We start from the raw sequence: 57671 nt of genomic DNA on the forward strand, positions 1-57671 counted from the left end.
CCATTTCCGCTACGACTTCGCCGCGCGCACCAGCTGGGCCACCGACGTGCTCGGCCGCGAACTGGAGATTCACTACAACGAAGACCACCGCGTCATCGCCAGCCGCGACTACGGCGGCGAACGCTACGCCATCGACCTGGACGACAACGGCAACATGGTCGGCCTGGACCTGCCCGACGGCAACCGCCTGCACTTCAAGTACGACGAATTCGCCCGCCTGCTGGAAGAAACCGACCCGCTGGGCCGCACCATCGCCTACGAGTACCACCACCTGACCACCCTGGTGACCAAGGTCACCTATCCGGACGGGAGCACCTGGCAGGCGCGCTACGACGACAAGGGCAACCTGCTTGCCGAATTCGATGCCCTCGGCCAGATGACCGAATACCTCAACGGCGAAGATGGCCTGCCGCACACCATCATCGATGCGACGTACAAGTCCAAGTACCTGTGGTGGAACACCCTGGCCCAGGTCGAGCGCTATCAGGACTGCTCGGGCAAGAGCACCTACTACCGCTATGACGAGCGTCAGCACCTGGTGGCGGTGACCGATGCGCTGAAGCAGACCACCACGCTGGAGCGCAAGCCGGACGGGGAGGTGGTCAGGATCGACCATCCGGACGGCACGGCGGAGACCTTTACCTACAACGTCTACGGTCAGGTACTGACCCACACCGACGGCAAGGGCCAGACCACGCGGCTAATGCGCACCGCCCGAGGGCTACCGAGCAGCCGCCAGGATGCCAAAGGCCAGCGGGTCAGGTACGAGTACGACAAGGCCGTGCGCCTGACCGCGCTGGTCAATGAAAACAGCATGCCGTACCGCTTTGCCTACGATGCTTCGGACCGGCTGATTGAAGAAGTGCGGGTGGACAACCTGACCCGGCGCTTCACCTATAACGACGGCGGCCATCTGACCCGGCTGGATGAAATCGGCTACGGCGAAAATGGCGAACAGCCGCAACGCGAAACACTGTTCGAGCGCGACCCGATTGGCCGCCTGCTGGCCAAGCTCAACCGCGATGCCCGCCAGGAATTCGAGTACGACGAGGCAGACCGGCTGCTGAGCATTGAGCGCACACCGACCAGTGTCGGCAAGCAACTGGGCATCACGGATGAGAAGCTGAGTTACAACTATGACCTGCTGGGACGCATGACACAGGAACTCACGCCCCAAGGTGCCCTGGACTACGAATACGATCCGCTGAGCAACCTGACCACACTGACCCTGCCGGATGGGCGCAAGGTCAATCACCTGTACTACGGCAGCGGCCACCTGCACCAGCTGAACCTGGACGGCCAGGTGATCAGCGACATGGAGCGCGACGACCTACACCGCGAGGTGTACCGCACGCAGGGCAAGCTGACCAGTTGCTTTGGGTACGACGCGATGGGGCGCAAGGCGTGGCAATTTGCGTCCACTCTGCCCGCCGACAAGCTGTCGCAGGTGCATAACAACGGCATCAATACCTCGTTGCTGGTGGAGCATGCGTACAACCCGATTCACCGGCGTTACCAGTACGACCCGGCAGGGGAGTTGGTGCGCACGCTGGACAAGCTGCGTGGTGAGATCAAGTACGAATACGAAGCCAACGGCCAGTTGCACAGCCGCGATACCGGCTCGTTAGTTGGCAGCGAAGAGTTCCGCTACGATCCGGCAGCCAACCGCTTGGACTTCAATGCACGGCAGCTGGAGAAGGTCAAAGACAACCGCATCAAGCGTTGGCGGGATCAGGAGTATCGCTATGACCCGTGGGGCAACCTGATCGAGAAGCGCTCGGGGCATAGCAAGCTGCAGAGTTTTAGTTATGACTGCGAGAACCGACTAGTTCGGGCTGAGACGCTGGTGAACGGTAAGCTGGAAAGCACCGGGCAGTATCGGTATGACAGCCTGGGGCGGCGGGTAGCCAAGCAGTCGGAGATCAACGGCATCACGGAGCAGAAGCACTTCCTCTGGCAAGGGCTGCGGATGCTGCGTGAGGAGACACCGGGGCAGAGCATCCTCTATCTCTACGAGCCCGGCAGCTATGCGCCACTGGCACGGGTGGATCAGGCGGAAGGAGACGAGCAGAAGGTTTACTACTTCCATACGGACCAGATTGGGACGCCGCTGGAATTAAGTAACAGCGAAGGAGAGATTGTCTGGCAGGCGACGTATCGTTCGTGGGGCGCGATTGAGCAACTAACAGTAGATAGAGTTGAGCAAAACCTACGTTTTCAAGGGCAGTACTCAGATACAGATACGGGGCTCCATTACAATACTTTCCGATACTATGATCCTGAGTGTGGTCGGTTCAGTACACAGGATCCCATTGGCTTGTCCGGAGGTTTAAGCCTCTATCAATATGCAATAAATCCTATTGCTTGGGTTGATCCGTGGGGCTGGAGTGCAAAACCCTCACACTCTCCCGACGTGGCTAAGTGGTTGGATAAAGGCGGATCAGTTCACATGGAAGTTGAAAGTCGGACGTGGGTATACCAAGACTGGGAAGGTAACGTTGTAAGGTATCCTGAAGGGCATCCGGATTTCACTCCTTACCAACGGCAGCAAGTTGATGTTCCTGACCTAAAAGGAAATCATGGTAAGAATCCTGGGGGGGATTTCGGTAAATCAGATGCTCTTGCGCCTAAAGGGAAAGCGGATTATTCGAAAAATACTTGGCATCATCATGAAAATATGAGAACTATGCAAGAGGTTCCAAAAAATATACATAACCGATTCACGCACTCAGGTGGCGTGAAGAACATGAAATCTTCCTGTTAGAGTGGTGAGTTTATGCCGATTGTATATAAGCCTGGTCTGAAGAATTCTGAGATAAATACTGTTGAGTCTGCGTTGCAGCTTGTGCTGCCTGGTAACTATAAGGCACTCCTAGGGAGAATGAATGGTTTTTATTTAACTGATCCGGACTACGGTCAGCTAACCTTGCCAGCGATCGATGAGGGTGTCATAAGCTTTGATCGCCTCTTCGGGGTGAATCCCGATGAGGAGTGTAATGATATTATCAGTTTCAATAGTGAGTTTATTGGTGAGCTGGATTTTATAAAAGGTGTTTTAGCTATTGGTGAGGATGGCGGGGGTAATCCGTACGTGCTAGTAACTGAGTCAGGCCGGGAAGGAGTGTATTATTGGGATCGTACACACCTGCATGAGGGGGATTTAATTAATAAATTTGATATTGCTGAGCAGGGGGATTGCGGTCATCTGTATTTTGTTTCAAATGATATTGATAGCTTTTTCGATATGATTGTTGCTTCCCTCGGCGGGGGTGTGGCATTAATTGAAGAGGTTTGATGTTGCAGCTTTTAAGCGTTGATGAGGGGTGATATTTTGAGTTTGTGCTGTTTGGCCCCTCTCATTCGAAGTAAATATTTATGTTTGTTTAGGCTAACCTTGTCGTTTTGGGCGTCTAGGCGGTCGTAAGGGTGTGTTTCGAGCTCTGAGTTACTTGGTGTATTCGCTCGTTCGGTCTCGCGTTGCGAATTGAGATCTTTAAAATTTCGAAAATAACCAGAACCAGATGCTTACTGGTTCTATCTGCTTTCATCATATGCTTAATGAGCAGTAAGAGTTGCGGCGGGCGGCTTCGTTGCTGGCGAAGTCGCCAGCCGCTACGTGGTCGAACCGGCCGCCCGCCGCGCAATCGGCGGCCTGAACGGCAATCCGTTGGACTTGACGACTGGCCGCAAATTGCTGGCCAATGAAACGGATTTCGTCCTGTCCGGGATGATGCCGATCGAGTGGTCGCGTTTTTACGCCAGCGACCTGACCGTCGACAGCGTGCTCGGCCGCGGCTAGGTGCTGCCGTAGGAACAAAGCCTGCGCCGCTGCGGCGGCTTCGTGTACCACACCGACAACCAAGGGCGCTGTGTCCCGTTCATTGACCTTGAACTGGGCGAAAGCCTCTACAACCCGAACGAAAAGATCCATCTGGTCCGCACCGTAGGCGGTCACTACCTGCTGCAGACCTTGGACAACGTGTTCTTCGACTTCGGTGAAGTGCCGGACGACAACACCGCCGTACCGCTGTACCGCCTGGAAAACGCACTGGGTCACTACCTGCAGTTCACCCGGGATGCCAATCAGCGCCTGACCGATATCAGCGCGCCGGGCAATGTGCGGATCCACCTGCATTACGAGCACCCCCTCGGTCGCCTGACCGAAGTCAAACGCATCGTCGACCAGCACGCCGTGGAAACCCTGGTGCGCTACCGATACGACGACAACGGCCAGCTGAACGAAGTCATCAACCGCAACGGCGATTCAGTACGCCGCTTCGCCTACGGCGATGGCCTGATGGTCCGCCATAGCAATGCCCTCGATCTGATCTGCGAGTACCGCTGGCAAACCCAGCACGACAAGCCCCGCGTGGTCGAACACTGGACCAGCGACGGCGAGCATTACCATTTCCGCTATGACTTCTCTCAGCGCACCAGCTGGGCCACAGACGTCTTGGGCCGCGAGCTGGAGATCCACTACAACGAAGACCGCCGCGTCATCGCCAGCCGCGACTTTGGCGGCGAGCGCTACGGCATGGATTTCGATGCGTTCGGCAACATCGTTGGCTTCACCTTGCCGGACGGTAATCACCTGGCGCTCAAGTACGACGACTTTGGCCGCCTGGTCGAAGAAACCGACCCGCTGGGCCGCACGATCCGCTACAAGCACCACCTCGCCACGCCGCTGGTGACCGAAACCCAGTTCCCGGACGGTAGCGTCTGGCAGTCCCGCTACGACGGCAAGGGCAACCTGATCGCCGAGACCGATCCCCTGGGCCACAAGACCGAATACCTCAACGGTGAAGACGGCCTGCCGCACACCATCATCGATGCCAACTTCAAGTCCAAATACCTGTGGTGGAACGCCTACGCCCAGGTCGATCGCTTCGAGGACTGCTCAGGCAAAAGCACCTACTACCGCTACGATGAGCGGCAACACCTGATCGCCGTCACCGATGCGCTGAACCAGACCACCACGCTGGAGCGCAAGCCCGACGGTGAAGTGCTGCGCATCCACCATCCGGATGGCACGGCAGAATCCTTTACCTACAACAGCCTCGGCCAGGTACTGACCCACACCGACGGCAAAGGCCAGACCACGCGCTTGCAACGTACTTCTCGTGGCTTGCCGAGCAGTCGCCAGGATGCGAAAGGGCAGTGGATTCGTTATGAGTACGACAAGGCGATTCGCCTGACCGCGTTGGTCAACGAAAACAGTGCGGCTTATCGCTTTGCCTATGACGCCTCGGACCGGCTGAGTGAAGAAGTGCGGGTCGATAACCTGACCCGGCGTTTCAGCTATGACGCTGGCGGCAATTTGGTTCGCCTGGACGAAATCGGCTATGGCGAAAACGGCGAGCGCCCGGAGCGCAACACGCTGTTCGAGCGTGACGCGATTGGCCGCTTGCTGGCCAAGGTCAACCGCGACGCCCGCCAGGATTTTGAGTACGACGAGGCTGACCGGCTGTTGAGCATTCAGCGCCTACCGACCAGTGTCGGCAAACAGCTGGGCATCACGGATGAGAAGCTGAGTTACCGCTACGATCTGCTGGGACGATTGACGCAGGAACTCACGCCCCAAGGTGCACTGGATTATGAATACGACCCGCTCAGCAACCTGACCACACTGACCCTGCCGGACGGGCGCAAGGTCAACCACCTGTACTACGGCAGCGGCCACCTGCACCAGCTGAACCTGGACGGCCAGGTGATCAGCGACATGGAGCGCGATGACCTGCACCGCGAGGTGTATCGCACACAGGGCAAGCTGACCAGTTGCTTTGGTTACGACGCGATGGGGCGCAAGGCGTGGCAGTTTGCATCCACGCTGCCCGCCGACAAGCTGTCGCAGGTGCACAACCCTGGCATCAATACCTCGTTGCTGGTGGAGCATGCGTACAACCCAATTCACCGCCGTTACCAGTACGACCCGGCAGGCGAGTTGGTGCGCACGCTGGACAAGCTGCGCGGCGAGATCAAGTACGAATACGAAGCCAACGGGCAGTTGCATAGCCGTGACACCGGCTCACTGGTTGGCAGCGAAGAATTCCGCTACGACCCGGCAGCCAACCGTTTGGACTTCAATGCGCGGCAGTTTGAGAAGGTTAAAGACAACCGCATCAAGCGCTGGCGCGATCAGGAGTATCGCTATGACCCGTGGGGCAACCTGATCGAGAAGCGCTCGGGGCATAGCAAGCTGCAGAGTTTTAGCTATGACTGCGAGAACCGACTAATCCGTGCTGAGACGCTGGTCAATGGCAAGTTGGAGAGCACAGGCTCGTACCGCTATGACAGTCTGGGGCGGCGGGTTGCCAAGCAGTCGGAGATCAACGGCATCACCGAGCAGAAGCGCTTCCTCTGGCAAGGGCTGAGGATGCTGCGTGAGGAGGTGCCGGGGCAGAGCATCCTGTATTTCTACGAACCTGGCAGTTATGCGCCATTGGCGCGTGTAGATCAGGCCGAGGGCGAAGAGCAGAAGGTTTATTACTTCCATACGGACCAGATTGGTACGCCGCTCGAATTAAGTAACAGCGAAGGCGAGATTGTCTGGCAGGCGACGTACCGTTCGTGGGGCGCGATTGAACAGCTTGCAGTCAAGGATATCGAGCAGAACCTGCGCTTTCAAGGCCAATACTTCGATCTTGAGGCGGAGCTACATTACAATACATTCCGGTACTACGATCAGGAACTAGGTAGATTTACGACTCAGGATCCAATAGGTACAAATGGAGGACTTAATCTTTATCGATATGCACCAAATCCATTGTCTTGGATTGACCCTTGGGGATGGATGGCGTTCTGGAAGCCGCTCAAACCCGATGGCATGGGGCATCATCCTTTCCCGCGTGCACATGCAAACACTCACGGCTTCCCTGAATTGGGTACTAAGCTAGATTCTCCATCATGGTTCCCGAACGAGGTTGAGGGTTCTGATAAGTTGCATCAAGAATTCCATGATTCGATCAGGAAGGAAGGTGTTCCATTTAACAGAAAGTTTGATGGGTCTTCTGAAGAGTTAATTAAGAAGCTGGACAAGGCATATGAAAGCTTTCCTCAAAAAGGAACGCTGAAAATTCCACGGACCGGAGAGGTTCTTGCAAAAAATGTAACAATCGGTGAGGCCCTGACAAAGTCTCTTGGTAAAAGTAGCGGCAACAAATCTGCAGGTGGGTGTGGCTAAATGAAGAGATACGCACAAATTGAATTGTTTTCTCCAGGTATTGTGTTGTTTGACCCGGTTGCTCTCTCAGGCTTTATAAAAGAGAAGGGCCTGACCGATGGCAATATTTTTGCACAGTTTCTTCAAGATGAAGCTTTGGGCCGGTCAGCTATTGAAAGGGGCGTGGTATGTCCAATTTATCAGATTTCTGAACAGGAATATGCTGTTTTCATTGAAGGAGTGGGTGGGGTAGAGGCTGAGTTGCCCACGCCTAAACTTTCATACTCTGGCTTTCCACTTAAGGTGGAATCAGGTGTATTAATTGTTTCTGATTTAAATGCTCTTCTCGATTGGGATGATAATTTTTTCTTGAACTACAAGGCGCAGTATGGCTCTCGGCTTCCGAGTAACGACTTTGTAGATGTCGACTCAGGTCTCTATAGCTTAACTATCAATGGATATGTAGGGCTTCACAGGCCCTCATCAGGACTTGGTTACGGTTTGATTTTCCGACCTGAGGTTAGCCTGCCAAGGGTTTCACAAGGTGCCTCGGTAGATGATGTGAGTTTTGAGCTTGGCGATTGAATTCTAATTAGCACTTTAAGACTTTTCAAGTGTTAAATTGAGTTCGCGTAGTTAGGTGCTTTGTTTTTGGTGGGGTGCCTTGTTCAGATGGGCTGGACCGCGCTCAGAAACGATCTTTAACATTCCTGGTGTGGAAGTGGATGCCAACTTTGTCTCATCACGCTTCCTAGCTTTATATATACTGCGAAGCCTAAATGATTCGCTGTGATGCTGCATGAGGTAAGTTAGATTTGTGAATGTGTTGACAGGGCGGTCTTGTCGCCAGCCGTTACGTGGTCGAACCGGTCGCCCGCCGCGCAATCGGCGGCCTGACCGGCAACCCGGTCGACCTCACCACCGGCCGCAAACTCATCCCTGACGATATCGACTACAGCCTGCCAGGCCTAATGCCGATCGAATGGTCGCGCATCTACGCCAGCGACCTTACCCTCGACAGCGTGCTCGGCCGCGGCTGGGTGCTGCCGTGGGAGCAAAGCCTGCGCCGCAGCGGCGACTTCCCAGCTGGGCCACCGACGTGCTCGGCCGCGAACTGGAGATTCACTACAACGAAGACCACCGCGTCATCGCCAGCCGCGACTACGGCGGCGAACGCTACGCCATCGACCTGGACGACAACGGCAGCATGGTCGGCCTGGGCCTGCCCGACGGCAATCGCCTGCACTTCAAATACGACGAATTCTCCCGCCTGCTCGAAGAAACCGACCCGCTGGGCCGCAATATCGCCTACGAATACCACCACCTGACCACCCTGGTAACCAAGGTCACCTACCCGGACGGCAGCACCTGGCAGGCGCGTTACGACGACAAGGGCAACCTGCTCGCCGAGTTCGATGCGCTCGGCCAGATGACCGAGTACCTCAACGGCGAAGATGGCCTGCCGCACACCATCATCGATGCGACCTACAAGTCCAAGTACCTGTGGTGGAACACCCTGGCCCAGGTCGAGCGCTATCAGGACTGCTCGGGCAAGAGCACCTACTACCGCTATGACGAGCGTCAGCACCTGGTGGCGGTGACCGATGCGCTGAAGCAGACCACCACGCTGGAGCGCAAGCCGGACGGGGAGGTGGTCAAGATCGACCATCCGGACGGGACGGCGGAGACCTTTACCTACAACGTCTACGGCCAGGTGCTGACTCACACCGACGGCAAGGGCCAAACCACCCGCCTGCTGCGCACCGCCCGCGGGCTACCCAGCAGCCGCCAGGACGCCAAAGGCCAGCGGGTCAGGTACGAGTACGACAAGGCCGTGCGCCTGACCGCGCTGGTCAACGAAAACAGCATGCCGTACCGCTTTGCCTACGATGCGTCGGACCGATTGATTGAAGAAGTGCGGGTGGACAACCTGACCCGGCGCTTCACCTACAACGACGGCGGCCATCTGACTCGGCTGGACGAAATCGGCTACGGCGAGAATGGCGAACAGCCGCAACGCGAAACGCTGTTCGAGCGCGACCCGATTGGCCGCCTGATGGCCAAGGTCAACCGCGATGCGCGGCAGGACTATGCCTATGACGATGTCGACCGGCTGCTGAGCATTGAGCGGCAACCCAGCGGCATCGGCAAGCAACTTGGCATCACTGAAGAAAAGCTCGAATACACCTATGACCTGCTCGGTAGGCTGACCCAGGAGATCGGCCCCCAGGGCACGCTCGACTACGAATACGACCCGCTGAGCAACCTGACCACACTGACCCTGCCGGACGGGCGCAAGGTCAATCATCTGTATTACGGCAGTGGGCACTTGCACCAGCTGAACCTGGACGGCCAGGTCATCAGCGACATGGAGCGCGATGACCTGCACCGCGAGGTGTACCGCACGCAGGGCAAGCTTACCAGTTGCTTCGGTTACGACGCGATGGGGCGCAAGGCGTGGCAGTTTGCGTCCACGCTGCCCGCCGACAAACTCTCGCAGGTGCACAGCACCGGTATCAACACCTCGTTGCTGGTGGAGCATGCGTACAACCCGATTCACCGGCGTTACCAGTACGACCCGGCAGGGGAGTTGGTGCGCACGCTGGACAAGCTGCGTGGTGAGATCAAGTACGAATACGAAGCCAACGGCCAGTTGCACAGCCGCGATACCGGCTCGTTAGTTGGCAGCGAAGAGTTCCGCTACGATCCGGCAGCCAACCGCTTGGACTTCAATGCACGGCAGCTGGAGAAGGTCAAAGACAACCGCATCAAGCGTTGGCGGGATCAGGAGTATCGCTATGACCCGTGGGGCAACCTGATCGAGAAGCGCTCGGGGCATAGCAAGCTGCAGAGTTTTAGCTATGACTGTGAGAACCGACTAGTCCGCGCTGAGACGCTGGTCAATGGCAAGCTAGAGAGCACAGGCGCTTACCGCTATGACACTCTGGGGCGGCGGGTTGCCAAGCAGTCGGAGATCAACGGCACTCCGGAGCAGAAGCGCTTCCTCTGGCAAGGGCTGCGGATGCTGCGTGAGGAGATGCCGGGGCAGAGCATCCTCTATCTCTATGAGCCCGGCAGCTATGCGCCACTGGCGCGGGTCGATCAGCCGGAAGGAGACGACCAGAAGGTCTACTACTTCCATACGGACCAGATTGGTACGCCGCTGGAATTGAGTAACAGCGAAGGTGATATTGTTTGGCAGGCAACGTATCGGTCCTGGGGCGCGATTGAACAGCTTGCGGTCAACGAGGTGGAGCAGAATCTGCGTTTCCAAGGTCAGTATTTTGATGCGGAAACTGAGCTGCATTACAATATGTTCCGTTATTATGATTCAGGTGTTGGGCAATTTGTTACCCAGGATCCTATTGGGTTGCGAGGTGGTTTTAACTTATACAAATATGCTATAAATTCTTTGTCTTGGATTGATCCTCTCGGTTTGGCAAATAGGCCAAACAACGGGAAGTATAATATTTTTCACGACCACACGCTGGATCCTAAGTATCGCTACTCTAGCGATGCCGTTCAATTTAATAAGGCAAATGCCGATCTTTTAAATAGAATGGAGATTGACCCTGAGTTCAGGAAAGATATGCTGAATCGCTATCCGAAGCTTGAGGGGTGGGCTAAGTCGGGGAGCAAAAGTGCCAGTCCGCCTGATTTAACATGGCACCACCATGAAGATGTTAATAGGCTTTCTCTGGTAGATCGTATGGATCATAAATCAAATCATGGTCTATACCACCCTACTGGTAAGGGTGGTCGAGATATTTGGGGTGGCGGCCCTCAAGGGCGGAAAGGGAAGCTTGACGGTGCAACTGGAAAAATTTGCTGTGGTTAATCTGCTGGAGTTATATTATGTTATTAAAAGATAAATTTTATGCGCTTTCAGAAATAATTGATCATGCAAAATCTTTTGCACAGCAAGATGATGAGTTTTGCATTTATGGTGAGGATCAAGATCACCTCGAAATTAGTGCGCGCTATTTTGTCTCGAATTACCCGGATGTGAAGGACGATAAGGAGGTATTTCCAGAGTCCGTTAAAAAGGCAGGGCTGAGCTATTTGTATTCTGGGCAGCAATTTGTTGACGTTGTAACATTGCTGGCAGAGCAAAGGCCTGATGCATCTTATGGGGACTATGTTAAGGCGCTAAATTACTATCAGGATAATGATGAGTTTATTGATCTGTAATTATCGTGTTTGTGGTGGGCAAGTATTAGCTGTGACTTTTGTATTATATGCTGTACGTGACGCACTGATCTCGCACAGCTGCGATACCCGCTCACTGGTTGGGAGCGAAGAATTTCGTTATTATCCAGCAGTCAACCGCCTGGACTTCAATGTGCGATAACTGGAAAAAGTTAAGGACAACCTAATTAAGCACTAACGAAACCAGAAATATCGCTATGTCCCTATGATAATTTGATGAGCAGTGCTCAAGGCCCAGTAAACTACAGAGTTTTAGAGGGCTGCGAAAATCGACAAGTCAGCGCTGAGACACTGGTCAACGGCAAGTAGATAGCACTGGCGCCTATATGGGCGGCGGATTGCTAAGCAGTCCGACCTCAACGGCCCTATTGAGCAGAAGTATTTCCTGTGGCAAGGGCTGCGAATGCTGCGTGAGAATACGCCGGGGCAGAGCATTTTGTACCTGTATGAGCCAGGCAGCTATGCACCGCTGGCGCGGGTCGATCAGGCGGAAGGGGACGAGCAGAAGGTCTACTACTTCCATACGGACCAGATTGGTACGCCGCTGGAATTGAGTAACAGCGAAGGCGAGATTGTTTGGCAGGCAACGTATCGGTCATGGGGAACGATTGAGCAACTAACAGTAGACCAGGTCGAGCAGAACCTGCGCTTTCAGGATCAGTACTTTGATAGTGAAACAGGATTGCACTACAACACGTTCCGGTACTACGATCCCGAAGTAGTTCGTTTTGTTACGCAGGATCCGATAGGACTAGCAGGTGGGCGCAATCTCTACCGCTATGCGCCTAACCCCTTTGGGTGGATTGACCCAATGGGTCTTGCCGTTGATCCAATTGCTAGACTTGAATCCAGAGGCTACTCTGGGGTTCGATTGACAGAAGGCGGGGGATTGAATTATGCAGAGAGCAACGCTCTATATTCAAGAAAGCCTAATGTAAATCCAATAGTCGAAATATCCTATACAGGCGACTATGATTTGGATTTTGAAGCTGCGAATCACAAGGCTGGGCTCAACCAAAAAACGACTCCGACCGGCCATGTTTGGCATCATCTGGATGATTACGATCCAGTGACTAATAAAGGGACTATGCAGTTGGTAGAGCAGCCAGCACACAGTGGTATCCCTCATAAAGGTGGGGTGAGTCAGTATAAGGCTGCCACCGGAAGGGCATATGTCCATCCAGCAAGTAAAAGGAGTGCAAAATCTTCATGTTGATTCCATTGGTTGATTCGGAAAAAGAATTATCGAACGCGGATTTAAACTCGTTGGAGGGGATTTTGGGCGGTAAACTGCCACCAGAATTTCGTCGATTATATTTAAATTCAAATGGCGGTTATATTGATGATGCGGAAGGTGGGAACGATTTGTTGCTTGCTGGATTTGTTCCTATCAAATATGGACGCATCCCGATGGATTTAGCCTACAAAGAGTTAATTGAGGATTTTCCGGGAATGAAAGGGCGAGTGCCGTTCGCATTTGATGAAGGCGGTAACTATTTTTTGCTTACTCTCGCCGGGGGGGAACTAGGCGAAGTGGGGCTGTGGATTATGGATGCTGAGGAGTATCATGTCGTTGCAGATACGTTTTCTGAGTTTTTGAGTCGTCTTGATCAATGAGGTGATTTAGATGCTAGGTCGCGGACGGTTTTTATTGAGTCGCTAAATATTATGAGTTCAGGTTTTCATGTTGTTGGTTTAGCAGGTTCGACCTGAGTGCAGGCGTGGCGATCGTCTTTATGCTGTTTGAGGTCGGTAAATGTAAGTGGTCGGGCGTGAAGCTTTCAAATTCTATTTATTTCCCGATTTTTGGGGTTTTAAAATGAATCCCGTAATTGGTTATTTTTGGGGCGGGCTTCGGGTGGGGCAAAGTTTTCGTAGTTGTCAAAGTTGGATGTTTAACATTTTGTTGCCGTGTACTCTGCTGTGTCAGCAATCATAAAATTGAAGATATTGAGATAAGTATGAAAATGAGTCTTGGATCAGATTCATTGAGGCTACATAATACAGATCCTCGCCCCAAAGGCACTCGCTTGACATATCAGGAGAAAACTTGTGGAATATTTCGTTATGTGCCACGAGGCCGTTGATGGGGGTTATACTGATGGCGATGTGTTGTTCATGCCTCCGCTCGATGACTACAATCAAGTAGGGCGTTTCATTAAAGCTAAAGGTTTAGCTGTTGAGTTGACTATGGATAAAAAAATTCGTAGTTTAAAATCAGACTTTTTTCTGACAGGCTGCGGTGCCTTCTTTGTATCCGATCAGTTAAAAGAAGTCCTCGATAAGGTCGAGGTGGATTTAGACTTTGTGCCTGCAACTGTCAGGTACTATAGTGGAAAGCCCGTTGAAAAAAATTATTATTTTATTCATGCCAATTCAAAAGTTTCATGTTTTGATTATCAGAGGTCAGAGTACTCTGGTAAGTCGATGGTATTGAATAAAATTCAGAATGGCGAGCTAAGCCATGACTATAATGTTAGAGGGGTTACAAAGCTTTGCATCGATGAAAATAAGGCTAGATCCCTGGATTTTTTCTTCATCCAGGGAGTTATTTGGGTCGATCCAATAGTTTCGGAGAGCTTGGTTCGCGAGGTAAAAGATAAAAAACTTTGTGTGCGATTCCTGTGTGCTGGCTAACGTAATGACCTAAATGAGTTCGGTCGCAGCTATTGAAATTGAAGCGAATGGTCAAGGCGTAGCTGTTTCAAACATGGTCAGCTAAACATTTGTTGGTATTCGTTGTGCGCTGATCGGCCGGTTAATAGTGTATATGTGTTGTTGGATTTCGCATAGGTCCGAATTGTGTAAGTAACTCCGATTTGAGTGCGGATGAGAGTTAGAAGTGGTGTCGGAGTTAAGTGTCACGTGATATTTAAAATTTTAAATTAATATTGTGAGGCGTCTAACGCCTCACAATAACTAATCTTTATCGTGAAAGCTTCATGACAAATTAAGCCCAATGCGATAACCATATGCCGTGCCCTCAAGTTCACTGCATGCTTTGTCGCTGGCGAAGTCGCCCGCAGCGCAATCGGCGGCCTGACCGGCAACCCGATCGACCTTACCACCGGCCGCAAACTCATCCCCGACGAAATCAGCATGCCATACCGCTTTGACTACGATGCGTCGGACCGATTGATTGAAGAAGTGCGGGTGGACAACCTGACCCGGCGCTTCACCTACAACGCTGGCGGCCATCTGACCCGGCTGGACGAGATCGGCTACGGCGAAAATGGCGAACAGCCGCAACGCGAAACATTGTTCGAACGCGACCCGATTGGCCGGCTGGTGGCCAAGCTCAACCGCGATGCGCGGCAGGAATTCGCCTATGACGATGCCGACCGGCTGCTGAGCATTCAGCGGCAACCCAGCGGCGTCGGCAAGCAACTTGGCATCAGCGAAGAAAAGCTCGAATACACCTATGACCTGCTCGGTCGGTTGACCCAGGAGATCGGCCCCCAAGGCACTCTCGACTACGAATACGACCCGCTGAGGAACCTGACCACACTGACCCTGCCGGATGGGCGCAAGGTCAATCACCTGTACTACGGCAGCGGCCACCTGCACCAGCTGAACCTGGACGGCCAGGTGATCAGCGACATGGAGCGTGACGACCTGCACCGCGAGGTGTACCGCACGCAGGGCAAGCTGACCAGTTGCTTTGGTTAGGACGCGATGGGGCGCAAGGCGTGGCAGTTTGCGTCCACGCTGCCCGCCGACAAGCTGTCGCAGGCGCACAACACCGGCATCAATACCTCGTTGCTGGTGGGGATTCTCGAGGAGTTGGTGGTGCCCACTGGCATGGGAACAAAATACGTGCGACTCAAAGTTTAGGAAAAAACGATTTTGCCCCAAGCCTTAAGCGGGAGCTAGACATCACATCTGTTGTGCTTCGTAAGGCAGGTGTGCCTGCAAGTAGAGCAAAGGCACTGAAAAAACAAGCCAAAAAGTTTTATCGCAGCCTTGGAAGCTGTCAGGGAGTGTAAAAATGAATGTTCATAAAATTGTTAAATGTTCGAATGCAAAATCACCTTTTTACTTTGGCGGTGATAGCGCTTATGTTTCCGCGTGGCCTAAAAATCCCGATGGTCAAGATCTATTGCTGCTTTTCACTATAAATTGTAAATTAGCAAGGCAACAGCTTAATAGACTGGATCTCCCGGAAGGGGGGTTCATACATGTGTTCTCCACTTACGATAAAGAAGATTATTTTCTCGATTTTTTAACCTTTGATGAGGTTGAGCAAAAAAAAGGTATCGCATCTTATACTTGCGTGATCCACGCTGATCAAGTTGGTACAATGAAGTCGCCTAGGCTTTCGGTTCCTCTGCAGTACGCGAGTTTTGAGGCTTCGGTTGTTCATGATGATGAAATTACAGTGGCCTCTGTGATTTCTAGTGAAGTTCCACGTGGGGCAGTTATATCCAAGGCGCTTGAATCGGACTTTAACTTTTTCTGCCAAATATATTCGTCTGATTTTCCTGCTCCATATCAGGGTGCATTATATATGACTGATGCCGTAGGCTATTTGCTTGTTAATAAGCGAGTGAGTAAGGATGCAGCTCATGGCTGTTTCTTTGTGCAGGTTGCTTAAAGAATGGTGTACATCTAGTTTTTTGATTTATAGTTCTTTTAAAATTAAACTATTTCTATTTCTAGGGGGGCAGGGTAACCCTCTGATAATTGTAAGTCACGCTGACTTACATCAGCGCCATCACCGCCACCCGCGTGCACCTGCACTACGATCACCCGCTGGGCCGCCTGACCGAGGTCAAGCGGGTAGTCAACCACCAGCCCGTGGAAACCCTGGTCCAGTATCGCTACAACAAGCATGGCCAGCTTAGCGCCGTGGTCAAACGCAACGGTGACACCGTGCGCAGCTTCAGCTACGCAGACGGCGTGATGGTGACCCACCGCAATGCGATCAGCGCTCTCAGTCGTGTTGCGTGACATTCGCTGGTGGGCGAGCCGGACTAAACTCAATCCCCGTGAGCAAAACCACGGCGCCGATTCTCCAGGCGTTTGAGATGCTCCACGGTGATGTCCATGGCGCCTGCCGCTTCGTCCGTCGAAGGCTGCCCCAACCGGGTTTGCGTCACCGTGGTGACAGGACCGTGCCGGTCGAGGAAGATGGCCCGGCGCAAGGCGTGAAGGCACAGGGAGGAAAACTGCGAGCGTGTTGGCATGTTCTTGTTCTCAGAATCCCGCAAATGGCGTACGTCATCCGTACTCGTTTGCGTCGATGCTAAAAGCTCTTCAGTTCGGTTGGATGCAGTCTGCTGCTTGAGGGGGCGTAGGACGGTTACGCAACTGAGGTATGAAACCTCCTACGCCTTCAACGCGTATCCAGGAGGCTCAAGGTCGAATCTCGATCAACGTCCCATCGCGCACCAGCTCCCAGACTTCGCGCATGTCGGAATTGCGCATGGCGATGCAGCCATCGGTCCAGTCGAGGGTGTGGAAGTACCATTCCGGATACTCGTCATTGATCGGGGTGCCATGAATCATGATCATGCTGCCGGCACTCACGCCTTCCCGGGTTGCGCGTGCAGCATCGCTGATGTTCGGGTAGTTGATGTGCATGGACAAATTGAAACGGTCGCTTTCCTTGCGCCAGTCCAGCCAGTACAGGCCTTCGGGGGTCTTCTTGTCGCCCTCGCGCTCCTTGGCGCCCTTGGGCTGCTTGCCCAGGGAGATGCGGTAGGTTTTCAGCGGCTCGCCGCGGCTAATCAATTGCAGACGGCGTTCGGACTTGATCACCAGCACCTTGTCGATCAGCGGCTGCATCGCCGCTTGCGATTGCGACTGCACCGGTACGGGCGGTTGCGGCTTGCGAATGATGACTTCGGTGAAGGCCGCCTGGGACACCGAGGTAACGCAAAGACAGAAAAGGGCGAACAACCAGCGCATGAAGCGGCACCTGCAAGCTTAAGTAGTGGGCGAAACGTTCATCGGCGGCAGGTACTCATGGCCAAGGGGGTAGTGCTGCTCGATGCGGTCGCGATAATAGCATTCTAGTGTGCGTGTGACGGTGCGGAAAGCCAGCTCGCCCCAGGGTATCTCGTGTTCCTCGAATAGCCGTACTTCCAGGCTTTCGACGCCGATGGCGAAGTCCAGGTCGGCCAGCTCGGCGCGGAAGAATACATGCACCTGGTTGATGTGCGGCAGGTCGAACAGCTGGTACAGGGCCATGTCACCAACCCTGGCACAGGCCTCTTCGACGGTTTCGCGACGGGCGGCCTGATCGAGTGTCTCGCCGTTTTCCATGAACCCGGCTGGCAGGGTCCAGAAGCCCCGTCGCGGTTCGATGGCTCGGCGGCACAGCAACACCTGGCTACCCCAGGTCGGCAGCACCCCGGCAACGATGTTGGGATTCTGATAATGGATGGTCTGGCAATGTTCGCAGACATACCGCAGGCGGCTGTCGCCCTCGGGGATCCGCTGAATGACTGGCTGGCCGCACGCGCTGCAGAATTTCATGCTGTTCTTCCCTATTGACGGGCTTATCTTGGCGCGTCACGCAGGCCCGCCGCAAGCGTGCAGGGCTTGGGTGCTTCGCGGCTTTGGTGCATCATGCAAGGCAGGCCTTGGAAACGAGAGTGCGCAATGCTGGACGAGCTACTTCGCCGAATGAGCAACCACCAACCCGCTTCACTGGAAACCGACCGACGGTTCCCCGAGGCTGCGGTTCTCTTGCCCATCACTCGCAGCGAAGCGCCCGAACTGGTCTTGACCCTGCGTGCCAAGGGCTTGTCGACCCATGGCGGCGAAGTCGCCTTCCCCGGTGGCCGACGCGACCCGGAAGACCCCGACCTGGTGTTCACCGCGCTGCGCGAGGCCGAAGAAGAAATCGGCTTGCCACCCGGGCTTGTGGAAGTGCTCGGCCCACTCAGTCCGCTGATCTCCCTGCACGGCCTGAAAGTAACGCCATTCGTCGGGGTTATTCCCGATTTCGTCGAATACCGCGCCAATGATGCGGAGATCGCGGCAGTATTCAGCGTACCGCTGGAATTCTTCCGCCAAGACCCGCGCGACCACACCCACCGCATCGATTACCAGGGCCGTAGCTGGTATGTGCCCAGCTATCGCTTTGGCGAATACAAGATCTGGGGGTTGTCGGCGATCATGATCGTCGAGCTGGTCAACCTGCTGTACGACGCAGGCATCAACCTGGATCACCCCCCCGAGCGCTACATCGAAATCTGAGCGGGGCCCACCCTGCCGCCGTTGCTATCCTGAGGAGCGAACATGAAATACCGCCTGGGCGACCTGCGGGTCGAAAGCCATCCCACCAGTTGGGCCGCACCCAACGCTATGCTGATCGGCAAGGTGCGCCTGCAGGCGCGCGCCAGCGTGTGGTTCGGCGCGGTGCTGCGCGGCGACAACGAGTTGATCGACATCGGTGAGGACAGCAACGTCCAGGACGGTACCGTGATGCACACCGACATGGGTGCGCCGCTGACCCTGGGCAAGGGCGTGACCATCGGCCACAACGCCATGCTGCATGGCTGCACGGTGGGCGACTACAGCCTGATCGGCATCAATGCGGTGATCCTCAATGGCGCACGGATCGGCAAGCACTGCATCATCGGCGCCAATGCGCTGATACCGGAAGGCAAGGAAATTCCCGATGGATCGCTGGTGATGGGCTCGCCGGGCAAGGTGGTGCGCGAGCTGACCGAACAGCAGCAACGCATGCTCGAGGCCAGTGCCGCGCACTATGTGCACAACGCCCAGCGTTATGCGCGGGAGTTGGTGGTGGACGATGAGTGAGGTGATCGCCACTGAACGCCCGGTCGCTTCGCCGTGCGTGAGCATCTGTGCGCTGGACGAGGAGGATATCTGTACCGGGTGCCAGCGTACCGTGGCCGAGATCGGCCGCTGGGGGCGGATGGACAATACGGAGCGCCGGGCGGTGTTGAAGCTGTGCCATGAGCGGGCGGTGGCGGCAGGGTTGATCATGTAACAGCTGCGATTGACCCGAAAATCAAGTAATCTGCCCCGCTTGCCCGACGGTCATTGCCCATGTTCTATCTCATCGCCTATATCAGCAGCGTCGTACTGATCAACTACGCCTTCTCCAGCGCCCCGCATCTGGACGTCATCTGGTCCTGTTGGGGTGGGCTGGTGTTCATCCTGCGCGACATGGTGCAGACTCGCTTCGGCCATGGCGCACTGATCGCCATGCTGCTGGCCCTGGTGCTGTCGTACGTCACCTCGGAACCGGCAATCGCCCTGGCCAGTGCCACGGCGTTCTTCATTTCCGAACTGATCGACTGGCTGGTGTTCAGCATTACCCGCCGGCCCCTGCGCGACCGGCTGTGGCTGAGTTCGGCGCTGAGCATTCCAGTGGATACCTTCATCTTCTTCGGCATGATCGGCGCCTTGACCCCAGCCGTGATCGGCACCGCCATGGCCTCGAAGTTCGCTGGCGTCACCGCCGTCTGGCTGGCCATGGCATTTCGTGCGCGGCGGGCCGCCGTGGCGGGCTGATGGTGTAGAATACCGGTCCTTTTTCAGCGGGCCGTACCAAGCCTGGTGTGGCCCCGGACGCCTTCGAGGACCTGAAATGACCCGTATCGGAACCCCATTGTCGCCGACCGCGACCCGTGTACTGCTCTGCGGCTGTGGCGAGCTGGGCAAGGAAGTGGTGATCGAGCTGCAGCGCCTGGGCGTCGAAGTGATCGCCGTCGACCGCTACGCCAACGCCCCGGCCATGCAAGTGGCGCACCGCAGCCATGTGGTCAACATGCTCGATGGCGTCGCCCTGCGTGCGGTGATCGAAGCTGAAAAGCCGCATTACATCGTCCCTGAAATCGAAGCCATTGCCACCGCTACCCTGGTCGAACTGGAAAGCGAAGGATTCACCGTGGTGCCGACCGCCCGCGCCACTCAGCTGACCATGAACCGCGAAGGTATCCGTCGCCTGGCCGCCGAAGAGCTGGACCTGCCGACCTCGCCTTACCACTTTGCCGACACCTATGAAGACTATGCCAAGGCCGTGGCTGACGTTGGCTACCCGTGCGTGGTCAAGCCGGTGATGAGCTCGTCGGGCAAGGGCCAGAGCCTGCTGCGCAGCGATGCCGACCTGCAGCAGTCGTGGGATTACGCTCAAGAGGGCGGCCGGGCCGGCAAGGGTCGAGTGATCATCGAAGGCTTCATCGATTTCGACTATGAAATCACCCTGCTGACCGTGCGCCACGTGGGCGGCACCACCTTCCTCGAACCGGTCGGCCACCGTCAGGAGAAGGGCGACTACCAGGAATCCTGGCAGCCCCAGGCCATGAGCGCCAAAGCCCTGGCCGAATCGCAGCGTGTGGCCAAGGCGGTCACCGATGCTCTGGGTGGGCGTGGGCTGTTTGGCGTCGAGTTGTTCGTCAAAGGCGACCAGGTATGGTTCAGCGAAGTGTCGCCGCGCCCGCATGACACCGGCCTGGTCACCTTGATTTCCCAGGACCTGTCGCAGTTTGCCCTGCATGCCCGTGCCATTCTCGGCCTGCCGATCCCGGTGGTACGCCAGTTCGGCCCATCGGCGTCGGCGGTGATTTTGCCGGAAGGGCAGTCGCAGCAGACCAGCTTCGCCAACCTTGGCGCTGCGTTGAGCGAACCGGATACCGCCATCCGCCTGTTCGGCAAGCCGGAAATCAACGGCACTCGCCGCATGGGCGTATGCCTGGCGCGTGACGAGTCGGTCGAAGCGGCGCGGGCCAAGGCGACCCGTGCTTCGCAGGCGGTCAAGGTCGAGTTCTGATCTGAAACTGTAAGGGCTGCTGCGCAGCCCATTCGCGGGGCAAGCCCGCTCCCACAGGGTTGTCGCAGTCCTCAGGTTTCACGATTATCTTGTGGGAGCGGGCTTGTCCCGCGAATGGGCCGCAAAGCGGCCCCAATTGCTCACAGCTCGGTATTGCGGGTCTCTTTCAGGCACAACACGGCAATCAAGCTGATCACCGCGGCCACCGACACATACCCACCCACCCAGCTCAACCCGCCCATGCTCACCAGCTTCTGCGCGAAGAACGGTGCCGCCGAAGCCCCCACGATGCCGCCCAGGTTATAGGCCGCCGATGCACCGGTGTAGCGCACGTGCGTTGGGAACAGCTCTGGCAACAGCGCTCCCATCGGTGCGAAGGTCACCCCCATCAGGAACAGCTCGATGGCCAGGAACAGTGCCACCCCTGTGGTCGAGCCCGAGGTCAGCAACGGCTCCATGGTGAAACCCGAAGCCACCGCCAGCAGGCCACCTACGATGAGCACTGGCTTGCGCCCGTAGCGGTCGCTGAGCCAGGCCGACAGCGGTGTCGCGAGCGCCATGAAGACCACGGCGAAGCACAGCAGGCCGAGGAAGGTTTCGCGGCTGTAGCCTAGGGTCGTTACCCCGTAACTCAGCGAGAACACGGTCGAGATATAAAACAGTGCATAGCACACCACCATGGCGGCGGCACCCAGCAGGGTCGGCAGCCAGTATTGGCTGAACAACTCGACCACCGGCATCTTCACTCGCTCATGACGAGCGACCGCCTTGGCGAATACCGGGCTCTCTTCCAGCTTCAGGCGCACATACAGGCCGACCAGCACCAGCGCGGCGCTCAGCAGGAACGGTATACGCCAGCCCCACTCACGGAACTGCTCGTCGCTGAGTGTCAGGGCCAAGGACAGGAACAGGCCGTTGGCGGCGAGGAAGCCAATCGACGGGCCAAGCTGCGGGAACATGCCGAACCAGGCGCGTTTGCCCTCGGGTGCGTTCTCGGTGGCCAGCAACGCCGCACCACCCCACTCGCCGCCCAGGCCCAGGCCTTGGCCAAAGCGCAGCAGGCAAAGGATGATCGGTGCCCACACGCCAATGCTGTCGTAGCCTGGCAGCACGCCGATCAGCGTGGTCGACACGCCCATCAGCAGTAGCGAGGCGACCAGCGTCGACTTGCGTCCGATGCGGTCGCCGAAGTGGCCGAACAGCGCCGAGCCAAGTGGGCGTGCAAGGAAGGCGATGCCGAAGGTGAGGAAGGCTGCGAGCATCTGCGCAGTGCCCGACCCGGACGGGAAGAACACAGGGCCAATCACCAGGGCGGCGGCAGTGGCGTAGACGTAAAAGTCGTAGAACTCGATGGCAGTGCCGATAAAACTGGCGGTGGCCACCCGCGCAGGCGAGTTGACCGGCGCGGCAGGCGCTTCGGCGTAGGTGCTGGTGGTCATTAAGTAGGTCCCTAACAGTCTTGTCGTGCTCCATTGGCTCGATCCACGTATGCGTGGGTGCCGGAGCGTCTTGTTCTTTTGCTCGCCCGACTGACGATAGCCCAAGGGGGATAAGGGCGGGAGCGGGCACTGTTCGGGGTGTTGAAGCAGGACCGCGGGGCGTGTCAGTGGAGCGGACTGGCCGTGGGGCGCCGGGTGCGGGTAGCGGGCGGGACGGCGGGGCTGGGTAAGCGTGACCCGAGTATAGCTAGCGGGTCACGGTCCAGACCAGTACCTTGCTGGCGCAATTGTCCTCTGTTTCGAGAATTTCCAGGCGATAGCGGCCGATCTTCAGGCAAACGGCACTTTCCGGGATGCTCTCCAGCGCCTCGGTGACCAACCCGTTGAGGGTTTTCGGGCCGCCGTCAGAGGGCAGGTGCCAGCCGAGGGTGCGGTTGATTTCGCGTAATGATGCGGTGCCTTCGATCACGAAGGTGCCATCGTCCTGCGGATGCACGTGCGGGTTGTCCAGGCTGTGTTCTTCCTCGAACTCGCCGACGATTTCTTCGAGGATGTCTTCCAGGGTGACGATGCCCTGCACCTCGCCGTATTCGTCCACCACCACGCCCAGGCGCCGCTGCTGCTTGTGGAAATTCAGCAACTGCAGTTGCAGCGGGGTGCTTTCGGGGACGAAATAGGGCTCGTAGCAAGCACCATGCAGCTTCTCCAGGGTCAGTTCGGCCCTGGGCAGCAGGTGGCTGATCAGCTTGGTATTGAGGATCGCTTCGACCTGGTTGATGTCGTTGTGATAGACCGGCAGCCGCGTGTGGCGGCTGACGATCAACTGCTCGATGATGCGCTCGATCGGCTCGTCCAGGTTGATGCCATCGACTTCGTTGCGTGGCACCAGAATGTCGTTGACGGTGACCTTGTCCAATGACTGCAGGCCATCTAGCAAGCCGGAGCGCGGCGCGTCGTGGTCTTCATCCTCGGCAAATTCATCGTCTGCTTGCGGGTGCAGGGCCACGGCGGTCGGTTGCACGCGAAACGGCCGCAGGATCAGCTTGGCAATGCCGTCCAGCAGGTAGGCCAGCGGCTGCAGCAGGGCCAGGGGGAATTTCAGCAAGCTGGCGCCGAGGCTGATGAACGCCATCGGGCTGCGCCGGGCCAGACGGCGTGGCAGGTATTCGGCAAATACCAGCAAGGCCAGGGTGGCGCCAAGGCCCGCGAGCCAGAAGCCGTGCTCGCCGCTGTAGCGTTGACCGATCAGGCAGGCCAGGCCCAGCACCAGCAGCTTGCCCAGGCTGGCGCACAGCACCAGGGCCTGGGCTGGCAATGGCGGCTGCCCGTCATCACCGCTGCGCAGTGAGCCATTGAGCTGCAGGCGGGCGGCATCCACGGCGGTGAACAGCGCCGACCACAGCAGCGCCAGTGCCAGAGTGCCGAGTAGCGGTGCGTACGGCAGGTTGTCCATGGTCAGCCGTCAGATATGCAGGATGAATTCGCGAACCAGCTTGCTGCCAAAATAGGCCAGCATCAGCAGGCAGAAACCGGCCAGCGTCCAGCGGATCGCCTTGTGCCCACGCCAACCCAGGCGGGTGCGGCCCCACAGCAACACGCTGAAGACGACCCAGGCCACGCAGGCCAGCAAGGTCTTGTGCACCAGATGCTGGGCGAATAGGTTGTCAAGGAACAGCCAGCCGGAGATCAGCGACAGCGTCAGCAGGCACCAGCCGGCCCAGAGGAAGCCGAACAGCAGGCTTTCCATGGTTTGCAGCGGCGGGAAGTTGCGGATCAGGCCGGACGGGTGCTTGTTCTTCAGCTGACGGTCCTGCAGCAGCAGCAGCAGCGACTGGAATACCGCAATGGTGAACAGCCCGTAGGCCAGGATCGACAGCAGGATATGCGCGAGGATCCCCGGTTGCTCATTGATCAGCGGCACCGTGCCGGGTGGCGCGAACTGCGCCAGCAGGGCGGTGACTGCGCCGAGTGGGAACAGCAGCACCAGCAGGTTTTCCACCGGTATGCGCAGGCAGGCGAGCAGGGTCAGGGCGATGACCGCCACGGCGATCAGGCTGGCGGCGCTGAAAAAGTCTAGGCTCAGGCCCAGCGGGGTAATCAGCTGGAAGAACAGCGCGCCACCCTGGGCGACGACGGCGAGAGCACCGAGCAAACCGAGCAGCCGTTTGTCGGCTTTGCGCGACTGGGCCAGGTGCGAACCCTGATAGATGGTCGCTGCTATATAAAGGCCGGCGGCGATCAGGTTGGGGATGAGGCTGGGTGAGGAGACCATAAGTCCTGGTGGGCAAGCCTTAAAGAGACGGAGTTTGGCATAGATCGCGCCGGTCTAGGAAGACTGATGCTTGCCGCTGGGAAGCCGAGGTGTGCGGCGCCGTCGCTCTTCGCTATAATCGCCGCCTTGCTGTGCCCAGCGCGTGTGCATTTTCACCTGGGCGCCTGACAAACCTCGGCTTTTACTGGGCCTGAAAGGATCACCATGTTCGAAAACCTGACCGACCGCCTGTCACAGACGCTGCGCCATGTCACCGGCAAGGCCAAGCTGACCGAAGACAACATCAAGGACACGCTGCGCGAAGTGCGCATGGCCCTGCTCGAGGCCGACGTTGCCCTGCCGGTGGTCAAGGATTTCGTCAACAGCGTCAAGGAGCGTGCGGTCGGCACCGAGGTGTCGCGCAGCCTGACACCGGGCCAGGCATTCGTGAAGATCGTCCAGGCCGAGTTGGAAAGCCTGATGGGCGCGGCCAACGAAGACCTCGCGCTGAATGCCGCACCGCCTGCCGTGGTGCTGATGGCCGGTTTGCAGGGCGCTGGTAAAACGACCACCGCTGGCAAGCTGGCGCGCTTCCTCAAGGAGCGCAAGAAGAAAAGCGTGATGGTGGTGTCGGCCGACGTCTACCGCCCGGCGGCGATCAAGCAGCTGGAAACCCTGGCCAACGACATCGGCGTGACCTTCTTCCCGTCCGATATCAGCCAGAAGCCGGTGGCCATCGCCGAAGCGGCCATCCGCGAAGCCAAGCTCAAGTTCATCGACGTGGTCATCGTCGACACCGCCGGTCGCTTGCACATCGACGCCGACATGATGGACGAGATCAAGGCGCTGCATGCTGCAGTCAAGCCGATCGAAACCCTGTTCGTGGTCGACGCCATGACCGGCCAGGATGCCGCCAACACCGCCAAGGCGTTTGGTGAAGCCCTGCCGCTGACCGGTGTGGTGCTGACCAAGGTCGACGGTGACGCCCGTGGCGGTGCCGCGCTTTCGGTGCGCGCCATCACCGGCAAGCCGATCAAGTTCATCGGTATGGGTGAGAAGACCGAGGCCCTGGAGCCGTTCCACCCGGACCGGGTCGCCTCGCGCATCCTTGGCATGGGTGATGTGCTCAGCCTGATCGAACAGGCCGAGCAGACCATCGACAAGGCCAAGGCCGACAAGCTCGCCAAGAAACTGAAGAAGGGCAAGGGCTTCGACCTCGAAGACTTCCGCGACCAGCTGCAGCAGATGAAGAACATGGGTGGCTTGGGCGGTTTGATGGACAAATTGCCGAGCATTGGTGGGGTCAATCTGTCGCAGATGGGCAACGCCCAGGGCGCGGCCGAGAAGCAGTTCAAGCAGATGGAAGCGATCATCAACTCGATGACCCCGGCCGAGCGCCGCGACCCAGAGCTGATCAGCGGTTCGCGCAAGCGCCGTATCGCCCTCGGTTCCGGCACCCAGGTGCAGGACATTGGCCGGCTGATCAAGCAGCACAAGCAGATGCAGAAGATGATGAAGAAGTTCTCTGCCAAAGGCGGCATGGCCAAGATGATGCGTGGCCTTGGCGGGATGATGCCTGGCGGCGGCATGCCGAAGCTGTAACCCCTATTCCGAGCGCTTTCCCGTAACCGGCTGAGCGCTCAGAACCCCCGCTGCGGCGGGGCAACGGCCACGTATTGCGTGGCTCAACCGGCAAATCTGGACGGCATGGCGAGGCCATGGCGAAAAAGTCATTTGCAAATGTCCGTGTATTCCCCGAGAATATGCGGCCTTTTGGGCACGCGTGTGCCTATTTGGCATTCAGATTTGCAGCACCGACTATAGGAACAATGTTCACATGGTAACCATTCGTCTTGCCCGTGGCGGCTCGAAAAAGCGCCCATTCTACCACCTGACCGTGACCAACTCGCGTAACGCCCGTGACGGCCGTTTCGTTGAGCGCGTAGGTTTCTTCAACCCGATCGCTGCTGGCGCTGAAGTCAAGCTGTCGGTCAACCAAGAGCGCGTTACCTACTGGCTGAGCCAGGGCGCACAGCCGTCTGAGCGCGTTGCTCAGCTGCTGAAGGAAGCTGCCAAGGCTGCCGCCTGAGCAATATGAACGCGACGCCAGAAAAGGCTGACGACCTGATCGTCGTTGGCAAGATTTTTTCGGTTCACGGCGTTCGCGGCGAGGTGAAGGTGTATTCCTTTACCGATCCGATTGAAAACCTGTTGGATTATCCACGCTGGACGCTTCGGCACGAAGGCACGGTAAAGCAGGTCGAGCTGGTCAGCGGTCGTGGCTCCCAAAAGGGCCTGGTCGTGAAACTGAAAGGCCTCGATGATCGTGATGAAGCGCGTCTTCTGAGCGGCTTCGAAATCTGCATCCCGCGGAGCCTTTTGCCCAACCTGGCCGCAGACGAGTACTACTGGTACCAGCTGCAGGGCCTGAAGGTCATCAACCAGGACGAACAGCTGTTCGGCAAGGTCGATCACCTGTTGGAGACCGGTGCGAACGATGTAATGGTGGTCAAGCCCTGCGCAGGCAGCCTGGATGATCGCGAGCGTCTGTTGCCCTATACGGCGCAATGCGTGCTGGCAATCGACCTGGAAGCAGGCGTGATGCGGGTTGAATGGGACGCGGACTTCTAAACGATGGGTAACCTTCGCGTAGACGTCATCACGTTGTTCCCCGAGATGTTCTCGGCCATCACGGAGTACGGCATTACCAGCCGCGCGGTGAAACAGGGGTTGCTTCAGGTGACTTGCTGGAACCCGCGGGACTACACCACAGATCGCCACCACACCGTGGATGATCGGCCGTTTGGCGGTGGTCCGGGCATGGTGATGAAAATCAAGCCTCTGGAAGACGCCCTGGTTAGCGCCAGGCAAGCGACCGGAGCATCGGCAAAGGTGATCTACCTTTCGCCGCAAGGCCGCAAGCTGACTCAGCAGGCGGTCAAAGGCCTGGCCGAACAGGAATCGTTGATCCTGATCGCCGGTCGTTATGAAGGCATCGACGAGCGCTTTATCGAGGCTCATGTCGATGAGGAGTGGTCGATTGGCGACTATGTGCTTTCCGGTGGCGAGCTGCCGGCCATGGTACTGATCGATGCGGTTACACGGCTGCTGCCCGGAGCTTTAGGGCATGTGGACTCGGCGGAGGAAGACTCCTTCACTGACGGTCTGCTTGATTGCCCGCACTACACCCGACCTGAGGTGTATGCGGATCAGCGTGTTCCCGACGTGTTGCTAAGTGGCAACCATGCACATATCCGGCGTTGGAGGATGAAGCAGTCCCTTGGTAGGACCTTCGAACGACGCGCCGATCTTCTGGAAAGTCGCTCGCTTTCTGGAGAAGAGAAGAAGCTGCTCGAGGAATACCTCCGCGAGCGGGACGATAGATAAACGTATCGATGGTGGATCAAGTATCCATCTTAGGAGCACAGCATGACCAACAAGATCATCCAGCAGCTCGAAGCCGAGCAGATGAGCAAGGAAATCCCGACCTTCGCACCAGGCGACACCGTTGTCGTCCAGGTTAAAGTGAAGGAAGGCGAGCGTTCCCGTCTGCAGGCGTTCGAAGGCGTCGTTATCGCCAAGCGTAACCGCGGCCTGAACAGCGCTTTCACCGTGCGCAAAATCTCCAGCGGCGTTGGTGTTGAGCGTACTTTCCAGACCTACAGCCCGCAAATCGACAGCCTGGCCGTGAAACGTCGTGGTGACGTGCGTAAAGCCAAGCTGTACTACCTGCGCGACCTGTCCGGCAAAGCCGCTCGCATCAAGGAAAAACTGTCCTGAGTACAGTTTGCCTGGTGGCCTGAGGCCCCCTGCGAGAAAAAAGCAGCCTTCGGGCTGCTTTTTTGCGTTTTGAAACCCGAGAAAAGTGACGCACATGACCAGCCGAGACCAGCAAATCCAGCAACGCACCGAATTGTCGGTGACCCGCGTGACCAAGGCGGTGTTCCCCAGTACCACCAATCATCACAACACCCTGTTCGGCGGTACCGCGCTGGCCTGGATGGACGAAGTGTCGTTCATCGCCGCCACGCGCTTCTGCCGGCTGCCGCTGGTGACCGTGTCTACCGACCGCATCGACTTCAAGCACCCGATCCCGGCGGGCTCGATCGTCGAGTTGGTGGGCACGGTGATCAAGGTCGGCAATACCAGCTTGCAGGTGCAGGTGGATGTGTTTGTCGAGAACATGTACCTGGATGGGCGCGAGCGCGCCATCCATGGCGTGTTCAGTTTCGTCGCCATCGACGAGGACAAGCGCCCGGTGCCGGTGCTGCCGGAGGCGTGACGTCTTAGCTTGTCGCGGCGACGGGCGCAGGTTCGATCAGCGCCACCAAGGTCCAGCCTGGTTGGGGGCTGAGCGGGTTCTCGGGGCTCGCAACGTGTACCCAGCCCTGACCGTCCCGGGCGAACAGCAGCTGGGCACGCTCACCATGCAGTGCCTGGTAGTTTTCCCAGGCGAAGCCCTCGGTCAGGTTGGTGCTGTACAGCTCGGCGCCCTGGTGTAGGCGATTGGCCAGTTGGTGATAGGTCATCGGGCTTGCGCCGAGCAGCTGGCCACGGTGTTCTTCGCTGGCGCGATGCTTGTCGCTGCGCTGTTTCTCCAGGCCGCTGGCCAGCACATAGAGGCGCCCGTGACCAAAGTCATGGCGAAAGCGCGCGCAGGCCAAGGCGTTGATTTCGCCAGCGGGGGATAGCCCCAGCAAGTGGCCGAGGCCGACCAGGTCCAGGTGCGCATCGGCATGTTGCGACGCCGGGTTACCGAAGTAGGTCGGCAGCCCTTCCATGCGCGCGGCGCGGATGTTTTCCCAGCTCGAATCGGTCAGCAACACCCGGCAACCCAGTTGCTGCAGGGCTTTGCCGATGGCGCGCGCAGGCCCGTTGGCGCCGACGATGAGAAAGCCGCTGGGCGCGGGTTCCGCTACGTTGAGCAGGCGCGCCAGGGGCCTGGCGGTCGCGCTCTGCAACACCACCGTGCCGATGATCACCGCGAAGGTCAGCGGCACCAACAGCAGTGCGCCCTGGTGCCCGGCTTCATGCAGGCGAATGGCAAAGATCGCCGAAACCGCGGCGGCAACGATGCCGCGGGGGGCAATCCAGGCCAGCAGGGCTCTTTCACGCCAGTTCAGCGTGGAGCTTAGTGTCGACAGGAATACATTGAGTGGCCGCGCCACCAGCTGGATCACCAGCAGTAATGCCAGCACCGCTGGACCCAGGCCTAGAAGCGCATTCAAATCCAGACGCGCGGCCAGCAAGATGAACAGCCCAGAGATCAGCAATACGCTGAGGTTTTCCTTGAAGTGCAGGATCTGCCGCACATCGACCCCACGCATGTTCGCCAGCCACATGCCCATCACGGTCACCGCCAGCAGCCCGGACTCGTGGACGATCTGGTTGGCGGCGATGAAGATGCCCAGCACGGCGGCCAGCGACGCCAGGTTGTGCAGGTACTCCGGCAGCCATTGCTCACGCATGATCTGCCCCAGCAGCCAGCCCCCGGCGGCGCCCAGGGCGCTGCCACAGAAGATGACGCCGGCAAAGGTGGCCAGGCTCTGGCTCAGGCCATCGCCATCGGCGCTGGCGATGATGAAGCTGTAGACCACCACGGCCAGCAGGGCGCCGATCGGGTCGATGACGATGCCTTCCCAGCGCAGGATGTTGGCGATCGTCGCCTTGGGGCGCACCACGCGCAGCATGGGCACGATCACCGTCGGGCCGGTCACCAGGGTCAAGGTGCCGAAGAGGATCGCCAAAGGCCAGTCGAAACCCAGTAGCCAGTGAGTCGCCAGCGCGATTACCAGCCAGGTCGACAGCGCCCCGAGGGTGACCAGGCGGTGCACTACGCTGCCGATCTCGCGCCACTGTGACAGGTGCAGGGTCAGGCTGCCCTCGAACAGGATCAGCGCCACTGCCAGCGACACCAGCGGCATCAGCAGCGGGCCGAACAACGCCTGTGGGTCGAGCCAACCGAGCACTGGGCCAACGGTGATGCCGGCCAGCAGCAGGAAGAGGATGGCCGGTAGCTTCAGGCGCCAGGCCAGCCATTGGCAGGCGAGGGCGGCGGCACCGATGCCGCCGACGCTGAGAAGGATCTGCTGTTCGTTCATGCGGGCTCCCTATGCCGGCTTGGTTATGAAAGACTAAGCGCCATTTCGTCGTTTGCCACCGAGTTTCCATGCCTGCCCTCGACCACCCCCTGATCGACCAGTTTCTCGATGCCCTGTGGCTGGAAAAAGGCCTGGCCGACAACACCCGCGTGTCTTACCGCAGTGACCTGGCGCTGTTCAATGGATGGCTGCAAGAGCACGGGGTAGCGTTGCCCGACATCGGTCGCGAGTTGATATTCGATCACCTGGCCTGGCGCCTCGACCAGGGTTACAAGCCACGGTCCACTGCGCGTTTTCTCTCAGGTCTTCGTGGTTTTTTCCGCTACTTGCTGCGGGAAAAGCTGATCACCGTCGACCCGACCCTGCAGATCGAGATGCCGCAGTTGGGCAAGCCATTGCCCAAATCTCTTTCGGAAGCCGACGTCGAGGCCTTGCTGCAGGCCCCGGACCTTGGCGAAGCCATCGGTCAACGAGACCGTGCCATGCTCGAAGTCCTCTATGCCTGCGGCCTGCGTGTGAGCGAATTGGTCAGCTTGACCCTGGACCAGGTCAACCTGCGCCAGGGCGTACTGCGGGTCATGGGCAAAGGTAGCAAGGAGCGCCTCGTGCCGATGGGCGAGGAGGCGGTGGTGTGGCTGGAGCGCTACCTGCGCGATGGTCGCGCCGAGTTGCTCAATGGGCGTCCGAGCGATGTACTGTTCCCCAGTCAACGCGGCGAGCAGATGACTCGCCAGACCTTCTGGCACCGCATCAAGCACCAGGCGCAAGTGGCCGGCATCGACAAGTCGCTGTCGCCGCATACCCTGCGCCACGCCTTCGCCACCCACCTGCTCAACCACGGCGCCGACCTGCGCGTGGTGCAGATGCTGCTGGGCCACAGCGATCTGTCGACCACGCAGATCTACACCCATGTGGCCAAGGCGCGCTTGCAGCAGCTGCACGCCCAGCACCACCCGCGTGGATGAATGATTTTCATGTTCCGCTGACCGGTATGTGCAAGCCCCTTGTTGCCCGGCGTGATGTGATAGGCTTGGGCGGTTTGCACCAAGGGCCGCACGGTTGCCGCGTTTTTTCCGCAGGTGACGCCCTCCGGCCCCTGTCCGCCTTCAGGAGTTCCCATGCGCTTGACCCAGATTTTCGCCGCCGCCGCGATGGCGCTGGCCAGTACCTTTGCCGTTGCCGCGGCAACCGACAGCAGTGCCGGTGCCGAACAGGCCATCCGCAAGTCGTTGCAGAACCTCGAACTGGAAGTGCCGGTAGAAAGCGTGGCCAGCAGCCCGCTCAACGGCTTGTATGAAGTCAAGCTGCAGGGCGGCCGCGTGCTGTATGCCAGTGCCGATGGCCAGTTCGTCATGCAGGGCTACCTGTACCAGATCCAGGACGGTAAGCCGGTCAACCTGACCGAGAAGACCGAACGCCAGGGCGTTGCCAAGCTCATCAATGGCATTCCCGCCGCCGAGATGGTGGTTTATCCTGCCAAGGGCGAGACCAAATCGCACATCACCGTGTTCACCGACACCACCTGCCCGTATTGCCACAAGCTGCACGCCGAAGTGCCGGAGCTGAACCGTCGCGGTATCGAAGTGCGCTATGTCGCCTTCCCGCGCCAGGGTCTTGGCTCGCCGGGTGATGAGCAGTTGCAGGCGGTGTGGTGCTCCAGTGACCGCCGCGCGGCGCTGGACAAGATGGTCGAAGGCAAGGAAATCAAGGCCGCCAAGTGCGCCAACCCGGTCAGCAAGCAGTTCCAGCTGGGCCAGTCGATCGGCGTCAACGGCACGCCGGCGATCGTCCTTGAAAGCGGCCAGGTGATCCCGGGCTACCAGCCGGCGCCGCAGGTGGCCAAACTGGCCCTGGCCGGCCAGCAGCAAGCAGCCAAGTAATTCATTCAGTACGCCGTCGTCATGGGGTGACGGCATGTTTCACGGTCGGCGCAGGTGCCGGCCGTTCAATGGGGAGTTCACAGTGAAACCGGTCAAAGTAGGCATCTGTGGGTTGGGGACCGTCGGTGGCGGAACCTTCAATGTACTTCAGCGCAACGCCGAGGAGATTGCCCGCCGTGCCGGGCGCGGTATTGAAGTGGCACAGATCGCCATGCGCTCTCACAACCCGAACTGCCAGATTACCGGTACCCCCATTACCGCTGATGTGTTCGACGTTGCGAGCAACCCGGAGATCGACATTGTCATCGAGCTGATCGGTGGCTATACCATCGCCCGCGACCTGGTGCTCAAGGCCATCGAAAACGGCAAGCACGTGGTCACCGCCAACAAGGCGCTGATCGCCGTGCACGGCAACGAAATCTTCGCCAAGGCCCGCGAAAAAGGCGTTATCGTCGCCTTCGAAGCCGCAGTGGCCGGCGGCATCCCGGTGATCAAGGCGATTCGCGAAGGCCTGTCGGCCAACCGTATCAACTGGCTGGCCGGCATCATCAATGGCACTGGCAACTTCATCCTCACCGAAATGCGTGAAAAGGGCCGCGCCTTCCCCGACGTGCTGGCTGAAGCTCAGGCGCTGGGTTATGCCGAAGCCGACCCAACCTTCGACGTCGAAGGCATCGATGCCGCGCACAAGCTGACCATCCTGGCCTCCATCGCCTTTGGTATCCCGCTGCAGTTCGACAAGGCCTACACCGAGGGCATCACCCAGCTGACCACCGCTGACGTGAACTACGCCGAAGCCCTGGGCTACCGCATCAAGCACCTGGGCGTGGCCCGCCGCACAGCCGAAGGCATCGAGCTGCGCGTGCACCCGACGCTGATCCCGAGCGACCGCCTGATCGCCAACGTCAACGGCGTGATGAACGCCGTCATGGTCAATGGCGATGCCGCGGGTTCCACCCTGTACTACGGCGCTGGCGCCGGCATGGAGCCGACCGCTTCGTCGGTGGTCGCCGACCTGGTCGACGTGGTTCGCGCGATGACCTCCGACCCGGAAAACCGCGTGCCGCACCTGGCGTTCCAGCCGGATTCGCTGTCGGCTCACCCGATCCTGCCGATCGAAGCCTGCGAGAGTGCCTACTACCTGCGCATCCAGGCCAAGGATCACCCGGGCGTGCTGGCCCAGGTGGCGAGCATCCTGTCGGAGCGTGGCATCAACATCGAGTCGATCATGCAGAAGGAAGCCGAGGAGCAGGATGGCCTGGTGCCGATGATCTTGCTGACCCACGGTGTGGTCGAGCAAAGCATCAACGATGCCATCGTTGCCCTGGAAGCCTTGCAGGACGTGGTCGGCAAAGTCGTGCGCATCCGCGTCGAACAGCTCAATTAACGAATAGCGCCGTCGGGCCGCTCAGGTGGCCCCGGCCTCAGTATCGAAGGTTTGTAGCCATGCGTTATATCAGCACCCGCGGCCAGGCACCGGCCCTGAATTTCGAAGACGTCCTGCTGGCCGGCCTCGCCACCGATGGCGGCCTGTACGTGCCAGAGAACCTGCCACGCTTCACCCAGGAAGAGATCGCCTCCTGGGCCGGCCTGCCGTACCACGAATTGGCCTTCCGTGTGATGCGCCCGTTCGTCGAAGGCAGCATTGCCGACGCCGACTTCAAGAAGATCCTTGAAGAAACCTACGGTGAGTTCGCCCACGCCGCGGTCGCCCCGCTGCGTCAGCTGAACAGCAACGAGTGGGTTTTGGAGCTGTTCCACGGCCCGACCCTGGCCTTCAAGGACTTTGCCCTGCAACTGCTCGGGCGCCTGCTCGACCACGTGCTGGCCAAGCGCAACGAGCGTGTGGTGATCGTCGGCGCCACCAGTGGCGACACCGGTTCGGCCGCCATCGAAGGCTGCCGCCGTTGCGACAACGTCGATATCTTCATCCTTCACCCGCACCAGCGTGTGTCGGAAGTACAACGCCGCCAGATGACCACGATCTTTGGCGACAACATCCACAACATCGCCATCGAAGGCAACTTCGATGACTGCCAGGAAATGGTCAAGGCCAGTTTCGCCGACCAGTCGTTCCTCAAGGGCACGCGCCTGGTCGCGGTCAATTCGATCAACTGGGCGCGAATCATGGCCCAGATCGTCTACTACTTCCACGCCGCCCTGCAGTTGGGTGGCCCGGCGCGCTCGGTGGCGTTCTCGGTGCCGACCGGCAACTTCGGTGACATCTTCGCCGGCTACCTGGCACGCAACATGGGCCTGCCCATCAGCCAGCTGGTGGTAGCGACCAACCGCAACGACATCCTGCACCGCTTCATGAGCGGCAACCAGTACGTCAAGGACACCCTGCACGCGACCCTGTCGCCGTCGATGGACATCATGGTCTCGTCCAACTTCGAGCGTCTGCTGTTCGACCTGCACGGTCGCAATGGTGCGGCCATCGCCGAGCTGATGGCCAACTTCAAGCAGGGTGGCGGCTTCAGCGTCGACCAGGACCGCTGGACCGAGGCGCGCAAGCTGTTCGACTCGCTGGCCGTCAGCGACGAGCAGACCTGCGAAACCATCGCCGACGTCTTCGCCAGCACCGGTGAAGTGCTCGACCCGCACACTGCGATTGGCGTCAAGGCCGCCCGCGAGTGCCGCCGTAGCCTGGATACGCCGATGGTGGTGCTGGGCACCGCGCACCCAGTCAAATTCCCGGAAGCGGTGGAGAAGGCGGGTGTCGGCAAGGCGTTGGAGCTGCCTGCGCACCTGAACGACCTGTTCAGCCGCGAAGAGCGTTGCACGGTCCTGGCCAACGACCTCAAGGTAGTTCAGGCCTTCGTCAGCCAGCACGGTAATCGCGGCAAACCGCTTTAACCTGGTCTCATCTCTGTGGGAGCGGGCTTGTCCCGCGAACACCGGCAAAGCCGGTGCCATTCACCGCGTTGGCATTTTCGCGGGTCAAGCCCGCTCCCACAGTTTTTGCGGCGTTTTCGTTCAAATTCCTCGGAATTTTCCTATATAGGACTTGCTGTCCGTTGCATAGAGTTACCGATCCCTCTCAAGGAGCGGCTCATGCATCAGCCCTACGTGTTGATTCACCAGGCACGGCCTTCCCACCAGATCCTCCTGCACCAGGCGTGCAATGCCCAGGGCATTTTTGACGTGCGCGTCACCCTCGACCTTGCCGACCTCGACGCCTGCCTGGCGCGCAAACGCAAAGTCGACTTGCTGATCGTCGACCATGCGTTGGCACTTGCCGGTGGCGTTGCCTTGCTCAAGCGCGTCCAGCGCAATCCGTCATTACGTGCGCTGCTGTTCACTGGGCATCCCTGTGCCCGTCGCCCTGATCTGGCAAAAGAGGCGCGACGGCGTGGGCTCTGGGTATTGGCCGATCTGCCCTGGCCGTTGCCGGTGCAACAATGGCAACGGGCTTTGCAGCGTATTCAAACGGTCACATCCCCCACGCATGCTCACTGAAACAGCGCGGTGGTACGAACTTTCCGCTGCGCTTGTTGGTCAGTTCCTTCATGTCCCACCACGCAGCGAGTGATCCGGATGGAAAGAATTTGCAGACTGCTTAATGACGCCCTGAGCCCCTATCAGACCCAGCTTGGCCCCGTGGATACCAGCGGCAACCGCCAATTGATCGTATTCGACAGCCTCGGTGGCACCACCTTGCGCCGCACAGTCAGCTCACGCCAGTTGCAGGAGCAGCGGCTGCTCATCGACCTGGTCGACGGTTTGCACCGTGATTTGCAAATTGCCGAAGGGCGCCTGCAGCCTTGTGTCATTGCAGCGTTGCAACAACGTCAGCAGCCTGCGGGAACCTTTGCCTGAATGGCTTATCAGAGACAGTGACGACAGCCAGCCAGCACATAGCTCCGGTGATGGCAGGTTGTCGCGGGAAGCCCGACAGGGCTTTCGATTGGCCCCGGACGTCCTCCCCAGCGTTCGGGGTTTCTTTTTAGTGCGCTTCGAAGAAGTGCTTGCTCTGTTCCAGGTAATCCGCTTGCAGATCCGCGTCCAGCCAGCGTGCATAAAGCGCGGGCAGCGTGCCCTGGCGTAGTGCGGGTAGCAACTGGTCGATATGGGCAACGGCTTCACGTCCCAGCGGTGAGTTGGTGCAACCCACGTGCAGGAACTGGTAGCGGTTCACGCCTTGTATCGGGTGAAACTGGTAGTCAGCCAGCGTCTCACCTTGCTGTTGAATCAGGTAGCGTACTTCCGGCCAGTAGCCGAGCACCAGTTGCAAGCGCCCCAGACGCTGCATCTGCAGCAGGCTGGCTGTGGCATCGTTGCCGTAATGGCGGCTGAAAACGCTGTCGGGCAGCTGTCGCAGCATGTCGTCGATCTGAGTGTTGTAGCTGCGTTCGGCGACGATGCCGAGTTTCAGCGCTGTGGTGCTCAGCAAACCCTGAAGGTCGACTTGCTGGTCATGCAAAAACGGGGTCAGCAGCGCCTCGCCTTGCTTGCGTACCACCAGGCCACCGCTCATCACGCCCAGCGTCGGTTCGGAGAAGTGCACGAACTTCGCGCGCTCCGGCGTCCATAGCAGGGTCGGGTCGCAGGTGAAGCTACTGGCGTCCTGAAGCATCTGGATGCCGCGCGCCCGGTTGACCCGGACGATGGCGTGGTCGTATTCCGGCATTTGCCTGATCAGCAGCGGCAACATCTGGTCGACCACGCCCTGGCCTTTCTCCTCACCCTCGAAGATGGTAAACGGTGGCAGATCGCGGACCAGCCACAGTAGGCGCTCCTTGGCCTGTACCGGCGCGATGGCCATGGCGAGCAGCAGCCCGCACAGCGAGGCCAGCGTGCGCATGGGCGAGGGCAGCCTCAGACCGTGCCCGCCTGGCGCAGTCCGGCAATAGCGGCAGCGTCGTAACCCAGGGTGGTCAGCAGGGCGTCGGTGTGTTCACCCAGCGCCGGACCGACCCACTCGGTGGAGCCGGGCGTTTCCGACAATTTGGGCACGATGCCTGGCATCTTGAACGGTTTGCCGTCGGGCAGGCGGGCCTGCAGGAACATTTCGCGGGCCAGGTACTGCGGGTCATTGAACATGTCTTCTGCCGAATAGATACGGCTGGCCGGCACTTGGGCGGCAGTCAGTATTTGCATCACCTGCTCCAGGGGCAGGCTGTTGGCCCAGCGGTCGATCAACCCATACAGTTCGTCTCGGCGTGCGTCGCGGCCATCATTACTGGCCAGGGTCGGGTCATCTGCCAGGTCATTATGGCCGATAGCCTGCATGAAACGCTTGAAGATCGCATCGCCATTGGCACCGATCTGCACATGTTTACCGTCGGCGCTGGTGTGGATGGAGGAGGGGGTGATGCCGGGCATGATGTTGCCGGTGCGTTCGCGAATGAAGCCAAACACGTCGAACTCCGGGACCATGCTTTCCATCATGGCGAAGATCGCCTCGTACAGCGCCACGTCTACTACCTGCCCCTGGCCGCCATTGACTTCGCGGTGACGCAGCGCCATCAGCGCACCGATCACACCCCACAACGCAGCGATCGAGTCGCCGATGGAAATGCCGGTGCGCACCGGTGGGCGGTCGTCGAAGCCGGTGATGTAGCGCAGCCCGCCCATCGACTCACCCACGGCGCCGAAGCCCGGTTGGTCTTTCATCGGCCCAGTTTGACCAAAGCCCGACAGGCGCACCATCACCAGCTTCGGATTGAGGGCATGCAGCACATCCCAGCCAAGGCCGAGTTTTTCCAGCACGCCGGGACGGAAGTTCTCGATGAGGATGTCGGCCTCGGCCAGCAACTGCTTGAGGATGTCGCGACCTTCGGGGTGCTTGAGGTTAAGGGTCAGCGACTGCTTGTTGCGCGCCTGCACGAACCACCACAGTGACGTGCCCTCATACAGCTTGCGCCACTTGCGCAGCGGGTCGCCGCCATCGGGCGACTCGACCTTGATCACCTCGGCACCGAACTCGGCGCAGATGCGCGAGGCGAACGGGCCGGCGATCAAGGTGCCGAGTTCGATGACTTTCAGGCCGGCGAGGGGTTTGCTGGGCGTAGACATGAGGCATCCGTGGCAGCTAGACAGATCCGTGGTTTTATCATAGGTCGGTAACGGCAGATACTGCTGCGGGGCAACGAAGATCAGGATCGGTTAGACTGTGCCACTTTTCTTTGCGCAAGAAGCCCGTCGACCATGGCCCAGCCGTCCACCACCTACAAATTCGAACTGAATCTGACCGATCTCGACCGCGGCGTGTATGAAAGCGTCAAGCAGACCATTGCTCGTCACCCTTCGGAAACCGAAGAGCGCATGGCGGTTCGTCTGTTGGCTTATGCACTCTGGTACAACGAGCATTTGGCGTTCGGCCGCGGCTTGTCGGATGTCGATGAGCCGGCGTTGTGGGAAAAGAGCCTCGACGATCGCGTTCTGCACTGGATCGAGGTCGGTCAACCAGACGCTGATCGCCTGACCTGGTGTTCGCGTCGTACCGAGCGCACCAGCTTGCTGGCTTACGGTAGCTTGCGCGTCTGGGAGACCAAGGTGCTGAGCGCGGTAAAGAACTTGAAAAACCTGCACATCGCCGCCGTGCCTCAAGATGTTCTGGAAACCTTGGCCACAGACATGCCGCGCAGCATCAAGTGGGATGTGATGATCAGCGAAGGCACAATCTTCGTCACCGACGATCGTGGCCAGCACGAAGTGCAGCTGCAGTGGCTGCTCGGTGAGCGTGGCTGAGCCGACTGACCGATGCGTATCGAACCCCGCCCGCTGCCGCCGACCCTGCCATTTCTGGGTAACCTGCCACCCTTGCTGACCCGCCTGTACGCCGCCCGTGGTGTGCAATCCGAGGCCGAGCTGGACAAGAGCCTGGCGCGGCTATTGCCGTACCAGCAGCTCAAAGGCATCGATGCAGCGGTTGACCTGCTGGTCGAGGCCCTCGACCAGCGCCAACGCATCCTCATCGTCGGCGACTTCGATGCCGATGGCGCCACCGCCAGTACCGTCGGCGTGCTTGGCCTGCGCCTACTGGGCGCAGTCCACGTCGATTACCTGGTGCCCAACCGTTTCGAGTATGGCTACGGGCTCACCCCAGAAATCGTCGAAGTAGCACTGCAGCGTCAGCCGCAGTTGCTGGTCACCGTCGACAACGGCATCTCCAGCGTCGAGGGTGTGTCGGCGGCAAAAGCGGCCGGGCTCAAGGTGCTGGTCACCGACCACCACCTGCCGGGCCAGCAATTGCCCGATGCCGACGCCATCGTCAACCCGAACCAGCCAGGCTGCGACTTCCCGAGCAAGGCGCTGGCCGGCGTCGGGGTGATCTTCTATGTGCTCATGGCCTTGCGTGCACGCCTGCGCAGCCTGGGGCGCTATGAAAACCAGGCTCAGCCGAACATTGGCGAGCTTCTAGATCTGGTTGCCCTGGGCAGCGTCGCCGACGTGGTGCCGCTGGATGCCAACAACCGCATTCTGGTGCATCAAGGCTTGGAGCGCATCCGCGCAGGCCGGGCGCGGCCAGGGCTGAAGGCGATTCTGGAAGTGGCGCGTCGCGATCACCGGCGCATCACCTCAACCGACCTCGGCTTCATTCTCGGCCCACGGCTCAACGCCGCCGGACGCTTGGACGACATGAGCTTGGGTATCGAATGCCTGCTGTGCGAGGACGAGGCGCTGGCCCAGGACATGGCCAAGCAGCTGGACGACCTTAACCAGGACCGCAAATCCATCGAGCAGGGCATGCAGCGCGAGGCGCTGGCCCAGCTCAAGGACCTGCCGGTCGAATCCATGCCGTATGGCTTGTGCCTGTTCGATGCCGACTGGCACCAAGGCGTGATCGGCATTCTTGCTTCGCGCCTGAAGGAACGTTACCACCGGCCGACCATCGCCTTTGCCGATGCCGGCGATGGCATGCTCAAGGGCTCGGCGCGTTCGGTGCCGGGGTTTCATATCCGCGATGCGCTGGATGCGGTGGCGGCGCGCCATCCGCAGTTGATCAGCAAGTTTGGCGGGCATGCCATGGCGGCGGGGCTGTCACTACCGGAAGGTAATTTCCCGGCATTTGCCGAGGCGTTCGACGAAGAAGTGCGGCGCCAATTGCGCGAGGAAGACCTCACCGGGCGCCTTCTGTCGGACGGCAGCCTGGCGGTGGAGGAGTTTCATCTCGACCTGGCCAAGGCCCTGCGCCACGCCGGGCCATGGGGGCAGCACTTCCCCGAGCCGCTGTTTCACGGTGTGTTTCAGCTGGTGGAGCAGCGGGTGGTTGGCGAGCGGCACCTGAAGGTCGTGCTCAAGAGCGAATGTGGCTCAGTGCGCCTGGACGGCATTGCCTTCGGCATCGACCGCGAGGTCTGGCCCAACCCCACCGTTCGCTGGGTGGAGCTGGCCTACAAGCTGGATGTCAACGAGTTTCGCGGCAATGAAAGCGTGCAGCTGATGATCGCCCACATCGAGCCGCGCTGAGGGCAGTGCAAATCCCAAGGACCTTCCCGACTGGCAATCTGGTCTAGTCTGAAGAATGACCGATACCGGGCCAGCGTCGTGCATGAGTGTCCGGGCCGGATCACCATTGGAGTCCTTGGGAGGTGCCCTCATGAGCCTGCTGCTCGAGCCTTACACCCTGCGTCAACTGACGTTGCCCAACCGCATCGCCGTCTCGCCGATGTGCCAGTATTCCGCCGTCGATGGCCTGGCCAACGATTGGCACCTTGTCCATCTGGGCAGTCGCGCCGTGGGGGGCGCAGGCCTGGTTATCACTGAGGCGGTGGCGGTAACCGCCGATGGCCGCATCACCGCTGAAGACCTCGGCTTGTGGGTTGATGAGCAGATCGCCCCGCTGCAGCGCATCACCCGCTTCATCACGGCCCAAGGCGCTGTACCGGGCATCCAGCTAGCCCACGCCGGGCGCAAGGCCAGCACCTATCGCCCGTGGCTGGGCAAGCATGGCAGCGTCAAGCTGGAGGAAGGCGGCTGGCAGCCGGTGGGGCCGTCGAAGATTGCCTTCGACCCGCAGCACACGCCACCGCGTGAATTGAGCCAGACCGAGATCCAGGACGTGATCGACGCGTTCGTGGCATCGACCGAACGGGCGTTGAAGGCCGGCTTCAAAGTCGTTGAAATCCACGCCGCCCATGGGTACCTGCTGCACCAGTTCCTCTCGCCGCTGAGCAACCAGCGCCGTGATGAATATGGCAGTTGCTTTGAAAATCGCGTCCGTCTGACCTTGCAGGTGACCGAGGCGGTGCGCAAGGTCTGGCCGCAGGAGCTGCCGGTGTTCGTTCGGGTGTCGGCGACTGACTGGGTGGAAGACGGCTGGAACCCGGACGAAACCGTCGAGCTGGCGCGCCGCCTGCGGGCCTTGGGGGTCGACCTGATCGACGTCTCCTCCGGTGGCACTTCGGTGAATGCCGAAATCCCTACCGGCCCCGGCTACCAGACCCGCTTCGCCGAGCGGGTACGCAAGGAATCGGAAATCGCCACCGGCACCGTAGGCATGATCACCGAACCGGCGCAGGCCGAGCATATCCTGCGCACCGGGCAGGCCGACCTGATCTTCCTCGCCCGCGAGCTGTTGCGCGATCCTTACTGGCCGCTGCATGCCGACGACGACCTGGGCGGTAACAGGGCGACGTGGCCCGCGCAGTATCAACGGGCGACCAGCCGGGCGAATCCGATCCATGAGTCGGATTTGCGGGATTAGATAGCCTGTTCCGGCCTCTTCGCGGGACAAGCCCGCTCCCACAGGATTTGTGATGTACGCAAGGGTTGCACTTACCTGTGGGAGCGGGCTTGTCCCGCGAAGAGGCCATTAGCAGCATTTCAAATCAATGCTTGATCATCACATGCCTTACGCACGTGTAGTCCTCCAACCCATACATCGACAAATCCTTCCCATACCCCGAATGCTTCTGCCCGCCGTGGGGCATTTCGCTGACCAGCATGAAGTGGGTGTTGACCCAGGTGCAGCCATACTGCAAGCGCGCCGCGAGGCGGTGGGCGCGGCCGGTGTCGCGGGTCCACACCGATGAGGCCAGGCCGTATTCCGAGTCGTTGGCCCATTCCAGCGCCTGGGCTTCATCGGTGAAGCGTGTCACCGATACCACCGGGCCGAACACTTCGTGCCGTACTATTTCGTCATCCTGCAGCGCATCAGCCAGCACCGTCGGCTCGAAGAAGAAGCCATCGCCTGGCAGCGCCTTGCCGCCGGTGACCAGGCGGATATGCGGCTGGGCGATGGCGCGCCCGACCAGGCCGGCTACCTTGTCGCGGTGCTGGGCGCTGATCAGTGGGCCGAGTTCGGTGTCCTCGGCGTCCTGCAGGCCGGTTTTCAGGCTGGCCACGGCTTTGCCGAGACGTTCGACGAAGCGCTCGTAGACGCCAGCTTGCACGTACAGGCGGCAGGCCGCGGTGCAATCCTGCCCGGCGTTGTAGAAGCCGAAGGTGCGGATGCCGTCGATGGCGGCATCGAGGTCGGCATCGTCGAACACCAGCACCGGCGCCTTGCCGCCGAGCTCCATGTGCATGCGCTTCACGCTGTCGGCGGTGGCGCCGATGATGTGCGCGCCGGTAGGGATCGAGCCGGTCAGCGAGACCATGCGCACCTTGGGGTGGGTGATCAGCGGATTGCCGACCGTCTGGCCACGGCCGAAGAGGATGTTGAGTACGCCGGGCGGCAGTACGCCCTTGGCCAGCTCGCCGAGGCGCAGGGCGGTCAGCGGGGTCAGTTCGGACGGTTTGATGACCACGGTATTGCCGGCGGCCAGAGCCGGGGCGATCTTCCACGCCAGCATCATCAATGGGTAGTTCCAGGGCGCGATCGAGGCCACCACGCCCAATGGGTCGCGGCGGATCATCGACGTGTGCCCGGGCAGGTACTCGCCCGCTGCCGAGCCACCGAGGCAGCGGGTAGCGCCGGCGAAGTAGCGGAACACATCGGCGATGGCCGGCATCTCGTCGTTCAGGGCTGCGCTGAACGGTTTGCCGCAGTTCTGCGACTCCAGCCTGGCCAGCTCATCGGCATGGGCTTCGATGATGTCGGCCAATGCCAGCAGCGCGAGCGAGCGTTCCTTGGGGCTGGTCTGCGACCAGCTATCGAATGCCTGGTCGGCGGCGCGCACGGCGGTATCCACCTGAGCCTCGGTGGCTTCGTTGATCTGCGCCAGGGCACTGCCTTCGGCCGGGTTGAGCACGGTCCAGGTCGGGCCTTCGCCTGCGACCAGGCGGCCATTGATCAGCATGTGGGTTTGCATCGGGGGCTCCTTGTGGTTCATTTGCCGCTGCCCGCGACGCTTTCACCGCCGCGAGTCAGGTAGTAGGCGCCGAGGATCGGCAGCATGGTCACCAGCATCACCAGCATGGCCACCACGTTGGTCACTGGTACATCGCGCGGGCGGCTGAGCTGGTTGAGCAGCCAGATCGGCAAGGTGCGCTCGTGGCCGGAGGTGAAGGTGGTGACGATGATTTCGTCGAACGACAGGGCAAAGGCCAGCATGCCGCCGGCCAGCAACGCCGAACCAAGGTTTGGCAGGATGATGTAGCGGAAGGTCTGCCAGCCATCGGCGCCCAGGTCCATCGAGGCTTCGATCAGGCTCTGCGAGGTACGTCGCAGGCGGGCGATGACGTTGTTGTAGACGATCACCACGCAGAAGGTCGCGTGGCCGACCACGATGGTGAACAAGCCGGGTTCGATGCCGAGTGTCTTGAACGCCGAGAGCAGGGCGATGCCGGTGATGATGCCGGGCAGGGCGATGGGCAGGATCAGCATCAGCGAGATACTCTCCTTGCCAAAGAAGCTGCGCCGGTACAACGCCGCCGAGGCGAGTGTGCCGAGCACCAGTGCGATCAATGTGGCCAGGCAGGCCACCTGCAGTGACAGCTTGATCGCTTCGAGTACATCCGGGCGGGCGAAAGCCACGGCGAACCATTTGAGGGTGAAGCCCTTGGGCGGGAAGCTGAACGCTGCGTCTTCGGTGTTGAAGGCGTACAGGAAGATGATCAGGATTGGGAAGTGCAGGAACAGCAATCCGCCCCAGGCTGCCAGGCGCAGGCCCGTGGACGCTTTTTCAGAGTGCATCGAAGGCCCCCAGGCGCTTGACGATGGACAGGTACACCGCGATCAGCACGATCGGCACCAGGGTGAAGGCTGCTGCCATCGGCATGTTGCCGATGGCCCCTTGCTGGGCGTAGACCATGCTGCCGATGAAGTACCCCGGTGGGCCGATCAGCTGCGGCACGATGAAGTCGCCCAAAGTCAGCGAGAAGGTGAAGATCGAACCGGCGGCGATGCCCGGTATCGACAGTGGCAGGATCACCTGCATGAACGTCTGCCTGGGCCGCGCGCCGAGGTCTGCCGAGGCCTGCAGCAGTGAAGGCGGCAGGCGTTCCAGTGCGGCCTGCACCGGTAGGATCATGAACGGCAGCCAGATGTACACGAACACCATGAAACGCCCCAGGTGTGAGGTCGACAGCGTGCTGCCGCCCACTCCGGGCACGGTCAGCAGCGCCTGAAGCAGGCCTTCAAGGTGCAACTGCTGGACGAACCACTGGGCCACCCCGCCCTTGGCCAGCAGCAGGGTCCAGGCATAAGTCTTGACGATGTAGCTGGCCCACATCGGCATCATCACGGCGATGTAGAAGAAGGCCTTGGTCTTGCCGCTGGTGTAGCGCGCCATGTAGTAGGCGATGGGGAACGCCAGCACGGCGCTGGCCAGCGATACCGCCACGGCCATGGCCAGGGTACGCAGGATGATGTCGAAGTTCGACGGGTTGAACAGCGCGGCGAAATTGCCCAGGGTCAGTTGCGGGGTGACCGCCATGGTGAAGTCGTCGAAGGTATAGAAGCCTTGCCACAGCAGGTTGAGCAGCGAACCCAGGTAAATGGCGCCGAACCAGGTCAGCGGGGGAATCAACAGCATCAGCAGGTACAGGTTGGGGCGGCGGTAGAGCAGGTTGGAGATGCTGCGCAACGGGCTCATCTTACTGCCCCTCAGCCAGGACGGTTTCCTGCAGCACCGTCATCGCCTCGCGCGGCCAGTGCGCCTGCACCCGCTGGCCGGGTAGCCAATCGTGGGGTTGCGCCTGCCAGCGGTCGTTGGCCTGGCTGACCGCCAGCAGCTGGCCGCTGTCCAGTTGCACCTCATAGCGGGTGGCGCTGCCTTGGTACTGGATGTCGCGCAGCAGGCCGCTGATCTGCACGCCGTCGCCGGCTGCGGCTTCGCTCAGCAGGCGGATATGTTCGGGGCGGATGGAGAAGGGCGTGCGGCTGCCGCTGAGGTGTTCGGCCAGGTCGCCGCGGACCACGTTGGAGGTGCCGACGAACTCGGCGACGAAGGTGGTGGCCGGCTTCATGTACAGGTTACGGGGCGTATCGACCTGTTCGATGCGACCGCGGTTGAACACCGCCACGCGGTCCGACATCGACAGCGCTTCGGTCTGGTCATGGGTGACGAAGATGAAGGTGATGCCCAGTTGGCGCTGCAGCTTTTTCAGCTCGCCCTGCATCTGCTCGCGCAGTTTCAAGTCGAGCGCGCCGAGTGGTTCGTCGAGCAACAGTACCCGTGGACGGTTGACCAGGGCGCGCGCCAGGGCCACGCGCTGGCGCTGTCCGCCCGACAGCTGCGCCGGCTTGCGTTCGCCATACCCCGCCAGGGCCACCATGGCCAGCGCCTCCTCGGCGCGCGCATGGCGTTCAGCTTTGGCAACGCCCTTGACCTTGAGGCCATAGGCGATGTTGTCGCGCACGTTCATGTGCGGGAACAGTGCGTAGTCCTGAAATACGGTGTTGACGTCACGCTGGTAGGGCGGCACGCCGGCGGCTTCGATGCCATGTATGCGGATGGAGCCGCTGCTGGGTTGCTCGAAGCCAGCTATCAGGCGCAGGCAGGTGGTCTTTCCCGAGCCGGAGGGGCCGAGCATGGAGAAGAATTCGCCATCGATGATGTCGATGCTGACCTGGTCAACGGCCTTGACCTCGCCGAAGGTGCGGGATACCTGGGTGAATTGAACTGCTAGGGGCATGGGCGGTCCTCGGCTGTACTTGTGGTGCCAGTGTCGGCCCCTTCGCGGGGCAAGCCCGCTCCCACAGGTTCTGCACAACTCTCAAGGTCTGTGCAAAACCTGTGGGAGCGGGCTTGCCCCGCGAAGAGGCCAGTACAGGCACATCAGAACTTAGCGTCCTCCCATGATCGCAATGTAGTCCTGCGTCCAACGGCTATAGGGTACGAACTTGCCACCCTGGGCTTGCGGGGTCTTCCAGAAGGCGATCTTGTCGAAGTTGTCGAAACCATTGGTCTTGCACCCTTCGGCGCCTAGCAGCTCACTGCCGGTGCAAGCCGCCGGCACTGCCGGCAGCGAGCCGAACCAGGCCGCCACGTCGCCCTGTACCTTCGGCTGCAGCGACCAATCCATCCATTTGTAGGCGCAGTTGGGGTGTTTGGACTCGCTGTGCAGCATGGTGGTGTCGGCCCAGCCGGTGGCGCCTTCCTTCGGTATGGTCGAGGCCACCGGCTGGTTCTCGGCCTTCAGACCATTGACCATGTAGCCCCAGGAACTGGATGCGACCACGCCTTCGTTCTTCACATCGCTCATCTGCACCGTGGCGTCATGCCAGTAACGGTGGATCAGCGGTTGCTGCTGGCGCAGCAGTTCGAGTACCGCCTTGTACTGGGCCTCGTTCAGCTCGTAAGGGTCCTGGATACCCAGCTCCGGTTTGGCCGACTTCAGGTACAACGCCGCATCGGCCATGTAGATCGGCCCGTCATAGGCCTGCACGCGGCCTTTGTTCGATTTGCCGTCGGGCAGGTCCTGTGGCTCGAACACCACGCTCCAGCTGGTGGGCGCCTCTTTGAAGGTCGTGGTGTTGTACAGCAACACATTCGGCCCCCACTGGTAGGGCGTGCCATAGACCTGCTTGTCGACCACGTACCAGCCGCCGTTCTGTAGGCGCGGGTCGAGGTTCTTCCAGTTGGGGATCAGCGCGGTGTTGATCGGTTGCACCTTCTTGCCGACGATCAGGCGCAGCGAAGCATCGCCGGAGGCGGTGACCAGGTCGTAACCACCTTTGTTCATCAGGCTGACCATTTCATCGGAGGTAGCGGCGGTCTTGACGCTGACCTTGCAGCCGGTTTCCTTCTCGAAACCGCTGACCCAATCGTAGGCCTTGTCGCTCTCGCCGCGTTCGATGTAGCCGGGCCAGGCAACGATGTCCAGGCGGCCCTCGCCGGCGCCCAGCGCCTTGGGCAACTCGGCGGCCTGCAGACCGGCGCCGGCCAGCAGTGCGCCGGTCACGGCGCCGAGCAAAGCGGTCTTGTGCACTGACATGGTGTTCCCTCTTTTTGGAGATCTTTGAATGTCATAAGCGTAGTGCGCTTGCGCGATGTCGAGTCTAGTTGGCTTTTTGCCCGCTAACGCAACATCTGGAAGCAAATCCACGGGTGGCCATGAACCCGGCAAGCCTTACTCTGGCCGTTACTTTCCGCAGCGTGGAGACATGCGAATGAACACTCGGGGCCTGCTCGATCAACTGCTCAAATCCGGCCAGGAACTGCTGAACAAACAGACTGGCGCGGGCAAGCCCGCTTCCGGCTCAGCAGGCCTCGGCAGCCTGCTTTCAGGCGCCGGTGGCGGGGCTTTGGGTGCCGGTGCCATCGGCCTGTTGCTGGGCAGCAAGAAAGCCCGCAAGTACGGCGGCAAGGTCATTACCTATGGCGGCCTGGCCGCGCTTGGCGTGCTGGCCTACAAGGCCTATGGCAACTGGCAGGCGCGTCAGGGCGCAGGGCAAGCGAGCGAACCGCAGACCCTCGACCGCCTGCCGCCGGCCCAGGCCGAACAGCACAGCCAGGCGGTATTGCGCGCGCTGGTGGCGGCGGCCAAGTCCGATGGCCATATCGACGAGCGCGAGCGCGAGTTGATCGAAGGCGAGTTCACTCGCCTGGACAGCGACCGCGAGCTGCAGCACTGGCTTCATACTGAACTGAACAAACCGCTGGACCCTGCTGAAGTGGCCCGTGCCGCGCAAACGCCGGAGATGGCCGCCGAGATGTACCTGGCCAGCCTGATGATGGTCGATCAGCAGAACTTCATGGAGCGCGCTTACCTGGATGAACTGGCCCGCCAGCTGCGCCTGGACCCGGCACTGCGCCAGGAATTGGAGAACCAGGCGCGCCTTGCCGTGGGGCAATAACGGGTACATGGCCTATCCAGCGGGCAAGGATGCCTGTTTACCCTGTATTCAGCCGCAAAAGCGTAGGAAGCCTGGGCTATACTTCGACGATTTTTCCCGCTCGTTGTGAATTCCTGAGGGCTGAATGTGAAGAACTGGACCTTGCGCCAACGGATCCTGGCAAGTTTCGCCGTGATCATCGCCATCATGCTGCTGATGATCGTTGCCGCCTACTCGCGGCTGGTGGCGATCGAAAGTGCCGAGGAGGCCGTAGGTACCGACAGCATCCCCGGGGTCTACTACAGCTCGATGATCCGCAGTGCCTGGGTCGACAGTTACGTCACCAGCCAGCAGTTGGTGGGGTTGTCCGACCATCGAGAGATCACCGCTGCCGACATTGAGCTGTTCAAGAGCTTTGAAGACCGCCTCAAGCAGCATATGGCGAGTTACCAGCAAACTATTCAGGACAAGGACGACCAGGCGCGTTTCGACACCTTCACACAGATGGAAGAACAGTACATCGACAGTGTAGGTCAGGTACTCGAAGCCTATCGTCGACGCGACTATGCCGAAGCCGAGCGGCTCATCAAGGATGTATTGACCCCAGCCTGGGTGGAAGGTCGCAAGCACCTCAACACGGTAATCGAATACAACCGCGAAGCGGCAGACGCTGCCACCCACGAAATCGTCAGTGCCGTGAGCACCGCCAAAGGCAGCATGATCGTCTCGCTGCTGCTGGCGATCGTCGCCGCCGGTATCTGCGGGCTGCTGTTGATGCGCGCCATCACGGCACCCGTGCAGCGAGTGGTGCATGCCCTCGACAAACTGCGCTCGGGCGACCTGAGCATGCGCATGAGCCTGGACCGCAAGGACGAGTTCGGCGCCATCGAAAGCGGTTTCAACGAAATGGCCGAGGCGTTGGCCAACCTGGTGTCGCAGGCCCAGCGCTCGTCGGTGCAGGTGACCACCTCGGTCACGGAAATTGCCGCCACCTCCAAGCAGCAGCAGGCCACCGCCACCGAAACGGCAGCCACCACCACCGAAATCGGCGCCACCTCGCGCGAAATTGCCGCCACCTCGCGCGACCTGGTGCGCACCATGACCGAGGTCACCAGTGCCGCCGACCAGGCTTCGAGCCTGGCCGGTTCCGGCCAGCAGGGGCTGGCGCGCATGGAAGACACCATGCACCAGGTCATGGGCGCCGCCGACCTGGTCAACGCCAAGCTGGCGATCCTCAATGAAAAAGCCAGCAATATCACCCAGGTGGTGGTAACCATCGTCAAGGTCGCCGACCAGACCAACCTGCTGTCGCTTAATGCCGCCATCGAGGCGGAAAAGGCCGGCGAGTACGGCCGCGGGTTCGCCGTGGTGGCAACCGAAGTGCGCCGCCTGGCCGATCAGACGGCCGTCGCCACCTATGACATCGAGCAGATGGTGCGCGAAATTCAGTCGGCGGTATCGGCTGGGGTCATGGGCATGGACAAGTTCTCCGAAGAGGTGCGCCGTGGCATGTTCGAGGTGCAGCAGGTGGGTGAGCAACTGACCCAGATCATCCACCAGGTACAGGCGCTGGCGCCGCGCGTACTGATGGTCAACGAAGGCATGCAGGCCCAGGCCACCGGTGCCGAGCAGATCAACCAAGCGCTGGCGCAGCTTAGCGATGCCAGCACCCAGACGGTAGAGTCGCTGCGCCAGGCCAGCTTCGCCATCGACGAGTTGAGCCAGGTGGCCGCGGGCCTGCGCGGCGGTGTGTCGCGCTTCAAAGTCTGACTGCCATGACTGACCAGCACCTTCATCCGGCTGCAGCGGCCAGCGCCAAGGGCACGCTGTACCTGCAGTTTCGTCTCAACCAGCAACGCTTCGCCCTCGACGTGCGCGAGGTGGTCGAAGTGTTGCCGCGCCGGCCACTCAAGCCGATCGCCCAGGCGCCGGCCTGGGTCGCCGGCATCCTCGCCCACCGTGGCGTGCTGGTGCCGGTGGTCGACCTCTCGGCCCTGAGCTTCGCCCAGCCGGCGGCCGAGCGCACCAGCACCCGTCTGGTGCTGGTGCGTTACCGTGACGAACACCCGTTGGGGTTGATCCTCGAACAGGCCACCGAGACCCTGCGCTGCCCCGCCGATGAGTTCCAGCCTTACGGCCTGGACAATGGCGAAGCGCGCTATCTGGGCCCGGTTCGCCAGGACGCTGATGGTCTGCTGCAACGCATCGAAGTCGATGACCTGCTGCCCGATGCCGTGCGCGAGCTGCTGTTCCCCCGTGAGCCTGGGCAGGTGCCAGCATGAGCGAGCAACGGTTTTTCCGCTTCCTCCAGGAGCGCATAGGCCTGGATGTCGACTCGGTCGGCGTGCCCATGGTCGGGCGTGCCTTGCAACAGCGCTGTGTCGCGGTCAATGCCGTCGACCTGCACGATTATTGGCTGCGCCTGCAGCAATCGGCAGAAGAACAGCAGGCGTTGATCGAGGCGGTGATCGTCCCGGAAACCTGGTTTTTCCGCTACCCGGAGTCGTTCACCGCGTTGGTCGGGCTGGCCCAGAAACGCCTGGGCGAACTGGCCGGCGAGCGGCCGCTGCGTTTGCTGAGCCTGCCATGCTCCACGGGGGAGGAACCTTACTCGTTGGCCATGGCGCTGCTCGATGCGGGTATGAACCCTGCGTCTTTCCACATCGACGGTATCGACATCAGCCCCAATTCTGTGGCCAAGGGCGTACAGGCAGTCTACGGGCGCAACTCGTTTCGCGGCAGTGAGCTGGCTTTTCGCGAGCGCCACTTCCACGAGCTCGATGATGGCCATGCCTTGGACGAGCGCGTGCGCGAGCAGGTGAGTCTGGCCGTGGGCAATGTGCTCGACCCGGCGCTGGGCGGCCGCAACGGTTACTACGACTTCGTGTTCTGTCGCAATTTGCTGATTTACTTCGATGTGCCGACGCAGCAGCGGGTCTTCGAGGTGCTCAAGCGCCTGACACACGAAACCGGTGTCCTGTTCATCGGCCCGGCCGAGGGCAGTCTGCTGGCACGGCTGGGCATGCGACCGTTGGGCATAGCCCAGTCGTTTGCCTATGTTCGCCAGCCGGCCGATGCACCGGCACCGCTTGACCTGCCATGGCGTAGTCCACCGGCACCCGTTACCCCCATCACGCCGAGCCGGCCTATGCCCGCACCGGCTTCGCGGCCTGCGCGAGCGGCCCCGGTTGTCGCGCCTGCAACGGCACAGCGCGAAACCGAAAGCGCTCTGCTGGCCATCATCGCGCGCCAGGCCAATGCCGGCGAAAGTGCTCAGGCCCGGGCCAGTTGCCAACGTTACCTGCAGCAATTCGCGCCCAAGGCCCAGGTGTATTACTGGCTGGGGCTGCTCAGCGATACCGAAGGCGATGCCCGGCAGGCGCTGACGCATTACCGCAAGGCCCTGTACCTGGAGCCTCAGCACCCTGAAGCGCTGTTGCACCTGGCCATGCTGCTGGCGGCCCAGGGCGACGAAGCCGGCGCGAGGCGCTTGCAGGAACGCGCAGCGCGCGCAGGTCGGGAGTCTGAACGATGAACGTCGAACACGCGATCGAGCTGCTTGCTCAACAGGACATGCACATCGACGATTGCTGGAACCGTATCGGCGTGCATGGCGACAAGCAGTGCCCGTTGCTCGAACGGCATATCCATTGCCGCAACTGTGACGTCTACGCTGCCGCAGCCACCCGCCTGCTCGACCGCTATGCACTGGTCCAGGACGATCACCTCCACGAAGTTGCAGTGCCTGAGGCCAACCTGGGCCGTTCGTTGCTGTTGTTCCGTCTCGGGGACGAGTGGCTGGCCTTGGCGACTACCTGCCTGGCCGAGATCGCCCCGGTGCAGTCGGTGCACTCCTTGCCTCATCAGCGTTCCCGGGTGATGCAAGGGGTGGCCAACGTGCGTGGTGCCCTGGTGCCGTGCCTGTCGCTGAGCGAGCTGTTGGGAACGAGCGCTGTTTCCGAGCAGGTGCACGGCGGCCGAGCGATGCCGCGTCTGCTGATTCTCGCGGCGGCCGGCGGCCCGGTAGTGCTGGCAGTGGACGAGATCGACGGTATTCATCGCCTCGATCCCGCCCTGCTCGGTGCTTTGCAAGACACCGCACCCTTCACCGCTGCCGTGCTGCAGTGGCGCGGGCGCAGCGTGCGGGTGCTGGACGATCAACAACTACTGTCTGCCGTGCAGCGGAGCTTGTCATGACCCCAGAGCAAATGCGCGACGCATCGTTGCTCGAACTGTTCAGCCTGGAAGCTGAAGCCCAGACCCAGGTGCTCAGCACCGGGCTGATGGCGCTGGAACGCAACCCGACCCAGGCCGATCAGTTGGAAGCCTGCATGCGTGCGGCGCACTCCCTCAAGGGCGCTGCACGGATCGTCGGCATCGATGCCGGGGTCAGCGTGGCCCATGTGATGGAAGATTGCCTGGTGGCAGCACAGGAAGGCCGCTTGCGACTGCGCGCCGATCACATCGACGCGCTGCTGCGTGGCACCGATCTGCTGCTGCATGTCGCTACCCCCGGGGACCCGGCAGGTGAAGCGGCAGTGCCAGCGTTCCTGGCGCAGATGGCTGGCCTGCTCGATCCCGCTGGCACACCTGTCCCCGCAGCGCCGCCGACCACGCCAGCTGTGCCGATGGTGGCGGCGCCCCATGCCGAACCAGTGGTCAGCGAGCCAGAACCCGAGCCCGACGCGCAATTACCGCGCAAGGCCGGCAAGCGCGGCGGTGAAGGGGGCGAGCGGGTCTTGCGGGTGACTGCCGACCGCCTCAACAGCTTGCTCGACCTGTCGAGCAAGTCACTGGTCGAGACCCAGCGGCTCAAGCCGTACCTGGCCACCCTGCAGCGCCTCAAACGCATGCACGGCCAGGGCATGCGCGCGCTCGATGGCCTGAAGACGCAGCTGGAAGACAGCGGCCAGAGCGTCGAAGTGCTCGACGCCTTGGCCCAAACCCAGCGTCTGTTGGTGGAGACCCAGCAGATCTTGCAGCAGCAGGCTGCCGACCTCGACGAATTCGGCTGGCAGGCCAGCCAGCGTGCCCAGTTGCTCTATGACACGGCGTTGGCCTGCCGCATGCGCCCATTTGCCGATGTGCTCACCGGTCAGAGCCGCATGGTCCGTGACTTGGGGCGCTCGTTGGGCAAGCAGGTGCGTCTGCAGATCGACGGTGACAAGACCCAGGTCGACCGTGATGTGCTGGAAAAGCTCGAAGCGCCGCTGACCCATTTACTGCGCAATGCGGTCGACCATGGCATCGAATTGCCCGAGCAACGCGTGCTGGCAGGCAAGCCGGAGGAGGGCGCAATCCGCCTGCGCGCCTCGCACCAGGCTGGCATGTTGATCCTCGAACTGAGCGATGACGGCGCGGGTATCGACCTGGAGCGGCTGCGCCGCAGTATCGTCCAGCGCGGCCTGTCGCCGGCTGAAACAGTGGCGCAGATGAGCGAGGCAGAGCTGCTGACCTTCCTGTTCCTGCCGGGCTTCAGCATGCGCGACAAGGTGACCGAAGTGTCCGGCCGCGGCGTTGGCCTGGATGCCGTGCAGCATATGGTCCGTGACTTGCGCGGCTCGATCGAGCTGACCCAGCAGGCCGGACAGGGTTGCTGCTTCCACCTGGAGGTGCCGCTGACCCTGTCGGTGGTGCGCAGCTTGGTGGTGGAAGTGGGCGGTGAAGCCTATGCGTTCCCGCTGGCGCATATCGAACGCACCTTGGAGGTGACGGCCGAGCAGATCGTGCAGATCGAGGGGCGCCAGCATTTCTGGCACGAGGGCCGGCATATCGGCCTGGTCGCGGCCAGCCAGCTGCTCAACCGGCCGACCGCGCCGGGCAATGAAAGCAGCTTGCGGGTGGTGGTGATCCGCGAGCGCGAACAGCTTTACGGCGTGGCCGTGGAGCGCCTGATCGGCGAGCGGGTGCTGGTGGTGATGCCGCTCGACCCGCGCCTGGGCAAGGTCCAGGACATTTCAGCTGGCGCGCTCTTGGACGACGGCTCGGTGGTGCTGATCATCGACGTCGAAGACCTGCTGCGCTCGGTCGAGAAGCTGCTCAGCACCGGCCGCCTGGAGCGTATCGAACGCGGCGTGCAGGGCGGCCGTGGGGCCAGCCGCAAGCGCATCCTGGTGGTCGACGATTCGCTCACCGTGCGCGAGCTGCAACGCAAGTTGCTGAGCAACCGCGGCTTCGAAGTCGCCGTGGCGGTCGATGGCATGGACGGCTGGAACGCGCTGCGCAGCGAGGACTTCGACATGCTGATTACCGACATCGACATGCCGCGTATGGACGGCATCGAACTGGTCACCCTGGTGCGCCGAGATCAGCGCCTGCAGTCACTGCCGGTGATGGTGGTGTCGTACAAGGACCGTGAGGAAGATCGACGGCGTGGCCTGGACGCTGGCGCCGACTACTATTTGGCAAAGGCCAGCTTCCATGATGATGCGTTGCTGGATGCCGTGGTAGAACTGATCGGAGATGCTCAGGGATGAAGATCGCCATCGTCAACGATATGCCCATGGCGGTAGAGGCTTTACGCCGGGCCTTGGCCTTCGAACCGGCGCACGAAGTGATCTGGGTGGCCAGCGATGGCGCCGAGGCCGTGCGCCAGTGTGCCGACGCCACACCCGACCTGATTCTCATGGACCTGATCATGCCGGTGATGGATGGCGTCGAGGCAACTCGGCGGATCATGGCCGAGACGCCGTGCGCCATCGTCATCGTCACGGTCGACCGCAAGCAGAACGTGCACCGGGTGTTCGAGGCGATGGGCCATGGCGCGCTGGATGTGGTCGATACGCCGGCCTTGGGCGCTGGGGATGCGCGCGAGGCCGCGGCGCCGTTGCTGCGCAAGATCCTCAACATCAGTTGGTTGATCGGCCAGCAGCGGCCCAGTGCGACCAAGCCGGTCGCGGCGCCGTTGCGCGATGCTGCGCAGCGCCGTGGCCTGGTGGCGATCGGCTCTTCGGCGGGTGGGCCTGCGGCGCTGGAAGTGTTGCTCAAGGGGCTGCCCAAGGCGTTTCCGGCGTCCATCGTGCTGGTTCAGCATGTCGACCAGGTGTTTGCCGCCGGCATGGCCGAGTGGCTCGCCAGCGCCAGCGGCCTGCCGGTGCGTCTGGCCCGTGAAGGTGAACCGCCGCAACCTGGGCAAGTGCTGCTGGCGGGCACCAACCACCATATTCGGCTGCTGCAAAACGGCCAGTTGGCCTACACTGCCGAACCTGTCAACGAAATCTACCGGCCCTCGATCGATGTGTTCTTCGAGAGCGTGGCGCGCTACTGGCGCGGCGATGCGGTGGGCGTGTTGCTCACTGGCATGGGTCGCGATGGCGCCCAGGGTCTGAAATTGATGCGCCAGCAGGGCTTCCTGACCATTGCTCAGGACCAGTCCAGCAGCGCAGTCTATGGCATGCCCAAGGCCGCCGCGGCAATCGACGCGGCGGTGGAAATCCGTCCGCTGGAGCGAATCGCCGGGCGCTTGATGGAAATCTTTGCAAAATGACCCACAGTATTGAATCACCCCGCGCGCGCGGCCGTGATCAGGTGAAAACGGATGACTGATCTACCGATCGAAGGTTTTGCGACCGCCAATGAAAACTCGGCGATGGTCTTGCTGGTCGACGATCAGGCGATGATCGGCGAAGCGGTGCGCCGCGGCCTGGCTCACGAGCAGAACATCGACTTTCACTTCTGCGCCGACCCACACCAGGCCGTGGCCCAGGCCATGCGCATCAAGCCTACGGTGATTCTGCAGGACCTGATCATGCCCGGCCTGGACGGCCTGACCCTGGTGCGCGAGTACCGCAACAACCCGGCCACCCAGGACATCCCGATCATCGTCCTGTCGACCAAGGAAGACCCGCTGGTCAAGAGCGCGGCTTTCGCTGCAGGGGCCAACGACTACCTGGTCAAGCTGCCGGACACCATCGAACTGGTGGCGCGCATCCGCTACCACTCGCGCTCGTACCTGACCCTGTTGCAGCGCGACGAGGCCTATCGTGCGCTGCGTGTCAGCCAACAACAGCTGCTCGATACCAACCTGATGCTGCAGCGGCTGATGAACTCCGACGGCCTCACCGGGCTGTCCAACCGCCGCCACTTCGACGAGTACCTGGAGCTGGAATGGCGCCGGGCCATGCGCGAACAGCAGCAGTTGTCGCTGCTGATGATCGACGTCGACTACTTCAAGGTCTACAACGACAGCTTCGGCCACCTGGCCGGTGACGAGGCTTTGCGCCAGGTTGCCGAGTGCATTCGCGGCTCCTGCCAGCGGCCCACCGACCTTCCGGCGCGCTACGGTGGCGAAGAATTCGCCCTGGTGCTGCCCAATACCTCGCCCGGTGGTGCGCGTCTGGTCGCTGAAAAACTGCGCCAGTCCGTGCACGGGTTGAATATCCCGCACAGCGCGCCGCAGGCGGATTCGCGCCTGACCGTGAGCATTGGCCTGGCGACGCAGACACCGGCGGTCGGCAGCCACTGCCGGCAGCTCATTTCTGCGGCCGACAAGGGGTTGTACCTGGCCAAGAACAGCGGGCGTAATCAGGTCGGTATCGCCTGAGGCAGAAGCGGCTGCCCAACGGGCTGCCGCTGCTCCCTGGATCGGTTATACTCGCGGGCTTTTCACCGAATTCGTACGAGAGCCCCGCGCCCATGGAAATCCAACCGATCCTGAACACCATCAAGGACCTCACCGAGCGTTCCGAGTCTATTCGGGGGTATCTTTGACTACGATCAAAAAGCTGACCGCCTGATCGAAGTCAACCGCGAGCTGGAAGACCCGGCCGTC

Annotated in this window: 49 protein-coding genes and 6 pseudogenes (2 of these 55 only partly in view); 41 read left to right on the forward strand and 14 right to left on the reverse strand. The window is 60.3% G+C overall.

Annotation, left to right across the window (positions count from 1 at the left end; all coding sequences use genetic code 11):
• The 12 genes and pseudogenes from ACZ6YA_RS06740 to ACZ6YA_RS06795 form a co-directional block, all read left to right on the forward strand.
• On the forward strand, window positions 1–2764 hold the 3' portion of the coding sequence (locus ACZ6YA_RS06740) for an RHS repeat-associated core domain-containing protein (RefSeq protein WP_465896362.1). The gene continues 1439 nt to the left of window position 1, outside the view; only the last 2764 of its 4203 coding nucleotides appear in the window; its start codon lies off the left edge, out of view; the stop codon is at window positions 2762–2764.
• 12 nt (window positions 2765–2776) lie between these two features.
• Window positions 2777–3295 carry an SMI1/KNR4 family protein gene (locus ACZ6YA_RS06745; RefSeq protein ID WP_465896363.1) on the forward strand — a complete coding sequence of 173 codons (519 nt, stop codon included), beginning with the start codon at window positions 2777–2779 and terminating at the stop codon, window positions 3293–3295.
• A gap of 288 nt (window positions 3296–3583) precedes the next feature.
• Window positions 3584–7180, forward strand: a pseudogene (locus tag ACZ6YA_RS06750) (RHS repeat-associated core domain-containing protein); the annotation flags it as partial.
• Complete coding sequence (locus tag ACZ6YA_RS06755) at window positions 7181–7744, forward strand: hypothetical protein (RefSeq protein ID WP_465896364.1); 564 nt, start codon at window positions 7181–7183, stop codon at window positions 7742–7744. It begins immediately after the preceding pseudogene.
• Between the two features lie 251 nt (window positions 7745–7995).
• Window positions 7996–10997 (forward strand): annotated as a pseudogene (locus tag ACZ6YA_RS06760) (RHS repeat-associated core domain-containing protein); the annotation flags it as partial.
• Window positions 10998–11014: 17 nt separating this feature from the next.
• Window positions 11015–11350: a DUF7716 domain-containing protein gene (locus tag ACZ6YA_RS06765; protein ID WP_465896365.1), complete on the forward strand. Its 336-nt coding sequence runs from the start codon at window positions 11015–11017 to the stop codon at window positions 11348–11350.
• Window positions 11351–11426: 76 nt separating this feature from the next.
• Window positions 11427–12584: pseudogene (locus tag ACZ6YA_RS06770) on the forward strand (RHS repeat-associated core domain-containing protein); the annotation flags it as partial.
• Window positions 12578–12985, forward strand: a complete 408-nt coding sequence (locus ACZ6YA_RS06775; protein ID WP_465896366.1) for an SMI1/KNR4 family protein — start codon at window positions 12578–12580, stop codon at window positions 12983–12985. The pseudogene ACZ6YA_RS06770 and the gene ACZ6YA_RS06775, both read left to right, overlap by 7 nt.
• Before the next feature lie 435 nt (window positions 12986–13420).
• Window positions 13421–14005: an imm11 family protein gene (locus tag ACZ6YA_RS06780; protein ID WP_465896367.1), complete on the forward strand. Its 585-nt coding sequence runs from the start codon at window positions 13421–13423 to the stop codon at window positions 14003–14005.
• A 651-nt stretch (window positions 14006–14656) separates the two neighbouring features.
• Window positions 14657–15136 (forward strand): annotated as a pseudogene (locus ACZ6YA_RS06785) (RHS repeat domain-containing protein); the annotation flags it as partial.
• A 220-nt stretch (window positions 15137–15356) separates the two neighbouring features.
• Complete coding sequence (locus ACZ6YA_RS06790; RefSeq protein WP_465896368.1) at window positions 15357–15962, forward strand: YwqG family protein; 606 nt, start codon at window positions 15357–15359, stop codon at window positions 15960–15962.
• Between the two features lie 98 nt (window positions 15963–16060).
• Window positions 16061–16294: pseudogene (locus ACZ6YA_RS06795) on the forward strand (hypothetical protein); the annotation flags it as partial.
• 53 nt (window positions 16295–16347) lie between these two features.
• On the opposite strand, the gene ACZ6YA_RS06800 reads toward ACZ6YA_RS06795, so the two are convergent.
• From ACZ6YA_RS06800 to ACZ6YA_RS06810, 3 genes and pseudogenes are all read right to left on the reverse strand, one after another.
• Window positions 16348–16554 carry a hypothetical protein gene (locus ACZ6YA_RS06800; RefSeq protein ID WP_465896369.1) on the reverse strand — a complete coding sequence of 69 codons (207 nt, stop codon included), beginning with the start codon at window positions 16552–16554 and terminating at the stop codon, window positions 16348–16350.
• Between the two features lie 169 nt (window positions 16555–16723).
• A pseudogene (locus ACZ6YA_RS06805) lies at window positions 16724–17143 on the reverse strand (L,D-transpeptidase family protein); the annotation flags it as partial.
• Window positions 17144–17296: 153 nt separating this feature from the next.
• Window positions 17297–17848: an NUDIX hydrolase gene (locus ACZ6YA_RS06810; protein ID WP_400802865.1), complete on the reverse strand. Its 552-nt coding sequence runs from the start codon at window positions 17846–17848 to the stop codon at window positions 17297–17299.
• A 126-nt stretch (window positions 17849–17974) separates the two neighbouring features.
• Here ACZ6YA_RS06810 and ACZ6YA_RS06815 point away from each other — a divergent pair, with 126 nt between their 5' ends.
• The 5 genes from ACZ6YA_RS06815 (at window position 17975) to purT (ending at window position 21119) form a co-directional block, all read left to right on the forward strand.
• Complete coding sequence (locus ACZ6YA_RS06815) at window positions 17975–18574, forward strand: CoA pyrophosphatase (protein ID WP_465896370.1); 600 nt, start codon at window positions 17975–17977, stop codon at window positions 18572–18574.
• A 42-nt stretch (window positions 18575–18616) separates the two neighbouring features.
• Window positions 18617–19141 (forward strand): gamma carbonic anhydrase family protein, encoded by a 525-nt coding sequence (locus ACZ6YA_RS06820; protein WP_465896371.1) that lies wholly within the window; start codon window positions 18617–18619, stop codon window positions 19139–19141.
• Entirely contained in the window at window positions 19134–19334 is a 201-nt protein-coding gene (locus ACZ6YA_RS06825; protein WP_465896372.1) for a DUF1289 domain-containing protein, read from the forward strand. Before ACZ6YA_RS06820 ends, ACZ6YA_RS06825 begins: the two co-directional genes overlap by 8 nt.
• 59 nt (window positions 19335–19393) lie before the next feature.
• A complete protein-coding gene (locus tag ACZ6YA_RS06830; RefSeq protein WP_465896373.1) occupies window positions 19394–19861 on the forward strand; it encodes a preQ0 transporter in 468 nt (155 codons plus the stop codon).
• A 76-nt stretch (window positions 19862–19937) separates the two neighbouring features.
• On the forward strand, window positions 19938–21119 hold the full coding sequence (gene purT, locus ACZ6YA_RS06835) for a formate-dependent phosphoribosylglycinamide formyltransferase (RefSeq protein WP_465896374.1): 1182 nt from the start codon (window positions 19938–19940) through the stop codon (window positions 21117–21119).
• Window positions 21120–21259: 140 nt separating this feature from the next.
• On the opposite strand, the gene ACZ6YA_RS06840 is transcribed toward purT, so the two are convergent.
• The 3 genes from ACZ6YA_RS06840 to ACZ6YA_RS06850 form a co-directional block, all read right to left on the reverse strand.
• Window positions 21260–22558, reverse strand: a complete 1299-nt coding sequence (locus ACZ6YA_RS06840; RefSeq protein ID WP_465896375.1) for an MFS transporter — start codon at window positions 22556–22558, stop codon at window positions 21260–21262.
• A 247-nt stretch (window positions 22559–22805) separates the two neighbouring features.
• Window positions 22806–24011 (reverse strand): transporter associated domain-containing protein, encoded by a 1206-nt coding sequence (locus ACZ6YA_RS06845; protein WP_465896376.1) that lies wholly within the window; start codon window positions 24009–24011, stop codon window positions 22806–22808.
• Window positions 24012–24020: 9 nt separating this feature from the next.
• Window positions 24021–24830, reverse strand: a complete 810-nt coding sequence (locus ACZ6YA_RS06850; protein ID WP_465896377.1) for a cytochrome C assembly family protein — start codon at window positions 24828–24830, stop codon at window positions 24021–24023.
• 204 nt (window positions 24831–25034) lie between these two features.
• Here ACZ6YA_RS06850 and ffh point away from each other — a divergent pair, with 204 nt between their 5' ends.
• The 6 genes from ffh to ACZ6YA_RS06880 all read left to right on the forward strand — a co-directional run bounded on the left by ffh (window position 25035) and on the right by ACZ6YA_RS06880 (window position 29091).
• Complete coding sequence (gene ffh / locus ACZ6YA_RS06855) at window positions 25035–26411, forward strand: signal recognition particle protein (RefSeq protein ID WP_465896378.1); 1377 nt, start codon at window positions 25035–25037, stop codon at window positions 26409–26411.
• 235 nt (window positions 26412–26646) lie between these two features.
• Complete coding sequence (rpsP, locus tag ACZ6YA_RS06860) at window positions 26647–26898, forward strand: 30S ribosomal protein S16 (protein WP_003252142.1); 252 nt, start codon at window positions 26647–26649, stop codon at window positions 26896–26898.
• 5 nt (window positions 26899–26903) lie between these two features.
• Window positions 26904–27440 (forward strand): ribosome maturation factor RimM, encoded by a 537-nt coding sequence (rimM, locus tag ACZ6YA_RS06865; protein WP_465896379.1) that lies wholly within the window; start codon window positions 26904–26906, stop codon window positions 27438–27440.
• Window positions 27441–27443: 3 nt separating this feature from the next.
• The gene (gene trmD / locus ACZ6YA_RS06870) at window positions 27444–28196 is read left to right on the forward strand and encodes a tRNA (guanosine(37)-N1)-methyltransferase TrmD (RefSeq protein ID WP_403130797.1); all 753 of its coding nucleotides are present in this window, start codon (window positions 27444–27446) and stop codon (window positions 28194–28196) included.
• 42 nt (window positions 28197–28238) lie between these two features.
• The gene (gene rplS / locus ACZ6YA_RS06875; protein WP_003252148.1) at window positions 28239–28589 is read left to right on the forward strand and encodes a 50S ribosomal protein L19; all 351 of its coding nucleotides are present in this window, start codon (window positions 28239–28241) and stop codon (window positions 28587–28589) included.
• A gap of 94 nt (window positions 28590–28683) precedes the next feature.
• Window positions 28684–29091, forward strand: a complete 408-nt coding sequence (locus ACZ6YA_RS06880) for an acyl-CoA thioesterase (protein WP_465896380.1) — start codon at window positions 28684–28686, stop codon at window positions 29089–29091.
• 4 nt (window positions 29092–29095) lie between these two features.
• Here ACZ6YA_RS06880 and ACZ6YA_RS06885 read toward each other — a convergent pair whose 3' ends face one another.
• Window positions 29096–30910 (reverse strand): cation:proton antiporter, encoded by a 1815-nt coding sequence (locus ACZ6YA_RS06885; RefSeq protein ID WP_465896381.1) that lies wholly within the window; start codon window positions 30908–30910, stop codon window positions 29096–29098.
• A gap of 68 nt (window positions 30911–30978) precedes the next feature.
• On the opposite strand from ACZ6YA_RS06885, the gene xerD reads away from it, so the two are divergent.
• The 6 genes from xerD (at window position 30979) to ACZ6YA_RS06915 (ending at window position 36609) form a co-directional block, all read left to right on the forward strand.
• Window positions 30979–31875 carry a site-specific tyrosine recombinase XerD gene (xerD, locus tag ACZ6YA_RS06890; RefSeq protein ID WP_465896382.1) on the forward strand — a complete coding sequence of 299 codons (897 nt, stop codon included), beginning with the start codon at window positions 30979–30981 and terminating at the stop codon, window positions 31873–31875.
• A gap of 153 nt (window positions 31876–32028) precedes the next feature.
• A complete protein-coding gene (locus ACZ6YA_RS06895; protein WP_465896383.1) occupies window positions 32029–32790 on the forward strand; it encodes a thioredoxin fold domain-containing protein in 762 nt (253 codons plus the stop codon).
• A gap of 82 nt (window positions 32791–32872) precedes the next feature.
• Entirely contained in the window at window positions 32873–34177 is a 1305-nt protein-coding gene (locus ACZ6YA_RS06900) for a homoserine dehydrogenase (protein ID WP_465896384.1), read from the forward strand.
• A gap of 59 nt (window positions 34178–34236) precedes the next feature.
• Window positions 34237–35646 (forward strand): threonine synthase, encoded by a 1410-nt coding sequence (thrC, locus tag ACZ6YA_RS06905; protein ID WP_465896385.1) that lies wholly within the window; start codon window positions 34237–34239, stop codon window positions 35644–35646.
• Window positions 35647–35844: 198 nt separating this feature from the next.
• A complete protein-coding gene (locus ACZ6YA_RS06910; protein ID WP_465896386.1) occupies window positions 35845–36249 on the forward strand; it encodes a histidine kinase in 405 nt (134 codons plus the stop codon).
• 78 nt (window positions 36250–36327) lie between these two features.
• Window positions 36328–36609 carry a DUF3509 domain-containing protein gene (locus tag ACZ6YA_RS06915; RefSeq protein ID WP_465896387.1) on the forward strand — a complete coding sequence of 94 codons (282 nt, stop codon included), beginning with the start codon at window positions 36328–36330 and terminating at the stop codon, window positions 36607–36609.
• 127 nt (window positions 36610–36736) lie between these two features.
• Here the strand turns inward: ACZ6YA_RS06915 and ACZ6YA_RS06920 are convergent, their stop codons facing one another.
• Together ACZ6YA_RS06920 and ACZ6YA_RS06925 are read right to left on the reverse strand one after the other, a co-directional pair.
• The gene (locus ACZ6YA_RS06920; protein ID WP_465896388.1) at window positions 36737–37594 is read right to left on the reverse strand and encodes a TIGR02285 family protein; all 858 of its coding nucleotides are present in this window, start codon (window positions 37592–37594) and stop codon (window positions 36737–36739) included.
• Window positions 37595–37608: 14 nt separating this feature from the next.
• A complete protein-coding gene (locus ACZ6YA_RS06925; protein WP_465896389.1) occupies window positions 37609–38808 on the reverse strand; it encodes a CaiB/BaiF CoA transferase family protein in 1200 nt (399 codons plus the stop codon).
• Between the two features lie 132 nt (window positions 38809–38940).
• Here ACZ6YA_RS06925 and ACZ6YA_RS06930 point away from each other — a divergent pair, with 132 nt between their 5' ends.
• From ACZ6YA_RS06930 to ACZ6YA_RS06940, 3 genes are all read left to right on the forward strand, one after another.
• Window positions 38941–39483, forward strand: coding sequence for a YaeQ family protein (locus tag ACZ6YA_RS06930; RefSeq protein WP_465896390.1), 543 nt, complete (start codon window positions 38941–38943; stop codon window positions 39481–39483).
• A 12-nt stretch (window positions 39484–39495) separates the two neighbouring features.
• A complete protein-coding gene (gene recJ / locus ACZ6YA_RS06935; protein ID WP_465896391.1) occupies window positions 39496–41205 on the forward strand; it encodes a single-stranded-DNA-specific exonuclease RecJ in 1710 nt (569 codons plus the stop codon).
• Between the two features lie 130 nt (window positions 41206–41335).
• Window positions 41336–42442 (forward strand): NADH:flavin oxidoreductase/NADH oxidase, encoded by a 1107-nt coding sequence (locus ACZ6YA_RS06940; protein ID WP_465896392.1) that lies wholly within the window; start codon window positions 41336–41338, stop codon window positions 42440–42442.
• Between the two features lie 124 nt (window positions 42443–42566).
• On the opposite strand, the gene ACZ6YA_RS06945 is transcribed toward ACZ6YA_RS06940, so the two are convergent.
• The 5 genes from ACZ6YA_RS06945 to ydcS all read right to left on the reverse strand — a co-directional run bounded on the left by ACZ6YA_RS06945 (window position 42567) and on the right by ydcS (window position 48060).
• Window positions 42567–43991, reverse strand: coding sequence for a gamma-aminobutyraldehyde dehydrogenase (locus ACZ6YA_RS06945; protein WP_465896393.1), 1425 nt, complete (start codon window positions 43989–43991; stop codon window positions 42567–42569).
• Window positions 43992–44008: 17 nt separating this feature from the next.
• Window positions 44009–44815 carry an ABC transporter permease gene (locus ACZ6YA_RS06950; protein ID WP_465896394.1) on the reverse strand — a complete coding sequence of 269 codons (807 nt, stop codon included), beginning with the start codon at window positions 44813–44815 and terminating at the stop codon, window positions 44009–44011.
• Entirely contained in the window at window positions 44805–45716 is a 912-nt protein-coding gene (locus tag ACZ6YA_RS06955; RefSeq protein WP_465896395.1) for an ABC transporter permease, read from the reverse strand. Before ACZ6YA_RS06955 ends, ACZ6YA_RS06950 begins: the two co-directional genes overlap by 11 nt.
• Before the next feature lies 1 nt (window position 45717).
• Window positions 45718–46758 carry an ABC transporter ATP-binding protein gene (locus ACZ6YA_RS06960; RefSeq protein ID WP_465896396.1) on the reverse strand — a complete coding sequence of 347 codons (1041 nt, stop codon included), beginning with the start codon at window positions 46756–46758 and terminating at the stop codon, window positions 45718–45720.
• Between the two features lie 150 nt (window positions 46759–46908).
• Complete coding sequence (gene ydcS, locus ACZ6YA_RS06965) at window positions 46909–48060, reverse strand: putative ABC transporter substrate-binding protein YdcS (RefSeq protein WP_465896397.1); 1152 nt, start codon at window positions 48058–48060, stop codon at window positions 46909–46911.
• A gap of 175 nt (window positions 48061–48235) precedes the next feature.
• On the opposite strand from ydcS, the gene ACZ6YA_RS06970 reads away from it, so the two are divergent.
• From ACZ6YA_RS06970 to prfB, 9 genes are all read left to right on the forward strand, one after another.
• On the forward strand, window positions 48236–48922 hold the full coding sequence (locus tag ACZ6YA_RS06970; RefSeq protein ID WP_465896398.1) for a tellurite resistance TerB family protein: 687 nt from the start codon (window positions 48236–48238) through the stop codon (window positions 48920–48922).
• Window positions 48923–49108: 186 nt separating this feature from the next.
• Window positions 49109–50671: a methyl-accepting chemotaxis protein gene (locus ACZ6YA_RS06975; RefSeq protein WP_465896458.1), complete on the forward strand. Its 1563-nt coding sequence runs from the start codon at window positions 49109–49111 to the stop codon at window positions 50669–50671.
• Between the two features lie 5 nt (window positions 50672–50676).
• The gene (locus ACZ6YA_RS06980) at window positions 50677–51183 is read left to right on the forward strand and encodes a chemotaxis protein CheW (protein ID WP_465896399.1); all 507 of its coding nucleotides are present in this window, start codon (window positions 50677–50679) and stop codon (window positions 51181–51183) included.
• Entirely contained in the window at window positions 51180–52436 is a 1257-nt protein-coding gene (locus tag ACZ6YA_RS06985) for a CheR family methyltransferase (RefSeq protein ID WP_465896400.1), read from the forward strand. Before ACZ6YA_RS06980 ends, ACZ6YA_RS06985 begins: the two co-directional genes overlap by 4 nt.
• Complete coding sequence (locus tag ACZ6YA_RS06990) at window positions 52433–53098, forward strand: chemotaxis protein CheW (RefSeq protein ID WP_465896401.1); 666 nt, start codon at window positions 52433–52435, stop codon at window positions 53096–53098. The genes ACZ6YA_RS06985 and ACZ6YA_RS06990 overlap by 4 nt, the downstream gene beginning before the upstream one ends.
• Complete coding sequence (locus ACZ6YA_RS06995) at window positions 53095–55377, forward strand: response regulator (protein WP_465896402.1); 2283 nt, start codon at window positions 53095–53097, stop codon at window positions 55375–55377. The genes ACZ6YA_RS06990 and ACZ6YA_RS06995 overlap by 4 nt, the downstream gene beginning before the upstream one ends.
• Window positions 55374–56387: a chemotaxis-specific protein-glutamate methyltransferase CheB gene (gene cheB / locus ACZ6YA_RS07000; protein WP_465896403.1), complete on the forward strand. Its 1014-nt coding sequence runs from the start codon at window positions 55374–55376 to the stop codon at window positions 56385–56387. The genes ACZ6YA_RS06995 and cheB overlap by 4 nt, the downstream gene beginning before the upstream one ends.
• A 51-nt stretch (window positions 56388–56438) precedes the next feature.
• Window positions 56439–57443 carry a Wsp signal transduction system regulator diguanylate cyclase WspR gene (gene wspR, locus ACZ6YA_RS07005; protein WP_465896404.1) on the forward strand — a complete coding sequence of 335 codons (1005 nt, stop codon included), beginning with the start codon at window positions 56439–56441 and terminating at the stop codon, window positions 57441–57443.
• 92 nt (window positions 57444–57535) lie between these two features.
• A protein-coding gene (gene prfB / locus ACZ6YA_RS07010; protein WP_465896405.1) for a peptide chain release factor 2 occupies window positions 57536–57671 on the forward strand; the annotation gives its coding sequence in 2 pieces (ribosomal slippage) (window positions 57536–57607 and window positions 57609–57671; 1095 coding nt in all) (it continues 960 nt past the right edge of the window).

It is taken from the genome of Pseudomonas sp. NPDC090752, from assembly GCF_055584805.1.

Coding starts and splice junctions, on each gene's coding strand:
- ACZ6YA_RS06745 (WP_465896363.1), top strand. CDS start 2,777: ATGCCGATTGTATATAAGCCTGGTCTGAAGAATTCTGAGATAAATACT.
- ACZ6YA_RS06755 (WP_465896364.1), top strand. CDS start 7,181: ATGAAGAGATACGCACAAATTGAATTGTTTTCTCCAGGTATTGTGTTG.
- ACZ6YA_RS06765 (WP_465896365.1), top strand. CDS start 11,015: ATGTTATTAAAAGATAAATTTTATGCGCTTTCAGAAATAATTGATCAT.
- ACZ6YA_RS06775 (WP_465896366.1), top strand. CDS start 12,578: ATGTTGATTCCATTGGTTGATTCGGAAAAAGAATTATCGAACGCGGAT.
- ACZ6YA_RS06790 (WP_465896368.1), top strand. CDS start 15,357: ATGAATGTTCATAAAATTGTTAAATGTTCGAATGCAAAATCACCTTTT.
- ACZ6YA_RS06800 (WP_465896369.1), bottom strand. CDS start 16,554: ATGCCAACACGCTCGCAGTTTTCCTCCCTGTGCCTTCACGCCTTGCGC.
- ACZ6YA_RS06810 (WP_400802865.1), bottom strand. CDS start 17,848: ATGAAATTCTGCAGCGCGTGCGGCCAGCCAGTCATTCAGCGGATCCCC.
- ACZ6YA_RS06815 (WP_465896370.1), top strand. CDS start 17,975: ATGCTGGACGAGCTACTTCGCCGAATGAGCAACCACCAACCCGCTTCA.
- ACZ6YA_RS06820 (WP_465896371.1), top strand. CDS start 18,617: ATGAAATACCGCCTGGGCGACCTGCGGGTCGAAAGCCATCCCACCAGT.
- ACZ6YA_RS06825 (WP_465896372.1), top strand. CDS start 19,134: ATGAGTGAGGTGATCGCCACTGAACGCCCGGTCGCTTCGCCGTGCGTG.
- ACZ6YA_RS06830 (WP_465896373.1), top strand. CDS start 19,394: ATGTTCTATCTCATCGCCTATATCAGCAGCGTCGTACTGATCAACTAC.
- purT (WP_465896374.1), top strand. CDS start 19,938: ATGACCCGTATCGGAACCCCATTGTCGCCGACCGCGACCCGTGTACTG.
- ACZ6YA_RS06840 (WP_465896375.1), bottom strand. CDS start 22,558: ATGACCACCAGCACCTACGCCGAAGCGCCTGCCGCGCCGGTCAACTCG.
- ACZ6YA_RS06845 (WP_465896376.1), bottom strand. CDS start 24,011: ATGGACAACCTGCCGTACGCACCGCTACTCGGCACTCTGGCACTGGCG.
- ACZ6YA_RS06850 (WP_465896377.1), bottom strand. CDS start 24,830: ATGGTCTCCTCACCCAGCCTCATCCCCAACCTGATCGCCGCCGGCCTT.
- ffh (WP_465896378.1), top strand. CDS start 25,035: ATGTTCGAAAACCTGACCGACCGCCTGTCACAGACGCTGCGCCATGTC.
- rpsP (WP_003252142.1), top strand. CDS start 26,647: ATGGTAACCATTCGTCTTGCCCGTGGCGGCTCGAAAAAGCGCCCATTC.
- rimM (WP_465896379.1), top strand. CDS start 26,904: ATGAACGCGACGCCAGAAAAGGCTGACGACCTGATCGTCGTTGGCAAG.
- trmD (WP_403130797.1), top strand. CDS start 27,444: ATGGGTAACCTTCGCGTAGACGTCATCACGTTGTTCCCCGAGATGTTC.
- rplS (WP_003252148.1), top strand. CDS start 28,239: ATGACCAACAAGATCATCCAGCAGCTCGAAGCCGAGCAGATGAGCAAG.
- ACZ6YA_RS06880 (WP_465896380.1), top strand. CDS start 28,684: ATGACCAGCCGAGACCAGCAAATCCAGCAACGCACCGAATTGTCGGTG.
- ACZ6YA_RS06885 (WP_465896381.1), bottom strand. CDS start 30,910: ATGAACGAACAGCAGATCCTTCTCAGCGTCGGCGGCATCGGTGCCGCC.
- xerD (WP_465896382.1), top strand. CDS start 30,979: ATGCCTGCCCTCGACCACCCCCTGATCGACCAGTTTCTCGATGCCCTG.
- ACZ6YA_RS06895 (WP_465896383.1), top strand. CDS start 32,029: ATGCGCTTGACCCAGATTTTCGCCGCCGCCGCGATGGCGCTGGCCAGT.
- thrC (WP_465896385.1), top strand. CDS start 34,237: ATGCGTTATATCAGCACCCGCGGCCAGGCACCGGCCCTGAATTTCGAA.
- ACZ6YA_RS06910 (WP_465896386.1), top strand. CDS start 35,845: ATGCATCAGCCCTACGTGTTGATTCACCAGGCACGGCCTTCCCACCAG.
- ACZ6YA_RS06915 (WP_465896387.1), top strand. CDS start 36,328: ATGGAAAGAATTTGCAGACTGCTTAATGACGCCCTGAGCCCCTATCAG.
- ACZ6YA_RS06920 (WP_465896388.1), bottom strand. CDS start 37,594: ATGCGCACGCTGGCCTCGCTGTGCGGGCTGCTGCTCGCCATGGCCATC.
- ACZ6YA_RS06925 (WP_465896389.1), bottom strand. CDS start 38,808: ATGTCTACGCCCAGCAAACCCCTCGCCGGCCTGAAAGTCATCGAACTC.
- ACZ6YA_RS06930 (WP_465896390.1), top strand. CDS start 38,941: ATGGCCCAGCCGTCCACCACCTACAAATTCGAACTGAATCTGACCGAT.
- recJ (WP_465896391.1), top strand. CDS start 39,496: ATGCGTATCGAACCCCGCCCGCTGCCGCCGACCCTGCCATTTCTGGGT.
- ACZ6YA_RS06940 (WP_465896392.1), top strand. CDS start 41,336: ATGAGCCTGCTGCTCGAGCCTTACACCCTGCGTCAACTGACGTTGCCC.
- ACZ6YA_RS06945 (WP_465896393.1), bottom strand. CDS start 43,991: ATGCAAACCCACATGCTGATCAATGGCCGCCTGGTCGCAGGCGAAGGC.
- ACZ6YA_RS06950 (WP_465896394.1), bottom strand. CDS start 44,815: ATGCACTCTGAAAAAGCGTCCACGGGCCTGCGCCTGGCAGCCTGGGGC.
- ACZ6YA_RS06955 (WP_465896395.1), bottom strand. CDS start 45,716: ATGAGCCCGTTGCGCAGCATCTCCAACCTGCTCTACCGCCGCCCCAAC.
- ACZ6YA_RS06960 (WP_465896396.1), bottom strand. CDS start 46,758: ATGCCCCTAGCAGTTCAATTCACCCAGGTATCCCGCACCTTCGGCGAG.
- ydcS (WP_465896397.1), bottom strand. CDS start 48,060: ATGTCAGTGCACAAGACCGCTTTGCTCGGCGCCGTGACCGGCGCACTG.
- ACZ6YA_RS06970 (WP_465896398.1), top strand. CDS start 48,236: ATGAACACTCGGGGCCTGCTCGATCAACTGCTCAAATCCGGCCAGGAA.
- ACZ6YA_RS06975 (WP_465896458.1), top strand. CDS start 49,109: ATGCTGCTGATGATCGTTGCCGCCTACTCGCGGCTGGTGGCGATCGAA.
- ACZ6YA_RS06980 (WP_465896399.1), top strand. CDS start 50,677: ATGACTGACCAGCACCTTCATCCGGCTGCAGCGGCCAGCGCCAAGGGC.
- ACZ6YA_RS06985 (WP_465896400.1), top strand. CDS start 51,180: ATGAGCGAGCAACGGTTTTTCCGCTTCCTCCAGGAGCGCATAGGCCTG.
- ACZ6YA_RS06990 (WP_465896401.1), top strand. CDS start 52,433: ATGAACGTCGAACACGCGATCGAGCTGCTTGCTCAACAGGACATGCAC.
- ACZ6YA_RS06995 (WP_465896402.1), top strand. CDS start 53,095: ATGACCCCAGAGCAAATGCGCGACGCATCGTTGCTCGAACTGTTCAGC.
- cheB (WP_465896403.1), top strand. CDS start 55,374: ATGAAGATCGCCATCGTCAACGATATGCCCATGGCGGTAGAGGCTTTA.
- wspR (WP_465896404.1), top strand. CDS start 56,439: ATGACTGATCTACCGATCGAAGGTTTTGCGACCGCCAATGAAAACTCG.